Below are 55,037 nucleotides of genomic sequence, written 5' to 3' on the forward strand. Positions count from 1 at the left end.
TCGCGCTGCGAGGGCGACAGGCGTGCCTCGTGCTTCTCGAGAATGTCGCGCGGATGGCAGAGGCGCGGATTGGTGGCCTCGTAGTAGCCCCACTCGATCTGGCCGCCTTCGGTGGTCTTCGGGTCGCCGGTGTCGCGCATATAGGCGGAGTTGCCCTGGTCGCGCAGCAGCGGGAAGCCGATTTCCTTGCCGGTGCCTTCGAATTCGTTATAGGGGCCGAAGAAGGTCAGCGGATGGTCGACCGGCATGACCGGCAGGTCTTCGCCGACCATTTCGGCGATCAGGCGACCCCAGATGCCGGCGCAGACGATGACATGGTCGGCCATGATCGTGCCGCGATGCGTGACCACGCCCTTGATGCGGCCGTTCTCGACGAGGAGCGACGTTGCCGGCGTATTGCCGAAGACCTGCAGCTTGCCGGACTTTTCCGCCGCATCGACCAGCTTGCCGGCAACCGTCTGCGAGCGCGGGACGACGAGGCCGGCATCCGGATCGAACATGCCGCCCATGACCTGATCTTCCTCGATCAACGGGAACATTTTCTTGATTTCGGCCGGCGAGACATAGTGCGCGCGAGTGCCGAAGGCCTTGGCAGAGGAAAGCTTGCGCTTGATCTCCTCCATCCAGATGTCGTCGCCGGTGCGTGCGACTTCCAGGCCGCCGATGCGGGCGTAGTGGCCCATCTTCTCGAAGAAGTCGATCGAATACTGCGTCGTCCAAACCGAGAGAAAGTCGTGGCTCGTCGTGTAGCAGAAGTCGGAGGCATGCGCCGTCGAGCCGATGTCGGTCGGGATGCCCGACTTGTCGATGCCGACGATATCGTCCCAGCCACGCTCGATCAGGTGATGGGCGATCGACGCGCCAACGATGCCACCCAGACCGATGATTACGACCTTCGCCCTTTGCGGAAACTCTGCCATTGCTTGCGACCCTAGTTGGTATGGAAGCCGGATATTAGATTTTGCAGCGACGCGAGTTGCGCCTGTCTACGACATAATCATCGTGCTGCACGACCAGAGCCATGCCGTAGCGAATGGCAACGCTGGTGGCTAGGGGGGATGCAGCCGCTCAGCTTGGTGCTCAAGTGGGCGGTTTGCGCCACAAGGCTGCCGTTCGTCTTCTGGAGTTGCAGCAATCCATTCGCGTCTTGCGTCCGGGAGTAACGATAATCTCCACCGGCGAGGGACTTTTTGGAACAAGTTTCCTTAGTAAATTTATAGACTATCTTATCATTCTCCCGAACTGCATTGTTCCTCAGCGACCAGACAGAGGTGGAAAATGATCACTCGCAGGCAGACCCTCGCGCTCATCGGCGCAACCGCCGCGGCCTTGAGCGCGCCGAACATCCGGCAGGCAAGGGCGGCAAAGGAGTTTCGTATCGGCTGGCAGAAAAACGGCGTGCTCGCCTTGGCGAAGCGTACCGGCGCGCTGGAGAAGCGGCTTGCTGAACGCGGCCTGACGGTGAGCTGGGCCGAGTTCACTTCGGGCCCGCCGCTCCTCGAGGCACTCGGCGCCGGCTCGCTCGACTTCGGTCCGACCGGCGACGTTCCGCCGCTTTTCGCCCAGGCTGCCGGGGCCAATCTTCTTTACGTCGGGAGCTACAAGGGCACGCCATCGGGCTCCGCCATCCTCGTGCCGAAGGATTCGCCGATCACTGCGCTCGAGGAGCTGAAGGGGAAGAAGATCGCTTTCAAGCGCGGTTCCAGCGCCCATAATTTCACAGTCAAGGCGCTGCGCAAAGTCGGCCTGACGACCGACGACATCGAAGCGGCCGATCTCGCCCCGCCAGACGCGGCGGCCGCCTTCAAGACCGGAGGTATCGACGCCTGGGCGATATGGGACCCCTATTTTGCCGTTGCCGAGGCGGATCCGCGGACACGGGTCCTGACCACGGCGGAAGGCATCGTCGACAACTGGAGCTTCTTCTTCGGCAATGGCGATTTCACCGCCTCCGAGCCGGAGGTCATCGCCGAGGTGATTGATGAACTGGCCAAGGTCGGAGCCTGGGCGCAGGCCAATCTCGATGAGACCGTTCCGGCGCTCGCGGAGATCACCGGCATTCCAACCGAGGTGACCCGAACGATCCTGACGCGAAAGGGGGCCGACCTCAGCAAGGTGGCGCCCCTGTCGGATGACGCGCTGACCTACCAGCAGGCGCTCGCGGACGAATTCCATGGCCTCGGCATCCTGCCGAAGACCCTGACGATCGCCGACGTCGCCTGGCGACCGAAGGCAAGCTGAAACGCCGCACGCTGAAAGGATCAGGCCATGACAAAGACAGACAAACCACTCGATTTCCTCTGGTTCATCCCGACCTCCGGCGATGGCGCCTATCTCGGCTCCGATGATCTGAGCCGCCCTGCGGACATCGGCTATTTTCGCGAGATCGCCACGGCGGCGGACCGGCTGGGTTACTCCGGCGTGCTCATTCCGACCGGGGTCGCCTGCGAGGAATCCTTCATCCTTGCAGCACACCTCGCGGCCTCCACGGAGAACCTGAAGTTTCTCGTGGCCATACGACCCGGCATCGCTTCGCCCGCCTACTACGCGCGGCTCGCCGCGACGCTCGACCGCGTCTCGAGGGGGCGGCTGCTCCTCAATATCGTCGCGGGCGGAAGTGCCAAGGAGCTTGCCGGCGACGGCGTCTTCCTGCCGCATGACGAACGCTATGCGCATGCCGAGGAGTTCTTCCAGGTCTTCAACCAGCTCCTCGAGACAGGCAAGGCGCATCTCGACGGCAAATACATAAAGGCGCACGAAGCACAGCTTGGCTTCCCGTCGGTACAGCAGCCGCGCCCGCCGCTCTATTTCGGCGGATCGTCGGATGCCGCGATCGAATTTTCGACGGGCGTGGTCGACAAATACCTGACCTGGGGCGAGACGCCGGCCCAGGTCGCGGAAAAGATTGCCACGGTCCGCAAGGCCGCGTTCGACAAGGGGCGGGAGGTGACCTTCGGCATTCGCCTGCACTTCATCGTCCGCGAGACCGACGAGGAGGCCTGGGCTGCCGCCGACCGGCTGATCTCCAAGCTCTCGGACGAGACGATTGCCGCTGCCCAGGAAGGATTTGCCCGGAACTCCGATTCCGTCGGCCAGGCTCGCATGCGGGCGCTGCACGGCGGCCGTCGAGACAGGCTCGAAGTGTCGCCCAACCTTTGGGCCGGCATCGGCCTCGTCCGCTCGGGCGCCGGGACCGCGCTTGTCGGCTCGCCAAAGACGGTGGCCGCCCGCCTCCGGGAATACCAGGAAATCGGCATCGATACGGTGATCGCCTCCGGTTATCCCCATCTCGAGGAGGTCTATCGGGTTTCCGAACTGCTCTTTCCGGAAATCGGCCTTGCTGGTCCGCGCAACCAGGTCCGCTCGTCCTTCGGAGAACAGCCGCTTTTCGCTGGCGGTGGCCATGGAGGCAATCTGCGAGTCGTCGCCGGCTCCTGATCCCGAACGGGAATCCGTGCGGGCCGCGCTCGCCAATCGAGAAGGAGAAGAATATGACCGCATACGACGTTGCAAGCGATCGCCCGCGGCAAAGACGGAGCTGGGTCTTGCCGGCCCCACCGGCGCGGCGGATCCGTCTGGAGGGGCTCTTGCCCTATGCCGTGCCGATCGTCCTGGTTCTGGTGTGGCAGTTATTTTCGTCGCTCGGCTGGATTTCGACGCGGATCATGCCGGCGCCGACGGATGTGGCAGCCGCCTTCGTCGAGCAATTGCTCTCCGGCGCGCTGCTTCATAACGTGGCAGTTTCGGGCGCGCGCGCCCTGGCCGGACTTATCGTCGGCGGAACGATCGGTCTGCTGCTTGGCATTGCGAACGGCGTCTCCAAGCTTTCCGAGCAATTGACGGACACCTCGCTGCAGATGCTCAGGACCATTCCGCATCTGGCCATGATCCCGCTGGTAATCCTCTGGTTCGGGATCGGCGAGGAATCGAAGCTGTTCCTCACGTCTTTGGGCGTGCTTTTTCCAATCTATCTCAACACCTTTCACGGCGTCAGGAACGTCGACCGCGAGCTGATCGAGATGGGCCGGATCTACGGAATGAGCGGCTGGACACTGTTCAGGAAGGTCATCCTGCCCGGCGCCCTGCCTTCGATATTCGTCGGACTGCGTTATGCGCTCGGCATCATGTGGCTGACGCTCATCGTCTCGGAGTCGATCGCCGCATCATCCGGGATCGGCCATATGGCGAATCAGGCGCGAGAATTCATGATGACGGACGTGGTGGTTCTGTCACTGCTCATCTACGCGGCGCTTGGCAAGCTCGCCGACGTGATTGCGAGGGCCCTGGAGCGTAATGCCCTGTCCTGGAACCCGGTCTATCAGAAATAGGAGGCCAGCATGAGCGGCTATGTCAGCAGGTTCGAGGGGCGCCAAGGCACTGTCGAACCCTTGGGAGAACAGGGGCGAACGGTCTCCGCCGCAGCGACCGAAGCGGTCTCGATCGAGCTGCGGCGGGTCGAGCAATCCTTCGGTCAAAACCGGGTCCTTCGTGGCATCGACCTTGACGTCCTGGCCGGACAGTTCCTGGCGATCGTCGGCAAGAGCGGCTGCGGCAAAAGTACCTTGTTGCGCCTGCTCGTCGGGCTGGACCGCCCGACCGCCGGCTCGCTTCGCTTCGCCGATCGATCGGGAAACACGGTGGAGGCCAATGCGCGCATCGTCTTCCAGGAGCCTCGGCTGCTTCCCTGGGCGAGGGTGGTCGACAATGTGGCGGTTGGCCTCGGCCAGGATATCGACAAGGATACGGCGCGCGTGAAAGCGCTAATGGCGCTGGACGACGTACAATTGACCGACAAGGCGGATCAATGGCCGGCGCGGCTCTCCGGCGGCCAGCGGCAACGGGTGGCGCTCGCTCGCTCGCTCGTCAGCCGCCCCGGTCTGCTGGTTTTCGACGAACCGCTCGGTGCGCTCGACGCATTGACGCGCATCACGATGCAGGAACTCGTCAGCCGGGTCTGGCGGGAGTTGGGATTCACGGCGGTCCTGGTGACCCATGATGTCAGCGAGGCGGTGCATCTGGCCGACCGGGTGATTGTCCTCGACGGCGGCAAGGTGGCGCTCGATCTCGAAATTCCGACGGAGCATCCGCGGCGCCATGGCGATCCGGGTCTCGCCGTGTTCGAGCGCCGCCTGCTGGACGCCATCCTCGGCTGACGACGCCCGGGCCTTGCCCGCTACAGCGATCGGATCGTGATCGTCCGCGTCGTGGCGAAGCGCATCGCCAAGATTTTCTGGACGATCCTTTCCGCCTGGGCGGCGATCTCCGGCACCCCTGTGAGTTCGCCGAAGGCGCCGCGCGCCGGCGGTCCGGCGATGAACAGATCCTCCACCGGGTAGCCGTCCCGCGCCACGGCCCGGCTGTCTTGATCGCATGCGATGCCGAGACCGCGCGGGTCCTTCCTCAGGAGGCCGGAGCCTTTCAGATCGGCAAGACAGCTTTGGCGACCGATCACGTTGCCGTGGTCGGGTCCGGTCGCCGCGATGATCCATTGTGCAGCGTGGCGCACCACAATCCCATGTGGCTTCGTCGCAATATCGACGGCGATTTCAGCGTGGCCCGGGCGGACCGCGACGATCCGACCCGCACGGCTTCGCAGGCGTCCCGCCGCTCTTTCGCGCTCGACAAGTTCGGCGATCTGCGGCGACATGCGAAAGCGATGCGCTTCGAAGCGTCGGCGAAGGTGGCGCAGGATGCGGCGCTGTTCGACGAGCGGCAATGCCTGCCAGATGGTTTGGCCCTGGTGACGCAAGGCGTCGAAGACGCTCTGCCAGGGCAGGCCGGCTTCGGTCACCTCTTCAAGGGCGAAGCGCACCCGCTCGAGAAGCGAAAGGGCGGTGTTCGGGAGACCGATAAGGAAGTCGCCATGCGGCGCGAAATCGCCGGATGCCTGTGGCTGCGGCAGCTGTCCCGTTCGTGACAGGAGCGTCACCTCCGAGCGATGGCCTTGCGCGTGCAAGGCACCCACGGCGTCGAGCGCCGTCAGGCCGGCACCGACGACGAGGACCTTATCGTCCTGTCCTATCGGCCGGAGGGCGCCGGACCGCAAAGGGTCCGGTATGAAGCGAGCGTCGCAGCCAAGATGGTAGGAAAGCACGTCCGGCGGCGTCGGCGGCGGATGGCCGGTCGCGATCACGACGATATCGGCCTGCACCGCTGCGCCGCCATTTCCCTCGATCTGCCAGCGGCCGTGCCGGCGGCAGATTCGCTCAGCGCGCTCGCGGACATGCCTGACGCTTCCCCTGTCGAGGAAGGGCTGGATCTGCTCGGCCATGAACGCTGCGAAATCGGCCCGGCGTGCATAGATCCCGCCATCTGCCACGGCATCGGGGTCCAGATCGAAACGCCCGGAGCCCGACAGCCAATGGACGAAGGCTTGCGGGTCGCCGGGCACGGCGCGCATACGGTGAGCCGCGACGTTTAGGCGGAGCGAGGGATCATCGGTATCATAGGCCAAGCCGGCGCCGAGGCCGGCGCGGGGCTCGAAGATGATGATGTCGTCAGGCCCGTATTGACCATTCACGGCAAGAAGGCGGGCAAGGCTTGCTCCGGTGAAGCCTCCGCCGATGATTGCTACTCTGCTGGTGGTCGGAGCCGGCGCGATGTCCTTCGGCAATGGCAGCGTTATTCTCAGCATTCCGATCTCCCTTCGGTTGGAGCGGCGGCCTTGAAGTGCCTCGTACGAGCGGATAGTTATATTTTCTATAAAATATATAGACTAAAGAACCGGATGTCTACCGGCGGCGCGCCGTCGCTGTTACCAATCGGGAAATCGTGGATCTGCCGAATAGAGGAGCGGAAAAATGTCGGTTCAGCCTTCAGTACGAGCCTTCGAGATCGAGGAGAACGCCAGCCGGTCCACGAATCGGCCGGCCGATGCCGACAGTCTGAAGGCGGCATTGCGCGCCTTGGGCGGCGGCGTCAGCATCATAACCGCGGGAGAAGGGGAGGCGCGGACCGGGGCGACCGTCACCTCGGCCACCGCCCTCTCGGTCGAGCCGCCGCGTATGCTCGTCTCCCTCAATCGTGCGTCATCGACGTGGCCGGTCGTCGAGCGGTTCGGTCATTTCTGCGTCAACATCGTCGGCGAACAGCACGAGTTCCTCGCCAACCAGTTCGCCGGCCGTGGCGGGCTCAAGGGGCCGGACCGCTACCGTGGCGGCGAATGGACCCGCCTTGCCAGCGGCGCGCCGGTGCTTCAGGATGCGGTGGCGGCGATCGACTGCGAGGTGGAAGAGGCAATCGAAAGGCACAGCCACGCAATCGTGCTCGGCCGTGTGGTCGGCATCCGTATTGGCGGGGGTGAAACCCTAATCTATCGGGAGGGCCGGTACTTTGCACTGTCGCGATAGGGCATTCGTCGAGCGATGTGGCCGAGCACTTGTAATGCACAGTTTACATCGAAATTATTGACGAACGAGCAGAATGCGGCGACACTGCGCGCCGACCCATGAAGGGCTCAACGGGAGGAACGCCGAAATGCCGCTCGGTATTGTGAACTTCTCCTTCGACCTGTTCGCACCTTGGCGCGAGCAGTTTCGTATCCGCTCCGAAAGCGCACCGAGGAAAGCTGCCGACGAGACAAGGACCGACACGGTCGACCGCAGCGACGAGGAGCAGGAGCGCCGCCAGGCCCTGTTCTGGGGACTGTTCCCGGTTCTCTGAGGCGGAATGGCGAGCGATGTATGCGGCCTCTGTGCAGATCGCAGTCCGGCCAATGGAATGGAGCCTCGCCGCGAGCCATCATCCTACGATGCCGCGCCTAATGTCGGACGCGCCGCCTTTGCGATCGATCCGCCGGTTCCAGCTGAGCCCGCATCAGTAAGGATGCACGAGATGGGGTCCATTACACATCTGCATGAGCGTTTTCGGCCGGTGCCGCTTCGCATAGCGTCCGACGAGGAGGTATTGACGGCGGCCGGCGAGCTCGTGGCGCTTGGCGCCGAGGCTCCCGCCATTGTCCTGGCGGACGCGCTGGTGCGGTCCGGCCTGCTCGCGATCTCCATCCCCTCCGATTTCGACGGTGCGGACGTTTCGAACGGGCTGATAGCCGACGCCGTGTCGAAGATCGCCGAAGTGCAACCCGCTGCGGCCGGTGCCCTCGTTCATCATTATCGCGCCCTAGAATTGGTTCGTAACGCCGGCAGCGAAGAGCAGCGGCGCAGCATCTATTCGCATGTGGCGTCCGGTGAGAGGCTGTCGGCCGCAGCCCCGAGCGATCAGGGCACGCCACGCTACGTGCCCGATGGCATCGGCTTCAAGTTGACCGATGCGCTCGAGGCCGCCTGTCTCGGCGAACCGGATTGGTTCGCCGTCCTGGCACTGAACGACGCCGAGGCGTCGAGCCTGTTGCTCGTCCAGCGTGGCCGCACGGAAACCCGTGTCGTGCACACCGGCGAGCCGGCACTTTATCGGCTCGGCGAGGCGCATGTGCCGGCCGACGCGGTGCTTGCCCTCAATCGCGATGCGCTTCTGCTTGCCCGATCGCTCGGAACGATCCTGCAGGCCGCGGTCGTCCTTGGCGAGAAGCGCCGGCAACTGGCCGGCAATCTGAACATGTGGCGCGACGGCCGGCCTTCCAGCGACCGGCCCTGGGACGAACGGATCGGGCGGTTCCAAGTTGAGATCGAGACCTTAGCGGCGTTGATCGACCGAGCTTCGACCGCCCTCGACCTCGCGCAGGTGAACTCCACGCCCGCCGCAGTCGCGGCCGTGGGTAGGCTAGCGACGACGATCGAAATCGCCTTTCCGTTGGAAGTCACGCGCGGCACCGGGCACCTGCTTGCGGAGCTCGGGCGCATGCTGTTCACCTGAGTGAACGCGGGATCACTCGCCGGCGATGAGCGCTTCCTCGACCGTCTTCGTCCGGTCCTTTGAGACGAACTGCGCAAGCGTCATGTTGTCGAGGATGGTGGCGATTGCGTCGCGAACCTCCGTCATCGACAGGCGAACCTGACAGCCGACCGGATCGTTGCAATCGTCGCAGGCCTCGAAGGCCGTTCGGCTCGCACAGCGGATCGGGGCAAGCGGACCGTCAAGCGCGCGGATGACCTGGCCGATCATGATCTCCGTGGCGGGCTTCGACAGCGAATAGCCGCCGTTGGGGCCCTTCTTCGAGCGCAGGATGCCGGTGTTGCGCAGTTCCAGGAGGATGGTGTCGAGGAACTTCTTCGGAATATTGTTGCGCGTCGCAATCTCCGTCACGAACGCGGTTTCTCCAGGACCAAGGCGCGCCAGATCAACAAGCGCCTTCAATCCGTACTTGCCTTTTTTCGTAAGCATCGTGGCACTCGGATGGTGTCGATCGCGCACGCGCCGGATGGCGCGCGGGCACGTCCATTATTTCTCACTAAGTAAATAGTTTTTGGTGAATTAATCTGCAAGCCAGTTTCACTGAAACTGCTACTCCACGGCGATGAATTTTAGGTCACTCCCGTAAGAATCCTTGATTTGACCTGTGTCGCAGGCGGCGTGTGCAAAAAAAGCGGGACATTGCGCCCTCATTTGCTCGCCTCGACTGTCAGGGCCCTGTGCCGAAGAAGGCGAGGCGGGTGAACAGGACGTAGTTCGACTCCGACGCCATCAGCGCCACGAAGACCAGGACCAAGAGCGGCGGCAGCAGGATGGCATAGGTGAGCGCGAGCCGCTCCCAGGCCATGTGCATGAACACCGCCACGATCAATCCGGCCTTCAGCATCATGAAGATCAGGATCAGCGACCAGCGGAGATAGCCCTGCAGGCCGAAATAATCGACCAGGTAGGAAAAGGCGCTGAGCACGAAGAGCAGGCCCCAGACCAGCAGGTAGAGCTTGATCGGGTGCTGCTGCTGTTCCGTATGTGCCGTATGTTGCGCGGCTTGAGCCTCTGCATGCGCCATGGTGCCCTCCTCACCAGAGATAGAAGAACGCGAAGATGAAGACCCAGACGAGGTCGACGAAGTGCCAGTAGAGGCCGGTGATCTCGACGATCTCGTAGCGGCCCTTGCGGCTGGTGAAGAAGCCGGGCCGCTCCGTGTCGAAATCGCCGCGCCAGACCTTGCGGGCGACGATCAGCAGGAAGATCACGCCGAAGGTGACATGGGTGCCGTGGAAGCCGGTGATCATGAAGAAGGAGGAGCCGAACTGCGCCGCTCCCCAGGGGTTGCCCCAGGGCCGCACGCCTTCGGCGATCAGTTTCGACCACTCGAATGCCTGCATGCCGACGAAAGTGGCGCCGAACAGGGCGGTCACCAGCATGAGAATTGCGGTCTTCCTGCGGTCGCGGCGATAACCGCAATTGACCGCCATCGCCATGGTGCCGCTCGAGGAGATCAGCACGAAGGTCATGATCGCGATCAGGATCAGCGGCATATGCGTTCCGCCGATCTCCAGCGCGAAGACTTCGCTCGGGTTCGGCCAGGGGACGGTGGTGGACATGCGCGCCGCCATATAGGCGAGCAGGAAGCAGCCGAAGACGAAGGTGTCGCTGAGGAGGAAGATCCACATCATGGCCTTCCCCCAGGAGACGTTCTTGAACGTCCGCTGGTCCGAGGCCCAGTCCGACGCCAGCCCGGCCAGGCCGGCCGGGCGGGGAAGCGTTTCTGCGGCGGGGGTCTTGATCGGGGCAGACATTGTCAGCGGTTCCTATGTCAGGAGTTGGCGGCAGAAATCGACGACGTCGCTGGCCCAGCCGGAAAAGAGGCCGAAGAGCACCAGCCAGACGAACAGCATGAAATGCCAGTAGATGGCGCAGAGCTCGACTGTCAGGCGTATTCTGCGGTCGAGCGGTCCGCCCCAGGCGCGGACAGTGAGCCGGCCGAGCGCGGCAAGTCCGCCGACGATGTGCAGGCCGTGCATTCCGGTCAGCAGGTAGAAGAAGCTGTTGGCGGGATTTCCGGCCAGGAAATAGCCGGCAGCCGTCAGTTCGCGCCAGGCGAATAGCTGTCCGACGAGGAAAGCGAGGCCGGCGGCCAGCGCTGCAAGCAGGGCGGTTCTGGTCGCCTCGTCGTGGCGCTTCTGGGCCTCGACCTTTGCCCGGTGCAGCGTGATGCTGCCGGCGGCCAGAATGCCGGTATTGACCCAGAGCAGAGCGGGCAGGGGAAGGGAGCCCCAGTCGGACGAGGCCATCCGCATGAAATAGGCGCTGATGGCGAGCGAGAACAGCGCGCCGACGACACCGAGGAAGACGCCGAGCCCGATCTTTGCCGCTGGCAGCGGCGCGCCGCTCCGGCGGTCGTAGACGTGGCCGACTTCGAGCCAGGGGCGCGAAGCGAGCCGTTGCCGGGCAAGCCACCAGACGATGACGGCGGCGACCAGCGTGAGGAAGATGACAGCGACGCTCATGAAGCCGCCTCATGACCGACGCGGCTCGGCGTCGGCTGGTTCTGCGGGATGAAATCCTCCGGTGCCCCCGGAACGCTGTAATCGTAAGCCCAGCGATAGACGACCGGCAGCTGATGACCCCAATTGCCGTGCGGCGGCGGCGTCTCCGGCGTCTGCCACTCGAGCGTTGTCGCCCGCCACGGATTGCCGCCGGCTTCGCGGCCGTGGCGCAGGCTCCAGACGAGATTGAACAGGAAGACGATCTGGGCGGCGCCGACGATCAGCGCCATGACGCTGATGAAGGCGTTGAGGCTGTGGACCGAGTCCTGCACGAAAGCCATTTCGCCGAGGTCGTAGTAGCGGCGCGGCACGCCGACGAGGCCGACATAGTGCATCGGGAAAAAGATCAAATACGCGCCGATGAAGGTGACCCAGAAGTGGATCTGGCCAAGCGCTTCATTGAGCATGCGGCCGGTGATCTTCGGATACCAATGATAGATCGCACCGAAGATGACCATGATCGGCGCCACGCCCATCACCATGTGGAAATGCGCGACGACGAACATCGTGTCGGAGAGCGGCACGTCGACGACGACATTGCCGAGGAAGAGGCCCGTCAGCCCGCCATTGACGAAGGTGACGATGAAGGCCAGCGAAAACAGCATCGGCAAGGTCAGGTGGATATTGCCGCGCCAGAGGGTCAGTACCCAATTGTACACCTTGATCGCCGTCGGCACGGCGATGATCAGCGTCGTGGTGGCGAAGAAGAAGCCGAAATAGGGATTCATCCCGCTCACATACATGTGGTGCGCCCAGACGATGAAGGAGAGGCCGCCGATGATGACGATCGCCCAGACCATCATCCGGTAGCCGAAGATGTTCTTGCGCGCGTGGGTGCTGATCAGATCGGAAACGATGCCGAAGGCGGGGAGCGCGACGATGTAGACCTCCGGGTGCCCGAAGAACCAGAAGAGATGCTGGAACAGGATCGGGCTGCCGCCGCCATGCTGCAGCTGCTCGCCCATTTCGACGATCGCCGGCATGAAGAAGCTGGTGCCGAGCAGCCGGTCGAACAGCATCATCACGCAGGCGACGAATAGCGCGGGAAAGGCAAGCAGCGCCATCACCGTCGCCGTGAAGATGCCCCAGACGGTCAGCGGCAGGCGCATCAGCGTCATGCCGCGGGCGCGGCCCTGGAGTACCGTTACGACATAGTTGAGGCCGCCCATGGTGAAGCCGATGATGAAGATGATCAGCGACGCGAGCATCAGGATGATGCCCCAATCCTTGCCGCCCGGCGTGCCGGAAAGCACGGCCTGCGGCGGATAGAGCGTCCAGCCGGCGCCCGTCGGTCCGCCGGGTGCGAAGAAACTCGCGACCAGCACCAGCACGGCGAGCAAATAGATCCAATAGCTCAGCATGTTGGCGTAGGGGAACACCATGTCGCGGGCGCCGACCATCAGCGGAATGAGATAATTTCCGAAGCCGCCGAGGAAGAGCGCGGTCAAGAGGTAGATCACCATGATCATGCCGTGCATGGTGATGAACTGGTAATAGGCATCGGCATCGATAAAGTCGAACGTGCCGGGAAAGCCGAGCTGCAGGCGCATAAGCCAGGACAGCACCAGCGCCACCATGCCGATGGCGATCGCGGTCGTCGCATATTGGATGGCGATGATCTTCGCATCCTGGCTGAAGACGTAGCGCGTCCACCAGCTGTGCGGATGGTAGAGCTCAACATCCTCGACTTCGGGAGGCGGAAGCGCCTCGCCAATACCGGACCGGACATCGACCATCATAATCCTCCCAGGTCGCTACGCCACGGCGCCTCCTACTGCGCCGCTGCGGCGGCAACCGTTGCCGCCGGGCTAGTTTCGGACGATGCGGATAGTTGCGAAAAACTCTGCTGCTCGGCGAGCCAGGTCCGATAGTCTTCCTCGGTATCGACCACGACGGTGCCGCGCATCTGCGGATGGCCGACGCCGCAGAGCTCGGCGCAGAGGATTTCGAAGGTGCCGGTGCGCGTCGGGGTGAACCAGAAATAGGTCACCATGCCCGGCACCATGTCCATTTTGGCGCGGAATTCCGGTACGTAGAAATCGTGCAGCACATCGACGGAGCGGAGCAGCACCTTCACCGGCTTGCCGACGGGAAGGTGAAGCTCGCCGCCCTCGATGATCAGGTCGTCGAGGCTGGCGGCGTCGTTCCGGTTGAGGCCGAGCGTGTTTTCCGGCGTAATGTCGCGGGTTTCGCTGGTGCCGAGCCGCCCGTCCGCGCCGGGAAGCCGGAAGCTCCAGAGCCATTGCGCTCCGATCACCTCCACTTCCGAAGCACCCTGCGGGACGGTGATGTACTGGTTCCAGACGAACAGGCCGGGCGCCAGCATCGCCGCGACGCCCAGCGTCGTGCTCGTCGCCAGCCAGCCTTCGAGCTTCCTGTTCTCGGGCTCATAGGCGGCGGTGTTGCCGGGACGATGGCGGAAACGCAGAACGCAATAGGCCATGAACAGGACCACGGCGGTAAAGGCAATGCCGGTGATCCAGAAGGTGATGATGATGGTATTGTCTATGTAATTCCAGTTGGAGGCGATCGGCGTCCACCACCAAGGACTGAGCAAATGGAACAACACTGATCCGGCGGCCAACACAACCAGAATCACTACCACCGCCATTTTCTGTCCCTCCCCGCCGCGATTGGCCGTGAGACGAATACGCAATCCGCGGCGTTCCGATCAGAATTATTGCACGAACGGATAATACTGGCAAATCCTCGGTAAGGCGGAGAATTCTGCCTACCCGGGAGATGCTCCTATTTGGGGTGTTGCTTGAGATAGGCGATCACATTGGCGATCTCATCGTCCTTCTTGAGGCCGGGGAAGACCATCTTGGTGCCTTTGACCTTGGCTTTGGGATCTCGGAGATACTCATTCAGCGCCGCCTCGTCCCAGACGAGCCCGTTCTTGCCCGCATCGACCATGGCTTTCGAATATTTGAAGTTCGCATGAGTTCCGGCGGTTCGGCCGATGACGCCCATGAGCGATGGCCCGACCCTATTCTGATCCTTGTCCACGACGTGGCAGGCGGAGCATTTCTTGAAGACGGTGGCGCCGGCCTCGGCGTCGCCCTCCTGCGCCTGTCCGGCGGTCGGACAGAGAAGGAGTGCCGAAAAAGACAGGGCAACAACTGCAATTCGCATGATACTTCCCCATTTTCGCCCGGCGCGGGCAAAGAAGAGTATCGTCAATCGTGGCTTTGGATGGTGCTTGCTCTCTAAGAATGCGCGCCGGAGCGGTTGATACTTGCGACAAAAAGAAGCTAGTCCACACCGGGGAGAAGTCAATTGCTCCTTCGGGATAGAGACGGATAGGGCGCCCGTCAGACGCGGGTCCCCTCGCTGTCGAAGAAGTGCAGGCTGTGCGCCGGGAAGTGGACGGGGATGGTGCCGGAGGCGGTCAGGAAGGAGCGATCGTTGGTGAAGACCTTAAAGCCCGCCCGCCCGAGCGAGAGGTGCAGGATGATGCCGAAGCCGGTCGGCTCGACGAGGTCGACGGCGGCGAGCAGCGTCTCCGGTCCATGGCCGGCAAGCACGATGTGCTCCGGGCGGATGCCGAGCGTCGCCCTGGCGTTGTTCGCAAGCGGGGGAGATGCGTCGAGGGGAATTCCGATGTCTCCGGCGATTTCGAACAGCGGCCCGTCGGCAGCGCGACAGGTGCCCTCGAAAAAGTTCATGCCGGGCGATCCGATGAAGCCGGCAACGAAGAGATTGGCGGGACGGTCGTAGAGGTCCAGCGGACTGCCGACCTGCTGGACGACGCCGGCATTCATGGCGACGATCCGGTCGGCGAGCGTCATCGCCTCGATCTGGTCATGCGTCACGTAGATCGAGGTGGCGCCGAGATCCTTGTGCAGCTTCTTGATTTCGGCGCGCATCTGCTCGCGCAGCCGTGCGTCGAGATTGGAGAGCGGCTCGTCGAAGAGGAAGGCCTTCGGCTGGCGCACGATGGCGCGGCCCATGGCGACGCGCTGGCGCTGACCGCCTGAAAGCGCTTTCGGCCGACGCTCCAGCAGCGGCTCGAGGCCAAGCTTGGCGGCGGCACCGGTCACCACGGTTGCGATCCTCTCCTTCGGCGTCTTGCGAAGCCTCAGGCTGTAACTCATGTTCCGGGCGACCGACATGTGCGGATAGAGCGCGTAGGACTGAAACACCATGGCAATATCGCGGTCCTTTGGTGCGAGCTCGTTCACCCGCTTGCCGGCGATGCGGATCTCGCCGCCGGTGACGCTTTCAAGCCCGGCGATCATCCGCAGCAAGGTCGACTTGCCGCAGCCGGACGGGCCGACGAGGACGACGAATTCGCCGTCGCGGATCTTGAGGTCGACGTCGTGCAGCACCGGGTGGACGCCGTAGGATTTCTGGATATTGGCGATGTCGATGGAAGCCATGAGCAATCCTCAGCCTTTGACCGCGCCGGCCGTGAGGCCCTGGACGAGATAGCGTTGAATGAGCAGGAAGAAGAGGCAGGCCGGGATCAGCGCCAGCACGCCGGCAGCCATCATCTGGCCGAAATCGACCGAGAATTTCGAGACGAAGGAGAGGAGCCCGACCGGGAAGGTCGCCTGATCGTTGCCGGAGATCAGCATGAGCGAGAAGAGCAGTTCGCTCCAGGCGGCGGTGAAGACGAAGCCTAGCGTTGCGGCGATGCCGGGCAAGGTCAGCGGCAGGATGATCTGGCGGAAGGCGACGAATTGCGTGGCGCCGTCGATCATCGCCGCCTCTTCCAGATCCTTCGGAATGCCGTCGAAGAAGGATTGCATCAGGAAGGTGGCGAAGGGCACGTTGAAGGCGCTGTAGACGATGACGAGGCCCGTCAGGCTGTTGGTGAGCCCGAGCGGCGAGAGGATCTTGAAGATCGGCGCGACGAGCATGACCAGTGGGAACATCTGCGTCAAAAGCATCAGCGTCACCAGCCAGTATTTGCCGCGGAAGCGGAAACGCGACAGCGCATAGCCGGAAAGCGAGGCAAGGATCGTCACGACGACCGCCGTCGAGCCGGAGACGATCAGGCTGTTGCGAAAGAAAACCGGAAAGGCGCTGTGCCGCAGCACGAAGTCGAAGTGCTCGAGGCTGGCGCGCGACGGCCAGAGGCGGATGCCTTCGGAATAGAGCAGGTCGTTGGGCGTCACCGCGACCTTCAGCAGCCAGAAGAGTGGAAAGAGGGCAAAGGCAATATAGGTCAGGATCGCAAGGCGGTGCGCGACGGTGAGGAGGGCTGACTTGACGCGCATCGGTTCAATCCTTGCTCAGGAGCCATTGCCGCAGGATGACGATCAGCAGCGAATAGGCCAGCAGCAGCGCCAGGAGCACCAGCGCGATCGCCGAGGCGTAGCCGAAATCGAGCCGCTTGAAGGCCTGGGTGAAGATGTAGCTGGCGACGATCTGGGTCCGGTCGGCCGGACCGCCATTGGTCATGACGATGATCAAGTCGGCGAAGTTCGAGATCCAGACGGTGCGCAACAGAATGGTGATTGCGATCGTCGGCGCGAGGAAAGGCAGGGTGATCGACAGGAAGCGCTGAAAGGCGCCGGCGCCGTCTATGCTCGCCGCTTCGTAGAGGTCGCGCGGGATCGCCTGCAGGGCGGCAAGCAGGGTAATTGCGAAGAAGGGAATGCCCCACCAGATATTGGCGACGATCGGTCCCCACATGGCAAGCTGCGGATCCGACAAGATGTTCGCCGGCTGGCTCATGATCCCGAGCGCATAGAGCCAGTGCGGCAGCGGCCCGACGACCGGGTTGAAGAGCCAGGCCCAGTTGAGGCCGGCAAGGAAGCTCGGCACCGCCCAGGGCAGGAAGACGAGCGCCTGGGCGATGGCGCGGCCGCGAAACGGTTTGTCGAGCAGCAGCGCCAGAATCAATCCAAAGGCAAACTGAAGAAGAACGGATGCACCGGTCCACCAGAGCGTGTTGCGCAGCGAGCGGAAAAAGGCCTGGTCTTGAGAGAGCGCCCGAAAATGATCGAGTCCAATGAAGGCGCCGGAGAAGGGATTGAGGAGCTGCACGTCGCGGAACGCATAGGAGACGCCGAGCACCAGCGGCACCAGCATCACCGTGACGATCAGGATCAGCGCCGGCGCACTGTAAAGATAGGGCGCCGATGCGTCCGCGATGCGCTTCATCAGCGGCCGGCGGCTTGCGGACTGGCGCTGTTGGCGTGCGGCATAATCCATCGATCGGAGTTCCTCCTGGCCGCCCCGCGGGCGGGCGCAGTCCATGTTGATGAAGGGCGGCAGGCTACCCTCTCGCCCTTCATGTCGGATCACTTCTTGTTGGCCAGATATTTCTGCTGTGCCTTGGTCAGGTAGTCCGCCCATTGATTGGCGAGCTCTTCCGGCGTGATATCGCCGAGGAGCGCTTCCTGGCTCGTCTTGATGGCGAGTGAATCCTTGAAGAAGGCGAATTCCTCGAGGTAGGTCGGCATGACGGTCAGCACGACGTCTTTGTCGGCCAGTTCGTCGAACCAGCCCTTGAACTGCGGGCCCGAATAGAAGGGGTCCTTCTCTGCGGACTTGTGGACCGGCAGCGCGCCGGTGCGCTTGTTCCACTCGATGTTGCCTTCCGGCCCTTCGAGCGTCTCGATCAGCTTCCAGGAGAGGTCCTTGTTCTGGCTTGCCGAAAGCATCGACCAGCCGGCGAAGCCGATCGTCGTGAAGGCCTTGCCGCTCGGGCCCTTGGGCATGGTGGTGACGCCGAAATCCTCCGGCTTCATGCGCTGGGCGATGGCGATCAGCGCGTCCGGATCCTGGTCGAGGAAGGCGCAGGTGCCGCTATAGAAGCCGGCGACGATTTCGTTGAAGCCCCAGTTGACGCTGTCCTTCGGCGCCAGACCCTTTTTGTAGAGGTCGATCACCCAGGTGAGGCCCTTGATCCAGCCCTCGCTGTTCATCGTCGAGGTGCCGTCCTCCTTGAAGAAGGTGTTGTCGCCGGCCATGGTGGCGCCGAACATCACCCAACCATTGAGGCCGCCCGGGCCGCCGCGCAGGCAGTAGCCGGATTTGCCGGGCAGCTTGGAGATCGCTTCCGACGCCTTGACGAAGTCGTCCATGGTCTTCGGCGGCTCGGCAACGCCGGCTTCCGAGAGCAGTTTCTTGTTGTAGAACATCGCCCGGAGATAGAAGCCGTAGGGCAGCATATAGGCGGTATCGTTGACGTCGCGGCCGAGTTCCAGGGCGCGCTCGGTGAGGCCTGGCGTGTGCTCCCACTTGGCGAGGTAGGGTTCGAGGCTCTCCAGCATGCCGTTATTGGCGTAGAGCGACAGCCAGGTGTCCGGCATTTCCATGACGTCCGGGATTTCGCCCGCCGAGACCATCGTGGCGAATTTCTGGAAGGCTTCGCCCCAGGGCAGCGAGATGATCTCGACAGTGGTGCCGGGATTCGCCGCCTCGAATTTGGCGACGATCGACTTCAGCGTTTCGGTGCGCTCGGGGCTGGTGATGACCTCGACGAGCTTCAGCTTGGTATCAGCAAGCGCGCTGCCGGCCATCAGCGTGGCGAGCAGGGTGGCTGTGATCAGTTTCCTCATTTTTGTTCCCTTTGTCCTTGGCGTTGATCGATTTTTATTGGGGCGGGATGCGGAGAGCCGCCTTCCCGCTGGTCGTCAGCCTGGTGAAGCGGCGCCGAGCGCCGCTTCGAGATCGCTCCAGAGGGCCTCCGTTCCCTCCAGGCCGACATGGAGCCGTACCGACCGCGGAGAAATGCCGAAGGCGGCCGCGGAATTGGGTTGCGCTTTCTGCGCCAGGACGACCTCGCCCGGGACGATGAGGCTTTCGTGGCCACCCCAGGATACGCCGAGCTTGAACAGTTCCAGATGATCGGCGAAGCGGCGGATGTCGACGCCCTCGCGGAAGATGAAGGAGAACAGGCCGGAGGTACCCGAAAGACCCGGCGGCAGGTGATTGCCGAGCCCGGGGTGGCAGACGGTCTCGACCAGCGGATGCTCGAGCAGGCGGCGCGCAAGGGCAAGCGCCGAGCGCTCATGCGCCTTCATCCGGATCGGCAGGGTACGCAGGCCGCGGATTAGCAGCCAGGCATCGAAGGGCGAGAGCTTGCCGCCGAGGTAGGGATAGGCTTCGGAGCGGATGCGGCCGACGAGTTCCCTGGAGCCGGCGACGACACCGGCGACGACATCGCTGTGGCCGCTCAAATATTTCGAGGCCGAGTGGATGACGAGATCGACGCCGAGCGAAATCGGCTGCTGGAACACCGGGCTCGCCCAGCTATTGTCGATGACGGTGACGATCCCTTGCGCCCTCGCAAGTGCGGCCAGGCCCGCCACGTCATGGGTATCCATCACCCAGCTCGTCGGGCTTTCCATGTAGAAGAGCTTGGCGCCGGGAAGTGCCTTGGCAACCGCTTCCTCATCGCGCCCGTCGACATAGGTGACCTCGATGCGCATGCGCTTCAGATGCGTGCCGAACAGCCGGAAGGCATCGGGATAGAGATGCTTGACCGCGACGATGCGGTCGCCCGGCTCGACGAAGGACAGAACCGTGGAGGAGATCGCCGACATGCCGCTGGCAAAGCCGATCGCATCCTCGGCACCCTCGAGCTTCGCCAGCATCTCCTCGAACAGCCTGACGGTCGGATTGAGGCCGCGGGTGTAGATCGGCCGGACGCGTTCGCCTCGGTACGAGGCGATCATCTCGTCATAGTCCTTGAAGGTGAAGAGGGAGGTCTGGACGATCGGCGGAACGACTGCGTCGAAGGCATGGGCCTCGTCATGGGCGGCAATCAGCGAGGCTCTGTCGAACGGGTCGAGGCCGTCATTCATTTGGACATTTCCTTGATGTCTTCCTCGACGATCGCGAGAATTTTCAGTGTCTCTTCCCGGGCGGCGTTCGGGTTCTGCGAGGCGATCGCGTCGAAGAGCGTCCGGTGATACGGAAACGACCGCCGCGCGAAGTCCGGCCGGTCGAAGGGCTTTTCCCAGAAGCGCTCGAAGGCCTCGCGCATCTGCTCAAGCAATTGCCGGAAGAGCGGGTTGTGGGTCGCGTCGTAGATCGCCAGATGGAAGGCGAGGTCCTCGGGGCCGGACGTGCCCTTGGCAAGGTGAACGCGCTCCATCGCGTCGAGCTTCGTTTCGATGTTGATGAGGTCGGCCTCGGTGCGGCGCCGCGCAGCGACCATGCCGGCCTCGACCTCGATGCCGCGGCGAACTTCCAGCGTCTGCAGCAGCGCATCGCGAAGGTGCGCGGTGTCGAGGGTCAGCGGCATGTGGATGGTGGCGCCGGAAATGGCGCGCAACAGATAGGTGCCGCTGCCCTTGCGCGCCTCGACGACGCCGAGCGCCTGAAAATGGCTGATGACCTCGCGGATGGTGGAGCGCCCGACGGCGAGCGCCGCCATCAATTCGCGTTCGGCCGGAAGGCGATCGCCGGGCTTCAAGCCGGAGCGCTGGACATAGTCGGCGAGCGCGGAGATCACCTGCTGCACCCGATCGACCGGGGGCAGGGGCAGAAGCATCGCTTTCTCCGGCTCGGGCATGAACTCGCTCTCAAATTGGTCTGACATCTGAGCAATATGACAGCCGTTGCGCCGCATGGTCAAGGGGCAAGATTTGCGATATGGCTCCTACCGACAAAGACCTGCGGCAGAGGGGAATCCTCGGGGTGAGCGTCACAAAGTCCTATGCCGGCGACGGCGGCTATCCGGCGAGCTACTACGCTGCCACCCGCAACATCATCCGCACGCCGGTCAAGCTGCAGGGGCGGGTCGAAACCGATATCTGCGTCGTCGGCGCCGGTTACACAGGTCTGGCGACGGCCATTCATCTCGCCGAGAAGGGCTACAAGGTTACAGTGGTGGAGGGCGCCCAGGTGGGCTGGGGCGCTTCCGGGCGCAATGGCGGCCAGATCGTCAATGGCCTCAACGCTAGCCTCTCGACGATCCGGAGTCGCTTCGGAGAGGACGCGGCGCGCTTCATCGGCGGCCTCGTCCAGGAAGGCGGGCGGATCATCCGCCGGCTCGTCAGCCGATACCGGATCGACTGCGACCTGAAATCCGGCAACATCTACGCCGCCTATACCGGCGCGCATATGAAGGAGCTCGAGGCCAAGCAGGCGCTCTGGCGCAAATATGGCATGGACGACCACTTGCTTCTCGACCGGGAGGCGCTGCGCAAGCTCGTCGATTCCGGGGCCTATTGCGGCGGCATGCTCGATATCAGCGGCGGCCATATGCATCCGCTCAATCTGGTGCTCGGAGAGGCCCGCGCCTTCGAGAGCCTCGGCGGCACCATCTACGAGATGTCTCCAGTGGCACGCGTCGACCATAAGCGGGCGCGGCCGACCGTCCATACCAGGGAAGGTGAAGTCTCAGCCCGCCTTGTGGTGCTCTGCGGCAATGCTTATCTCGGCGATGCGGTGCCCGAGCTCGTCTCGCGCGTCATGCCCGTCTCGACGCAGATGATCACCACGGCACCGCTCGGCGAGGAACTCGCGGACGCGCTGATCCCGAGCGACATGTGCGTCGAGGATGTGCGCTACATCCTCGACTATTTCCGGCTGTCGGCCGACAAGCGGATGATCTTCGGTGGCGGCACCGTCTATGGCGGAACCGATCCGGCCGATGTGGTGGCGAAGCTCCGGCCCAATCTTGAAAAGGTCTTTCCGCGCCTGAAGGGCGTGAAGATCGACTATGCCTGGAGCGGCAATTTCGCGCTGTCCTTCACGCGCATGCCGCAGATGGGCCGCATCGGCGCCAACACATATTTCGCCCACGGCTATAGCGGTCACGGGGTGACAGGCTCGCATCTCTTCGGCCGGACGCTCGCCGAGGCGATCGACGGCGACCAGACGCGCTTCGACATGTTCGAGAAACTGCCCTGGTATCCCTTTCCTGGCGGGCGGCTGTTCCGCGCGCAGTATTCGACGATCGGCTCCTGGTGGTATTCCTTCAAGGACGCCGTCGGCTGGTAGGCTTGCGGCTGCCGGCTTCTCGCCGAAATCGATACCGCTCGCTGCAACGATGCGCTAGTATTCCGGCTCGCGGGCGGGTCGCCGCCGGCTTGACGCGGACATCAAGGGAACTTCAGGGAAGAGCTTCGAACGGGTTGCAAACCCGGGCTGCCACCGGCGTTTAGGCGTGCGGGAGCAAGTGTCGGTAAATCACCGTGCGGAGGTCGAACATGTTCATCCGCTTCGGTTATGAGATTGGCATCGATTGTCCGCAACCCACGCCGATGATGACGTTTCTGTCCGTCGCCAAGGAACGGCGCAATGCAGTCGTGACGGAGCGCGGGCCGGTCGCGTCACCGCTCATCCCGATGGAAGAAATCACCGACCCGCATCACAGTATCTGTTTGCGCATGGTTCTCTCTCAGGGTGAAACCCGGCTCGGCTACGACGCGGTGATCAGCGACGACGGGCGGCTCGACGCGTCGGATCCGCTGGCGGAGGCGGTGCCCGTCGAAAAGCTGCCTCCCTCTCTGCTACCCCACCTTTGCGCCAGCCGCTATTGTGAGACCGATCGGCTGAGCGCGCTTGCCTGGCGGCTCTTCGGCAGCATTCCGGCAGGCTGGCAACGGGTGCAGGCGATCTCAGACTATGTGCATGATCGGCTGATCTTCAGCTACGGCTATGCGCCGGCGATGCGTACGGCGCTCGAAGCGCACGAGGACCGGCTTGGGGTCAGCCGCGACTATGCCCATCTCGCCGTCGCTCTCTGCCGCTGCATGAACATGCCGGCCCGCTACGTTCACGGCTATATGGCCGACATTGGCGCTCCAAACAGCCCGGCGCCGATGGATTTCACCGCCTGGTTCGAGGTGTTCCTCGGCGACCGAAGGTACACGTTCGACGCCAAGAACAATGGCGGGCGGGCCGGCCGCATTCCTGTCGCCCGCGGCCGGGATGCGGCAGACATTCCGCTGATCCAGACCTTCGGCAAGCATCGGCTGACGCACTTCACCGTCTGGACGTCGGTGGAGCCCGACAGCCGGCTCAGCCGCTCGCACAGTTCCGCCGACGTTTCGCTGCTGACCCCGTGGTTCAGCGAGACCTGGTCGCGCCACCTTCGGGAGCGCGAACGCAACAACAGCCACTGAAGTCGGGAAACGGATTTTTCATCCCCCGCACGTTCCGGGGAAAATAATATCTATAAACTCAATGGAGAATATAGGAGAACATAGCTACAGTCGAAGGTCAGCAGCGGAGAGAAAAATGAACCCGACAAAGGCGATGACCCACTCCCGCTACGCTTTTCATGTGGCGCAGCCGACGAGGCGCCTGCCGGTCAACCTCGTTCCCCACACGATCGCCATCGTCGCAGCGTTCAGCTTCGTCTCGGCCCTCATCATCGGCGCCATCTGACCGTTCCCACCACAGCACTCTTCAGGACGCGTCGCGAACGCCGCGCTTGACGCTCGACACCGCGGCCGCGCCATCGACCCCTTGCGGGCCACGCCGCCTGCGTCGTAGCGTGCCTTGGCACGCGGGACTGCACTCGCGGCGGCTCAATCATCCGCGCTCAAAGCCGTCGCAAATGCGCGGAAGTCGCTTGCCGGCAGGTGACGATGTCCTGTCTGCCGCAAAACAAGAGACACCTTGACGGGAAGGAGGAGCGGCATGCTCGACAAACGCAAGTTCTACATCAACGGCGGATGGGTCGAACCGGCAGCACAGAACGACCTCTATGTGCTCAATCCTGCCACCGAAAAGCCGATCGCGGTGATCTCCCTCGGTACTGCAGTCGACATCGACCGGGCCGTTGCGGCCGCCAAGAAGGCCTTCGAGACCTACAGCCGGACCAGCCTGGAGGAACGGCTGGCGCTTCTTGAAAAGCTGCTGGCGATCTATGAACGCCGCTACGACGAGATGGCCGACACGATCACCGCGGAACTCGGCGCGCCGAAGACCATGAGCCGCGAGCAACAGGCCGATGTCGGCGTCGGCCACCTCAAGGGTTACATCGACGCGCTGAAGCGGCTGAAGCTGCGCGAAAAACTTCCGAACGGCGACACGCTGATGCGCGAGCCGATCGGGGTTTGCGGGCTGATCACGCCGTGGAACTGGCCGGTCAACCAGATTGCGCTCAAGGTCGTGCCAGCGCTTGCGACCGGCTGCACCTGCGTGTTGAAGCCGAGCGAGTTCACGCCGCTCAATGCCATGCTCTATGCGGAGATGATCGAAGAGGCTGGCTTCCCGCCCGGCGTCTTCAACCTCGTCAATGGCGACGGCCTTCACGCCGGCGCCGCACTGTCGAAGCACAAGGACATCGAAATGATGTCCTTCACCGGTTCGACGCGGGCCGGCATCGCCGTCAGCAAGGACGCCGCCGATACGGTCAAGCGCGTCACGCTGGAGCTCGGCGGCAAGTCGCCGAGCATCGTCTTCGCCGATGCCGATCTCGAGCAGCGGGTGACGGCCAGCATCCTCGAATGCTTCAATAATTCCGGCCAGTCCTGCGATGCGCCGACCCGCATGCTGGTGGAGCGCAGCGTCTATGACGACGTGGTGGCGATCGCAAGGCGCGTGGGCCGGGAGGCGACCGTCGGCGATCCGAGCAAGGAAGGCGCGCATTTCGGTCCGCTGGTGAGCCACATCCAGTTCGAGCGGGTGCAGGCGCTGATCGAGGCGGGCGTCGGCGAAGGGGCGCGGCTCCTCGTCGGCGGCCCCGGCAAGCCGGAGGGCTTCGAGACCGGATATTTCGTCAAACCGACGATCTTCGCGGACGTCGACAATTCGATGCGGATCGCACGCGAGGAAGTGTTCGGGCCGGTGCTGGCGATCATTCCCTTCGACACGGAGGAGGAAGCGATCGCGCTTGCCAACGACACGAACTATGGTCTCGCGGCTTATGTCCAGACGGGCGATCGGCAGCGCGCCGAGCGGGTCGCGGCGCGATTGCGGGCCGGCATGGTGCATATCAATGGCGGGCCGCACCGCTACGGCAGCCCCTTCGGCGGCTACAAGCAGTCCGGCAACGGCCGTGAGGGCGGTACCTTCGGCCTCGAGGATTTTCTCGAGGTGAAGACGGTGCATCTGCCGGACGCGGCTTGATCGGCGGCTGGAGCTCGCCGGCTGCGACGTTGTCTGCGGCTGCCAACGATTGCCTACCGGCGATTTTTCAGGGCTGTTGCTTGACCCGCAGTTCTGATAGCTGGCGGGGGCGCCTTTTGGCGCTCCCTCCCAGTCCCGGACATCACCGTGAGTCAAGCCGTCAGTTCCGCCTCCCCGCAACAGTCGCTCGCCATGGCCGCGCTGCTCATGGGCGGTGTCGCCATTGCCGGATCGCCGATCTTTGTCAGGCTCTCGGAAGTGGGGCCGATGGCAACGGCCTTCTGGCGCGTGGCGCTGGCGCTGATCCCGCTCCTTGCCTGGTCGTGGCTCGCCAAGGATACAGGCGCAGACCGGCGCCCGGAGCGCTTGTCCGACTATGCGCTGCTCGTCCTGCCGGGCGTGTTCCTCGCCATCGACCTCGGGGCGTGGCACCTCTCGCTCACCATGACCTCCGTGGCCAATGCGACGCTGCTTGCCAATCTCGCTCCGGTCTTCGTGACGCTTGCCAGTTGGGCACTGTTCCGCTCGCCGGTGAGCCGCATTTTCCTGGCCGGTCTCGTCACGGCCGTCGCCGGCGTCGTGGTGTTGAAAGGCGGCCCGGCTGCGCTTGGCGGCGGCGATCTCATCGGGGACGGCATCGCGATCGTCGCCGCGATGTTCTATGCCGGCTATATTCTTGCCATCGGGCAATTGCGCAGCCGCTTCGGCACCAACCGCATCATGATCTGGAGCACCGCCTCGGCCGCCGTCTGCACGCTCCCGATGGCAGTGCTCGCCGAGCCCGCGCTCCTGCCGCCGACGGGCTTCGGCTGGGCGATCCTTTTCGGACTCGCCTTCGTCAGTCATGCCGGCGGGCAGGTGGCGATCACCTATGCGCTCGCCTTCCTGGCGCCCGCCTTTTCATCGCTGACGCTGCTCGTGCAGCCGGTCGTGGCTGCGGTGCTCGCCTGGGTCCTGCTGAGCGAGCCCGTCGGTGTCATGCAGGCAACGGGCGGGGCGATCGTGCTCATCGGCATCCTGATCGCCCGCCGCGGCTAAGGCATGTCGCCGAAAAAGTGTGCAGCGGTTTTTGGGATGACGACATGCACAAAAACAAAGAGCTAAAGCGCGCCGCGTGAATACGTTTGAACGCGACGCGGTTTAGCGCTCCTCAAATGCCCGGCAGCGCAAATCCCGCCAGCCGCTCCTCCAATTTCCGGATCGTGGGCACGTCGGCATTGGCGAAGGCAAAGCGCAGATAGCTTTCCTGGCCTTCACCGAAATAGTCACCCGGCAGACAGACGATGCCGGCGAGCTTTGCCAGCTTCTCGGCGACGAACTGCGAGTCGATATCGCGGAAGGGGTGGCGGACATAGGCGAAATAGGCGCCGACGGCCTGCAGCTTCCACTGCGGCAGGCGGCCCATGACGTCCTTCAGCGCGTCGGCGCGGGCAGTGATTTCGGCGCGGTTGGCGAGCCGCCAGTGGGCGAGTGCCGGGATCGCCCTGGCGACGGCGGCCTGGGCCGAACGCGGGGCGCAGATCTGCAGGTTGTCCATGATCTTGGTTACCTGCTCGATCAGCGCGGGTCCGGCGGTGATCGCGCCGAGGCGGTGGCCGGGGATGCAGAAGGACTTGGAGAAGCTGTAAAGGCCTATAAAGCCGTCCTGCCAGCCCTTGGTCTGAAGGAGGCGATGGGGTGCCACCGCGGCCTCGGGCAGGAAGTCGCGATAGGTCTCGTCGAGGATGAGCCAGGTGCCGTTTGCGCGGCAGACCTCATAGATGCGCTGCAGCAGGTCGGCCGGATAGACGGCGCCGGTCGGGTTGTTCGGCGAAACGAGGGCGAGGGCGCGAATGCCGGGCCGAAGGGCCGAGGCGATGGTCTCGACCTCGGGCAGGAAGCCGGCGCCGGCATCGCAGGGTGCGAGTTCGACATTGATGCCGAGCATCGCCAGGGTGGTTTCCTGGTTGAAATAATAGGGATTGGTCATCAGCACCGTGTCGCCGGCGCCGGCAACCGCCATGGCGGCACAGATGAAGGCCTGGTTGCAGCCGGAGGTGACGTGAATGTTTTCCGGGCCAATGGGAGCGCCATAGAGTTTTGCCACCTCATCGGCATAGGCGCTGCGCAGTTCAGGCTCGCCCTCGATCGCGCCGTAGCCGGTATAGGCGGGCGACGCTGCGGCTTCGCCAAGCCATTTGAGCATATCCGGATGGGCAGGATAGCCGGGCACCGCCTGGGAGAGATCGATCAGCGGTCCCTTTGCCCCGTCATAGGCCTTCGCCCACGCAAGCACGGAGGGGACCGGCGGCGGCGAGAGCTTTGCGACGAGCGGATTGAGATGAGGCATCGGGCGTTCCTGTGGTTGGGCGAGTGGCATGGGCGAGGGTCCGGCACTACGGCTTGGTCTTGCGCTTTTGCGGGGTTTCCAAGCGCCGCTTGCGGGGTGACGAAACCGGCCGGAAGCTCTCCGCTGCCGATTTCGGATCTTCCGGCCTGCGGGACCGAATGATCGTCCGGGCGGAGGTCTGCAGCTCTGGCATCGGATCGCCTTCGAGTGCCGCAAACAGCCAGTCGATGAAGACGCGGACGATTGGCGCGGCGCGGATCTCGTTACGGCAGGCAACGAAAAAAGCGTCGTTGGCCGGCACCGTCAGATCGAAAGGCGCGATCAGCTCGCCGCGGGCGATCAGGCTGCCGGCGGTGATCGTATCGCCGAGCGCCACGCCCTGGTTGTGTAGGGCGCCTTCGGTCGAAAGCCGCGCGTCGCTCATGAAATGCTGGCGGCCGCGCTGAAGGTCGGCCGCGTCGGCTGCGGCAAGCCAGGTGTTCCATTCGCGGCCGTCGTCGCCATGCAGCATCACATGATCGCGCAGATCCCGGATCGAGCGCAGCGGCCGCATGTTGAGAAGGGTTGGGCTGACCACGGGAAACAGCTCGAGCCGACTCCAGAGCTTGGCCCAGCAGTCTCCCCAATTGCCGTCGCCATAGAGGAGGCAGACGTCGACTTCGGGCGAGTGGAGATGCAGCGCGTCATTGGAGGCGATCAGTGTCAGCTGCACGTCGGGAAACTGCTCGGTGAACTGATGCAGGCGCGGGATCATCCAGAAGGAGAGCAGCGCCGGCACGCAGGTGATCCGGAGTTCGCCGCTGGTGGCGGGCCGGGTCATCGCCGCCGTTGCGGCGGCGATCTCCGCGAAGGCGTGGGTGACGGCCGGCAGCAGCAGCGCGCCCTGCGGGGTCAGCCTTAGGCGTTTGCCGCCGCGCTCGAAAAGGGCCGCGTTGAAGGAGAGTTCGAGCGCACGGATCTGATGGCTGATCGCCCCATGCGTGACGTTGAGCTCGCGGGCCGCCGCGGAAACCGAGCCGCGCCGGGCGGTCGCCTCAAAGGCGCGCAGCGGGTTCAAGGGGGGCAGGCGGCTCGACAACGGGAACTCCGACGGGTTCGATTATGTGAATTTTTCTCACACGAAATGCTATAACAATGTCAATTGATTTTCTAGAGGATTTGTCACCTAATAGGTTCCAACAAGGGCAAAAGCCTGGGGAACACGATTGGGCCTGTATTGCTCGGCAACGCCGCCGGTTGCGATCGGCGTTGCGATGCTTTCTTCCCCCGGCGACAGACATGGAGGGCTCCGGCACATGGCCTGGGACGAGAAGAAGCTCGGCGAACTGAGGGCGAAATATGGCGAAAGCCATGGCGGCGAACTTTTCGATCCGACCTTCCGCAAGGTGGCGGACAAGATCTTCACCAAGAGCGGCACGCGGCTGGCGCCCTATTCCGGCATCCCCACCTTCCTGACCGCGCCTTATATGCCGGTCGATGCCGAGCAGCCGGACTTCGGCAATCTTCAGGTGGCGATCGTCGGCATCCCTATGGACCTCGGCGTAACCAACCGCCCGGGCTCCCGCTTCGGACCGCGGGCGCTGCGCGCCATCGAGCGGATCGGGCCGTATAACCACGTTCTCGGCTGCGCACCAGTGCACGATTTGCGCGTGGCGGACATCGGCGACGTGCCTTTCCGCAGCCGCTACCGGCTGGAACTCAGCCATGAGGACATCGAGAAGCGCCTCAACCAGATCGTCGATGCCGGCGTCGTGCCGCTCTCGGTCGGTGGCGACCATTCGATGACCCATCCGATCCTCAAGGCCGTCGGCAAACGAGAGCCCGTCGGCATGATCCATATCGATGCGCATTGCGATACCGGCGGCGCCTACGACCTCACCAAGTTCCATCACGGCGGCCCGTTCCGCAATGCCGTCCTCGACGGCGTTCTCGATCCGACCCGGGTCATCCAGATCGGCATTCGCGGATCGGCCGAATATCTCTGGGAATTCTCCTACGAGTCCGGCATGACCGTGATCCACGCGGAGGAGGTCTCCGGTCTCGGCATCCCGGCGATCATTGACAAGGCGAAGAAGATCGTCGGCGATGGTCCGACCTACCTTTCCTTTGACATCGACAGCCTCGACCCGAGCTTTGCTCCGGGCACCGGAACGCCCGAGGTCGGCGGCCTGACGACGCGCGAGGTGCTGGAACTGATCCGCGGCCTCAAGGGCGTCAATCTCGTCGGCGGCGATGTCGTCGAGGTCGCCCCACAATACGACGCGACGACCAACACGGCCCATGCCGGTGCGCAGGTGCTGTTCGAAATCCTGAGCCTGATGGTTTTCAGTCCGACGATCACCGGCAAGGCGGGCTGATCCTTGAAACCGGTTCTGCCGCCGAACTGGAAGCGGTGGCAGGACCATCCTGAGCAGACAAACTTCCAGATTGGGGAACAAAGATGACAATCCAAACCAAGCTGAAAGCAGTATTTGCCGCCGCACTGATGGTCGGTGCCGCGGCTGGAATGGCGCATGCCGATGCCGTCGACGACATCAAGGCCGCAGGCCAGATCAATGTCGGCATCTTCTCGGATTTCCCGCCGTTCTCGTCGGCCAGCGCCGATATGAGCATCAAAGGCTATGACGTCGACGTCGCGCAGCAGATCGCCGATGCGCTCGGCGTGAAGCTCAATCTCGTCAGCGTGACCGGCCAGAACCGCATTCCCTATCTCAATGACAAGCGCGTCGATATCCTGATGAGCGTCGGCTACTCGAAGGAGCGTGCCGAGGTTATCGACTTCGCGGCCGCCTACGCGCCCTACTACATTGCCGTCATCGGTCCGGCCGAACTCAAGGTCGCCGGCAAGGACGATCTCGCCGACAAGACGATCGCCGTCAATCGCGGAACGCTGGAGGACACGTCGCTGACCGAGGCTGCACCGGCCTCTGCCAACATTCAACGCTTCGACAACTACAATGCGGTTATTCAGGCCTTCATCTCCGGCCAGACGCAGCTGATGGTCGTCGGTAATGACGTCGGCGCACAGGTTCTCGCGCGGCAGGAGGCCTTGAAGCCGGAACAGAAGTTTCAGCTGCTGACCTCACCCTCGCATATCGGCCTCAACAAGAACGAGGAACGTCTGAAGCAATCGGTCAACGAGACAGTCTCCAAGATGCTCGCGAACGGCAAATTGGACGAAAGCTCGCAGACATGGCTGAAAACGCCGCTCAACCCCGACAACCTAAAGGACTAAGCCGCTCACGCTAAGGCACGGGCGGCCTGCGGAGGCCTTTTCCGCAGGCTCGCCCTGGAAGGGTTGCAACGATGGGCTACAGCCTCGATTTCGGTTGGCTAAATGGTGCAATGGGCGCGATCGCTCACGGCGCTGCCATGACGTTGCTGCTAATCGCCTGCACGACGGTGCTCGGCATTCTCATCAGCGTTCTCCTGGCGGCTGCACGCCGCAGCCGCTATGACCTTCTGAGCAAGGCTGTGGCGACCTATGTCGAAGTGATCCGCAATACGCCCTTCCTGGTACAGCTTTTCTTCATCTTTTTTGGCTTGCCGAGCATTGGCATTCGCCTCGATCCGGTCATCGCGGCGATCCTGGCGATGACCCTCAACATGGCCGCCTACACGACCGAGATCGTCGGCGCGGGTCTCGATGCCGTGCCAAAGGGACAGAGCGAGGCGGCTTTGGCACTCGGCCTGAAGCAGCGGCAGGTTTTCATCAAGATCATCCTGCCTCAGGCACTCAAGGTGATCTTCCCGGCACTGACCAGCCAGGTCGTCATCATGATGTTGGAATCGGCGGTCGTTTCGCAGATCGCCGTGCGCGAACTCGCCCACGAGGCAGACCTGCTGCAGGCGCGGACTTTCCGCTCCTTCGAGACCTATCTTGTGGTCACCATGATCTATCTCGGCCTGTCGATGGCGATCAGACGGTTTCTTGTCGCCGGCGGCCGGCGGGTGTTAGGGGCGGGTGTGTCGTGATCGAATTCACCTTTTGGGACATTCTGCGCAATCTGGTTTTCGCAACGCGCTGGACACTCTTGCTCTCAATCGTGGCCTTCGCAGGCGGAGCGGCGGTCGGGCTGCTGATCCTCTTTGCGCGTATATCGAAGCGGCCGTGGCTGCGCCGCTTCGGTGCCGGCTACATCGCGCTCTTCCAGGGCACGCCGCTGCTGATGCAGCTCTTCCTGATGTTCTTCGGCCTGCCGATGCTCGGCTTCCGCATCGAGCCCTGGACGGCCGCAGCCCTTGGACTCACTTTCTACGCCAGCGCTTATCTTGCAGAAATCTGGCGAGGGGGCGTCGAAGCGTTGCCTCGCGGCCAGTGGGACGCCGGTGCGAGCCTTGGCCTCCACTATCTCCAGGAGTTGCGTCTCGTCATCCTGCCGCAGGCCTTGGCGATCACCCGTCCGCCGGTGGTTGGGTTCCTGGTGCAACTCATCAAGAGTACGGCACTGACCTCGATCATCGGATTCGAGGAGCTTCTCAGGACGGCCAATGCGATCAATAATGCCACTTTCGAACCTTTCACGGTCTATGGGTTGGTCGCGGTGATTTTCTTCGTGCTGTGCTACCCTCTGACGCAATATGCGCGAATGCTCGAGCGACGTACGCCAGCGCATTGAGACCAAGAAGATGTAAGCAATCAACGACAACAGGGAACGCGGCGACTGCCGTCAAAACAAAGGAGACATGCAATGAACATCAGTTCCATCAAGCGCCGCACGCTGCTGGGGGCGGGGCTTGCCGGTGCATCGATGCTGGCAATGCCGGCGGTGCTGAGGGCCCAGGACAAGTCGCTGAAGGTCGGCGTCTATGGCGGCTACTTCAAGGACTCCTTCGACAAGAACATCTTCCCGGAGTTTACCAAGGCAACCGGGATTGCCGTGGAGTCGATCGCCGAGCCGACCGGCGAGGCCTGGCTGGTTCAGCTCGAGCAGGCTGCCCGTGCCGGTCAGGCGCCGGCAGACGTTTCGATGATGTCGCAGGTCGCGATGCTCAAGGGTCAGGCGACCGAGCTCTGGACGCCGATCGATATGGCGAAGATCAAGCATGCGTCGGACCTTCTCGACCGCTTCGTCAACAAATATCCGGATGGCCGCGTTGCCGGCGTCGGGGCGGTCTCCTGGTACATTACGCTCGTCACCAACACCAATGTCTACAAGGAGGCGCCGACCTCCTGGACAGCCCTCTGGGATCCGGCGAACGCCGACAAGCTCGGCCTGCTGGCGCTGGTTTCGAACTCCTTCCTGCTGGAAGTGACCGCCAAGACCCACATGGGCGGCACAAATGCGCTCGACACGGAAGAGGGCATCCTGAAGGCGTTCGAGAAGCTCGCCGAAGTGAAGCCGAATGTCCGCCTCTGGTACCGCGACGAGGCGCAGTTCGAGCAGGCGCTGAAGTCGGGCGAAATCCCAATGGGCCAGTACTATCACGACGTCACCGGCCTTGCCGCTGCAGACGGCCACCCGGTTCGCTCGACCTTCCCGAAGGAAGGCGGCATCCAGGATTCCGGTTGCTGGGCCCTGTCGCGCGCCTCGCAGAAGTCGGCGGAGGCGCACATCTTCATCGACTACATGTGCCAGCCCGCCATCCAGGCGACGCTGTCGCGCAAGGTCGGCACCTCACCGACCGTCAAGCGCGAGTCGACCGACCTGACGGACAAGGAATTTGCCGCGGTGTCGTCCGATATCGAGCCGATCGTCCCGCGCTACGATCTCTATCAGACGAAGTCCGATTGGCTGAACCAGAAGTGGACGGAACTGATCGTCGGCTGAAACAGGCAACGAGACTCCGCCCGCCCTGAAGATCCGGGGCGGGCTTGGATGGCTCGATGCATGATCCCTTAAACCGCAAGCGTTTTGGGGATAACCTATGCGGAAATTGAAGATGCTGCTGTGCCGTATCGCCCGCGTCTGGACGGGGGCGCGGCCGGCATCCGCGCATGAGGCGCGAGAGCAGGGGAACTTATGTCGGGACTTGCCCTTCAGAACGTCGTCAAGGAATTCGGGGCCTTCCGGGCCGTCAACGACGTCGACCTCACCGTGCCGCACGGCACCTTCGTCTGCATGCTCGGCCCTTCCGGCTGCGGCAAGACGACCCTTCTGCGGATGATTGCCGGGCTCGACCTGCCGACCGCGGGCGCCATCCGGCTCGACGGCGAGGACATCACCCGCGTGCCGACCCACAAGCGCAACCTCGGCATGGTGTTCCAGTCGCTGGCGCTTTTTCCGCATCTGACGGTCGGCGAGAACATCGCCTACCCCTTGCGCATCCGCGGTGCGCCGAAGGAGGAGCAGAAGAAGCGGGTCGACGAACTCCTGTCGATGATTCATCTTCCCGGCTATGCGGACCGGCCGGTTTCCAAGCTCTCGGGCGGCCAGCGCCAGCGCGTCGCGATCGCCCGGGCGCTGGCGATCTCGCCGAAGCTCTTCCTGCTCGACGAGCCGCTCTCGGCACTCGACGCGAAGCTGCGCGAGGCGATGCAGGTGGAGCTCCGGCAGTTGCAGCAGAAGCTCGGCATCACTACCATCGTCGTTACGCATGACCAGCGCGAGGCGATGACCATGGCCGACACCGTCGTCGTCATGAGCGGCGGCGAAATCCGCCAGGCGGCCTCGCCGATCGAGATCTATCGCCGGCCAGCCGACAGCTTCGTCGCCGACTTCATCGGCCAGACCAACCTCATCGAAGCCGAATCGGATAGCCGCAATCATGTGACCGTGCTCGGCCAGCCGGTGCCGGGCCTGCAACTGCCGACCGGGGCCGCCAAGGCGACGATCTCGATTCGGCCGGAGGACGTTCATCTGACCGCACCAGGGGCCGGGGCGCTGACCGGCACCGTCACTTTCGTGCGCGACCTCGGCGGCACGATCGAGACCTTCGTCGATGTCGCCGGCCGCCAGATCGTCGCCGTCTCGACGCCGCGCGCCCGGCCGGAGGTCTCCGTCGGCCAGCAAGTCGGCGTGGCGCTGACGCCGGATGTCTGCGTGGTGCTGCGCAAATGAGACGCGAACCGCCCCAGACCCTTGGCGATTATTCGCCGCTCCTTTTCCCCGCGGCGATGCTCACCATCTTCTTCGTCGTGCCGTTCGGCACGATGATCGCCGTCAGCTTCTTCCAGCGCCAGCAGGGCGGCTTCTACACGCCGGCCTTCGTCTTCGACAATTACGAGCGCTTCCTTTCGGCCTTCTTCGGCGGCGTGCTCGGCTTCTCGCTGATGATGGCGATCGCCGTCGCCATCTGCTGCGTGGTGCTGGCGCTGCCATTCACCTATCTGCTGACGCGCATGGCACGCCGCGTGCAGATCGTCTGGCTGGTCGCGCTGCTCTCTATCCTCTCGCTCTCCGAGGTGATCATCGGCTTTGCCTGGTCGACGCTCTTCTCGCGCACCGCCGGCATCACCAATATTCTCGTCGCGCTCGGCCTGATGGGGGAGGCCAAGGCTTTGACGCCGAGCTTCGCGGCGGTGCTGACCGGAATGGTCTACCAGGCCTTTCCCTATACGGTGCTGGTCCTGTTTCCGGCGCTTGTTCGCCTCGATCCGACCCTGACCGAGGCAGCCCGCACGCTCGGTGCCTCGCCGCTCAAGGCCTTCTTCACGGTCGTCGTGCCGGCGCTCAGGAACACCATCGTCGCGACGCTGATCATGGTGTTCATCTTCGCGCTCGGCTCCTATCTGCTGCCGCAACTTCTCGGCCGGCCGCAGCACTGGACGCTCTCGGTGTTGATCACCGATCAGGCGATCTACCAGTCGAACATGCCCTTCGCCGCCGCCATGGCCGTGTTCCTCGTCTTGGTGACGCTGGGGCTGGTGGCGCTCACCGTGATCGCCGGACGCAAAGGAGAGGCGGCATGACATCCGTTTTCCGCAAGTTCTATTTCTTCCTGATCGCCCTTTTCCTGGCGCTGCCGCTGATCGTCGTCGCCGGCGTCTCGGTCAACCAGAAGCAGACCCTCGCCTTTCCGCCCGAAGGCTTTTCGACCTCCTGGTATGGGGAGATCTTCATGAACACGGAATGGCGAAACGCGCTTTTCGCCTCGGTGACGCTTGCGGTCCTTTCGGCGGCACTTGCCGTCGCGATCGCCCTGCCGCTCGCCTGGTTCCTGTGGCGGCGGGTGGCGCCCTGGGCGAATATTTTCCAGCTCCTCGGTGTCGCCCCCTTCACGCTGCCGCCGGTGATCACGGCGCTCGGCCTCTTGACCTTCTGGGCGACCGCCGGCTTCTACGGTCAGCCGTGGACGGCGGTGGTCAGCCACGCGATCTTCTTCGTGACCTTGCCGCTGGTGACGTTGTCGCTCGGCTTCACCTCGATCGATCGCTCGCTGGTTGAGGCCGCCGCGACGATGGGCGCCGACGAGCGCACCATTTTCCGTACCGTGGTGCTGCCGCTGATCCTGCCCTATATCGTCTCGGGCTACGCCTTCGCCTTCGTGCTGTCGCTCAACGAATATATTGTCGCCTATATGACAGTTGGGTTCACGATGGAGACGCTGCCGATTAAGATCTTCAACGCGCTGCGCTATGGCTACACGCCGACCATGGCTTCGGTGACGGTCCTCTTCGTTTCGACGGCGGCGCTCATCTTCGGTCTCGTCGCCCGCTTCGGCGATCTACCGAAGCTGCTCGGCGCCATGGCATCCGATCAAAAATGATGAAGCTCGCGGCCCTGCAGATGAAAAGCGTCGGCGGCGATAGCGCCGCCAATCTCGCCCGTATCGAAGGCGCGGCCTCCGAGGCTGCGGCCAAGGGGGCGACATTGCTGGTGACGCCCGAACTCGGGATTACCGGTTACGGCGCGGGGGAGGATATCCGGGCGCTCGCAGAGCCTGCCGACGGGTCGATCGTTCAAGCCTTGGGGCGGATCTCGCGTGACGCCGGAATCGCCATCATCGCCGGCTTTGCCGAGCGCGAAGGCGCGGCCGTCTACAACAGCGCCGTCCATGTAGACGGGGACGCCGCGCCGACGGTTTACCGGAAATCGCATCTCTATGGTGACTACGAGCGAGCGCTGTTTGCGCCGGCGGAGCCCTCGACGCGCCTCTTCGAGCATCGCGGCGTCACCTGCGGCATGCTGATCTGCTACGATGTCGAATTCCCGGAAAATGTCCGGCGCCTGGCAGCGGCCGGGACCGATGCCGTGCTGGTGCCGACGGCGCTGCCGGCCGGCTGGTCGGGCACCTTCATAACCGATCACATGATCCAGACCCGCGCCTTCGAGAACCAGGTTTTCGTCGCCTATGTCAACCATTGCGGCTCGGACGCGATGTTCTCCTTCGCCGGTCTTTCCTGCATCGCATCGCCTGACGGACAGGTCATGGCGAAAGCCAATTCCGCCGACGAAACCGTGATCTTCGCGGAAATCGACCCGCAGGCCTTTGCCATTTCACGGGCGGAGAATACCTACCTCAATGACCTCAGACGGGTCTGATTTCGATCGTTCTCTGGCAGGGAACAATCCGTTCGAGCCGTCCCACTTGCAGAACGCTTGGCCGGAGGCCGATATTCGGCTCAACGGAAGGCCTCAGGAGGGCAATCATGAGCTTGCAACTGACAGGTATTCACCACTTGACGGCAATTACTGCGAATGCGCCGCAAAATTTGCGCTTCTACACGAAAGTGCTGGGGCTGCGGCTCGTCAAGAAGACCGTCAACCAGGACGACACGAGCGCTTATCATCTCTTCTATGCCGACGGTAAGGCGACGCCGGGCTCGGATCTGACCTTTTTCGACTGGCCGGTCGGACCGGAAGGGCGCGGGACGCACAGCATCTCGCGCACCGGGCTGCGCGTCGGCAGCGCCGGCACCGTGGAATGGTGGAAGCGACACTTCGACGAGTTGAATGTCGCCTCAGGCGAAATCGGCGAAATCGATGGCCGGATGTCTCTCGATTTCGAGGACGGCGAGGGCCAGCGGTTCCGGCTGGTGGACGACGGCGGACTCACGCCTTCGCATCCGTGGGAAAGGAGCCCGGTCACGGCCGAGCACCAGATCAGGGGTCTCGGGCCGATCACCATCAGCGTACCGGATATCACCAATACGGCGCTCGTGCTCACCCACGTCATGAACATGCGCGAGGTGCGCCACTATCCCTCGCCGGACGGAAACGGCAAGGTGCATGTGTTCTCGATGGGCGAGGGCGGGGCGGGTGCCGAACTCCATGTCGCGGTCCAGCCGGGCCTGCCGATCGCCCGGCAGGGAGCCGGCGCCGTCCACCACGTCGCCTTCCGCGCGCCGGATGTCGACCATCTGCACCAGTGGACGGAGAGGCTGAAGGCCTTCCATCTGCCCTCGAGCGGCGAGGTGGAGCGCTTTTATTTCCGTTCGCTCTATTTCCGCGAGCCGAACGGCATCCTGTTCGAGATCGCCACAGATGGCCCCGGCTTTGCCGTCGACGAGCCCTTGGAGTCGCTCGGGGAGAGGCTATCGCTGCCGCCCTTCCTGGAGCCGAAGCGGGCGCAGATCGAGGCGCGGCTTAAGCCGCTGGAATAGCGTGGCGCGCCCGTTCTTGTATTGGTCGCCGAACAAGCGAAGCCGGTGCGATCGCCGGCTTTCCTTTCGCCGCCTCACGCCTAGTTTGCTTGGCAACCAGGATGCGCAACCGAACAGATTGAAAGGTTACACATAGCGATGACGAAACTACTCGGCATATCGGGAAGCCTGCGCAAGGCTTCCTTCAACACCGGACTGCTTACGGCCGCGAAGGCGGTCGCACCAGAGGAGGTCGAGTTCGAGGCCGCAACGCTGCACGGCATTCCGCTGTATGACGGGGATGTCGAGGCGGAGAGCGGCGTGCCGACTCCGGTAGAGGCGCTGAAACAGCGGATCATCGCGGCGGACGGCGTCATTCTCTTCACGCCGGAATACAACAACTCCGTGCCCGGCGTTCTCAAAAATGCCGTCGATTGGCTGAGCCGCCCGGCCGCCGACATTGGCAAGGTGTTCGGCGGACGTCCCTTCGCGCTCGCCGGCGCCTCGCCGGGGAATTTCGGAACCATTCTCAGCCAGAATGCCTGGCTCCCGGTGATTCGGACGCTTGGTGCCGAGCTTTGGTCGGGCAAGCGGCTGATGGTGCCGAAAGCCCGCACCGTTTTCGACAGTGAAGCGCAATTGACAGATGAGGAAACCCGCGAGCGACTGCGCGCCTTCGTTCAGGCCTTTGCGGAATATGCGGCGACGGTGAAGGCGCATCGGTAGCTGCGCCCGCTGGGATTATAGCCCTCGTTCCGCGAGCCAAGGACGAATGACGGCGACGTCTTCCGGGCCGATGCCGTGTCCGGTGTCGAGGTCGACCGCCTCGAAATTCGCGCCGCTTTCCCGCAGTTCCGCCTTCAACTGCGGCGCGTGTCTGCCGTAGATGTCGTCCTTGCCGGTCAGCATCAAGACGTTCGTGCCCGCGAGGTCGGCCCTCGGTGCATCCTCGAGGGCCGCCATGGCCCGCATCAGCACCGCATTCCTGATGGCGCCCGGGTGAAGGAGCATGACGGCCGCGAGCAGATTGGCGCCGTTCGAATAGCCGATGAACACGGTCCTTGCGAGATCAAGCCCGTAGGCCTCGCGCGCCTCGTCGACGAAAGCGGCGAAGGCTTCCGCTTCCGAGCGGATGTCGCGCTGGTCGAAGGTGGTCATCGACAGGCGGCGAAACCAGCGGGGAAACCCTTCCTCGGTGCTGCGGCCGCGCACGCCGATCAGCGTCGCGCGCGGATCGAGCTGATGGCCGAAGGGGAGCATGTCGGTCTCGTTACCGCCGCTGCCATGCAGCAGCACAAAGGTCCGCTCGTTCATCCGCTCCGGATGATGAAAGCGGTGGATAAAGGGCAGGTCACGGAGCGTCAGCCGCGGCTCATCGGGAAGCGCGAATTGCGGCAGCCGGACCAGCGTCGCGGCGGGATCGCTGCTCAAATGCGGCGGCAGGAAGAGTTTTGAACCGAGCGCGTCAGGAAGTTCATCGACCGCAAAGCCGGGGCCGTCGGTGGCAAGCTCGTAAAGCGAGCCGCCGGGCTCGCGCACATAGAGCGAGAAGAAATATTTCCGATCATGGGCGTTGGTGGCGCCGGCGTGTTCCTGTTCGAGATCGGCGCGCACGGCGAGCACGGTCGCCTCGTCCGGGGCGCGAAAGGCGATGTGATCGATCGTCCCGGTCCCGGGTGCCGCAGCCCAGAAGCCGGTTGCGTCACGCACGTCGATGACATCGCCGGATGAGGAGACGAGGCGATGGATCGTCTCCGTCGCGGCGGCCTCCCGATAGCCGAAATGGCTCTGGAGAAAATGCGCCGTTTCCTTCGGCTTTTCGGTCAGCACGGTGGCTCCGCGCAGGCGCCGGATCGAATCCGACTCCGGGATGTCGCGGCTTGCCCAGGGGGCGGGCTCGGTGAGCGCGTCGGTGCCGACCAGCTTGACGATCACCCCGTCCGGATCCTTGAGCCGCAGCACCGGTTCGCCGAACTCCTGCGCCGGACCGGTCGCCTGGATGTTGAACCGCAGGGCGCGCGTCAGCCAAAAGCCGATGCTCTGCGTTGGGACGGCGAAGGCGATCTCGCTCGGTTGGCCGGAGCCGACGCGCCCCGGCGAGCCATCCTCCCATATCAGGAAGGAGACGAGCGAGCCGGGCGAGCCCGACGCATCGCCGTAGAAGAGGTGCAACTGATTGGGATCCTCGAAGCCGCCGGTTCGCTTGACGAGGTGCAGGCCGAGGAATCCGACATAGAAGTCGACATTCGCCTGAACCCTGCGGCTGATCAGCGTGATGTGGTGAATGCCGCTGGTCACAGTATTAGCCCTCCTTGCCACCGTTGGGGCGCTTCATTGCCAAAGGATCGATCAAGCCGGGATGCGGATCAATCCCGATTTCCGGTGAGGAAGGAGCGGAACGCCTCGCCGTGGTCCGGGTGCCAACGGGAAAGGGGAGGGCGGTTCTCGACGATGTCGCCGGCCGCCCACAGGATGCGCTTTTCGTCGGTGGACCTTTCGACTTCATTGTCGGGGCAGAGGATGTAGAAATCGCCGCGGGCGAGGCTCTCCAGCATGAAATCGACTGTCTGTTCCGGCGTCCAGGCGCCGGCCGGCTTTTCGGTGCGGCCATGCGCCGTCAGCGCCGTGTAGACGAAGCCGGGGATCAGCAGATGCGCGTTGACCTGGCAGTTCTCGGTGTTGCGCAACTCGTGCTGCAGCGCCTCGGTGAAGACCTTCACGCCCGCCTTCGAGACATTGTAGGCCGGGTCTCCGGGCGGCGTGGTGATTCCCTGTTTGGAGCCGGTATTGATGATCAGCGCCGGCTCGCCGTGGGCGATCATGGCGGGTGCGAAAATGCGCGAGCCGTTGATCACGCCCCACAGATTGACGCCGAGCACCGATTCCCAGTTCTCCAACGGGCCGAACATCGAGCTGCCGGGCTGAATGCCGGCATTGTTCATCAGCACATGCACATGGCCGAACCGCTCATGCGTCGCCCGCGCCAGGGCGACGAGCTCGTCGGCCCGGGAGACGTCCGTGGCAATTGCAGCGACGTCCGCCGCCCCGCCCGGGGCAAGCTTCGCCACTTCCGCCGCGGCCGCCTGCAGCCGTTCGCCGGCGAGATCGGCAAGCACGACCTTCATGCCGCGATCGGCGAAACGTCTTGCGGCGGCAAGCCCGATGCCGGAGGCGGAGCCGGTGATAACGGCGACGTTGTTTTTGGCGATGGCGGAAAAGGACAACATGGTTCACAATCCTGCTTACGACGGACGATCGACGAGAGATAGGGCCTGGCGGCGCACAAGTCCATGAGGGATGGCTGCCGACACTTTTTCGAAACAACCTCCCGCCTGGCCGGTCGCTGAGTGCGTGCGTTCATCCTCCCCGCGAGATTTCCATGGCTGTTGAAGGCAAGTTCGGCAAAGGCATACCCTGTCAGGACTGTCCCCTGCGGCCGCTCGACGCGTTCCGCCCTTTCACGCCTGAGGAACTCGCCTTCGTGTCCGACTTCAAGATGGGCGAGCAAACGGTCGAAAGCGGCGGGACGATCCTTTCCGAGGGCGAGACGAGCGCGCATCTCTTCACCGTGCTTTCCGGCTGGGGGTTCCGCTACAAAATGCTCGATGACGGTCGCCGCCAGATCCTGAACTATGTGATGCCGGGCGACATCGTCGGATTGCAGGGCAGCCTCATGGGCGAGATGCAGCACTCGATCGAGGCGCTCTCGCCGGTCACCCTGTGCGTGTTCAAGCGAAGCAGGCTCGGCGAGCTCTACCGGGGCTATCCCGAACTCGCCTATGACCTGACCTGGATCGCGGCCCGCGAGGAGCGCATTCTGGACGAGAACCTCTTGAGCATCGGCCGGCGTTCCGCGCTCGAACGGGCGGCCTATCTCGTTGCTTTTCTCTATCAGAGGGCTGAGACGCTGGAGCTTTTCCGTGGCGGCCGCGGCGTCATTCCCATCACCCAGCAACATCTTGCCGACACGCTCGGCCTGTCGATCGTCCACACCAACAAGACCCTCAGGAAACTAGCCGCGCTCAAGCTTATCCGTTGGGCCGAGGGAGGGTGCAATGTCCTGGAGATCGACGGCCTGTTGTCACTAGCGGGATGGGAGGGACTGAGGGAACTGAAGAGGCCGCTGATTTGACGCGGAATAATTCGTTCGAAGAGCGCGATATGTCTTTTTTAAATGCCACGTCTGTCCGTCTGGCCTAGCGTGCGCGAAGTGGTCGGTTCTCGGCAGAACGAGGAGACCGAGGGATGCTAGTAGATGACAAGTCAGATTTCGCCGGCCATCGAATCGGTCCTCGTTCTCGAGGATAATTTCCTCATCGCCATGGATATGGGAGAAATCCTCAGTGCGCTCGGCGTCAAGAGCGTGCACATCGCCAACAGCGTCGAAAAGGCGATGGAGATCGTCTCGGCACATCCGGTCGACTTCGCCATTCTCGATATCAATCTCGGCGACGAGACAAGCTTCGCCGTTGCCGAATCGCTGATGGCGCGGGGGATCCATTTCGGATTTACCAGCGGCTACGGTGATTTGCTGGCTCTGCCCGGCCATCTCCGCGATATTCCGCGGATCGAAAAACCCTTCAGCGAAGGCAGTCTCAGCAGTCTCATCGCGGCCGCTTTCCGCCCGGAAAGTCCTTAAGCGGAGAATCACACCCTGCCGCGCGCGACGAACCAGGGATTGGCGAAGTCGCAGTCGTTCGGCTGGTTGCGCTTCCCATAGGCGAGCGGCCGGCCGTCGATGACCAGCGTTTCGCCGCCCGCCGCCCGGAGAATCGCATCGCCGGCGGCCGTATCCCACTCCATCGTGCGGCTGAAGCGAGGATAGACATCGGCCTTGCCCTCGGCGAGCAGGCAGAATTTCAGCGACGAGCCGACAGCCTCGTAATCACTGATGCCGTTTTCAGCGAGGTGGGCGAGCGTTTCGGCGCTGTTGTGCCAGCGGCTGATCAGCGCGACCGGTCGGCCGCCGCAGGGGCGGCAGCCGATAGGCTGCCAGTGTCCAATCCGGCCGTCTTCGACCGGCGCCTTTCGTGCCATTCCGCCACTTGCTGCATGGATCACCCCAAGGGCAGGCGCATGGACGACACCCGCGGCGGGAAGCCCATTTTCAATGAGCGCGATGTTGACTGTGAAATGATCATTGTGCTCGACGAATTCCTTGGTGCCATCGAGCGGGTCGACGAGAAAGAACCGCTTGCCGGCAATGTCCGGGACGTGCCCGGCGGCGACGGCTTCCTCGGCGATGACCGGTATGTCTGGAAAGGCGGCGGCAAGCTCGTCGAGGATGATGCGCTCGGCGCGGTGATCCGCGTCGGTCACCGGCGAGGTGTCCGGCTTGTAGGTCACGGCCGGTCCGGCATTGTAGATTTCCATGATCGCCCGCCCGGCCGCAAGCGCCGATCGTTCCAAAATCTCCAGCATCGTTCCCCTGCCCAAGGTCAAATAGGGCGGCAATCCTTGCGAGTGGCCGTCGGTTCTAAACCACGATCTGTTGGGCCACATCAACTGTAAACTACCGCCGATAAAGTCATGCACTTTCGTCATGGGTTAATACCGCCGGCGTTCGCGTTTTTCCGGTTTCCGGGCGAAAATTGATTGTTTTCGCAGCGAGAGCTGCAAATTTTTTGATTTTTCTGGCAGGAAAAACGTCAAATCGATTTTATAGCGGAAGAATCTGCGGGCCACGCAATTTTTGACTTTCATTTTCGCTTGAAAGAGGTATGAAATCCTCTGAGAGCACGCTCATGAAGGAAAACTAATAAAAAGAGATCGGACCAACAGGATCCGGTCCAGGGGAAGATTGATGGAGTATTTCATCCAGCAGCTCGTCAACGGGCTGACGCTTGGGTCTATTTATGGTATGATCGCGATCGGTTATACCATGGTCTACGGCATCATCGGCATGATCAACTTCGCCCACGGCGATATATTCATGCTGGGCGGCTTTGCCGCTTTGATTGTGTTCTTGCTTCTCACGACATTCATGGCAGGCATACCGGTTGTACTGGCGCTTTTGCTTATGATGATCGTCGGCATGCTGACGGCGGCGCTTTGGAACTGGACGATCGAGCGGGTAGCTTACCGGCCGCTGCGCGGTTCGTTCCGACTGGCGCCGCTGATCACCGCGATCGGCATGTCGATCGTGCTGTCGAACTTCATCCAGGTGACACAGGGTCCGCGCAACAAGCCGATCCCGCCGCTCGTCTCGTCGGTCTACGACCTGTTCGGGATCACCGTCTCTCTGAAGCAGATCATCATCGTCGTCATCACCGCGATCCTGCTTTCCGTCTTCTGGTATATCGTCAACCGGACGCCGCTCGGCCGGGCCCAGCGGGCCACCGAGCAGGATAGCAAGATGGCGGCGCTGCTCGGCGTCGACGTCGACCGCACCATTTCGGTGACCTTCATCATGGGCGCAGCGCTCGCTGCCGTCGCGGGCACCATGTATCTCATGTATTACGGCGTCGTCGTCTTCACCGACGGTTTCGCTCCGGGCGTCAAGGCGTTTACCGCCGCCGTCCTCGGAGGCATCGGCTCGCTGCCGGGCGCCGTTCTCGGCGGACTGCTGATCGGCCTCATCGAGTCACTGTGGTCGGCCTATTTCACAATCGACTACAAGGATGTCGCGACCTTCTCCATTCTCGCGATCGTCCTGATCTTCAAGCCGTCGGGTATTCTCGGACGACCGGAAGTCGAGAAGGTATAGTTCCATGGCAAATGTTGCATCTACTACTGCAAGCGCCGGCAGTGAGCTGGCGGCGCGGGCCCTGCGCGAGGCTGTCTTCTCGGGGCTCATCACGCTCGGGCTGTTCGTGCTGTTCGTCGGCCTCAAGACCGACCAGAACATTCGCAACGAGCTGATCCTCAACCAGCGCTGGGGCCTGCTGGCGATCTTTGTGGTCGTCGCCATGGTCGGCCGCTTCCTGATGGTCGCCTATGTGCAGCCCTGGCTCGCCCAGCGCAAGGCCGCGAAAGCCGCGGCTCCCGAAGTGGCGAAGGAGGAGAGCTTCTTCAGCCGCAACTTCTCGAAGATCGCGATCGTCGCGCTCGTCCTCTATCCGCCGGTCATCATGGCGCTCTTCGGGGTCCAGGGTTCGCTTAAATGGGTGGACAATTTCGGCATCCAGATCCTCATCTATGTGATGCTCGCCTGGGGTCTCAACATCGTCGTCGGCCTCGCCGGTCTTCTCGACCTCGGCTATGTGGCCTTCTACGCGGTCGGCGCCTACTCCTATGCGCTGCTCTCCAGCTATTTCGGCCTGTCCTTCTGGGTGCTGCTGCCGGTCGCCGGCATCCTCGCCGCCTGCTGGGGCGTTATCCTCGGCTTCCCGGTACTGCGGTTGCGCGGCGACTATCTCGCAATCGTGACGCTTGCCTTCGGTGAAATCATCCGCCTCGTGCTGATCAACTGGACCGAGGTCACAAAGGGCACGTTCGGCGTGTCGGGCATCGCCAAGGCGACGCTGTTCGGCATCAAGTTCGATGCCTCGAAGGACGGCTTCGCGGCGCTGATGGGGCTGCCGATTTCCTCGGCCTACTACAAGATCTTCCTCTTCTACCTGATCCTTGCCCTGGCGCTGCTGACGGCCTTCGTCACCATCCGGCTGCGCCGCATGCCGATCGGCCGGGCCTGGGAGGCGCTTCGCGAGGACGAGATCGCCTGCCGTTCGCTCGGCATCAACACCGTCACGACCAAGCTGACGGCGTTCGCCACGGGTGCCATGTTCGGCGGGTTTGCAGGCTCGTTCTTCGCGGTGCGCCAGGGCTTCGTCTCGCCGGAATCCTTCGTCTTCCTGGAGTCGGCCGTCATCCTCGCCATCGTCGTGCTTGGAGGCATGGGTTCGTTGACCGGTATCTTCGTCGCTGCGGTCGTGATGATCGGCGGTACGGAGATCCTGCGCGAACTCACCTTCCTGAAGATGATCTTCGGGCCGAACTTCACGCCTGAACTCTATCGCATGCTGATCTTCGGGCTTGCCATGGTGGTCGTCATGGTCTGGAAGCCACGCGGCTTCGTCGGATCGCGCGAACCGACCGCCTTCCTGCGCGAACGCAGAGCGGTCTCCGGCAGCTTCACCAAGGAAGGGCACGGCTGATGACCTTCGAGACAAATACAATGACAAAAGACCCCATTCTCAAGGTCGAGCGCCTGTCGATGCGCTTCGGCGGTCTCATGGCCATCAACGACTTCTCCTTCGAGGCCGAGCGCGGCGAGATCACGGCGCTCATCGGCCCCAACGGAGCGGGCAAGACGACGGTGTTCAACTGCATCACCGGCTTCTACAAGCCGACCATGGGCATGATCACCCTGCGGCAGAAGTCCGGCAATGAGTTCCTGCTGGAGCGTCTTCCGGATTTCGAGATCACCAAGCGCGCCAAGGTGGCGCGTACCTTCCAGAACATCCGGATGTTCTCCGGCCTGACGGTGCTCGAAAATCTCCTGGTGGCGCAGCACAACAAGCTGATGCAGGCTTCCGGCTACACCCTGCTCGGCCTGCTCGGCTTTCCGGCCTACCGCCAGGCTTCCAAGGAGTCGATCGATCTCGCCCGCCACTGGCTCGAGATGGCGTCGCTCATCGATCGTGCCGACGATCCGGCTGGCGATCTTCCCTATGGTGCGCAGCGGCGCCTCGAAATCGCCCGCGCCATGTGCACCGGACCGGAACTGCTTTGCCTCGACGAGCCGGCTGCGGGCCTCAATCCGCGTGAATCGGCCGCTCTCAACAACCTGTTGCAGACCATCCGCCGCGACACCGGTACCTCCATTCTGTTGATCGAGCACGACATGTCGGTGGTGATGGAGATTTCCGACCATGTGGTGGTGCTCGAATACGGACAGAAGATTTCCGACGGCAATCCGGATTTCGTGAAGCATGATCCACGGGTCATCGCGGCTTATCTGGGCGTCGAGGACGAAGAGGTTGAAGAGGTGATCGAACAGATCGAGGAAATCGGAAGCGAGCAGGGAGGCGCCCCGCAATGACTGCTCCGCTGCTGAATGTGAGAGGCGTCGAGACCTATTACGGCAATATCCGGGCGCTGAACGGCGTCGATGTCGAGGTCCATCGTGGGGAAATCGTTTCGCTGATCGGAGCCAACGGCGCGGGGAAATCGACGCTGATGATGACGATCTGCGGCAAGCCGCAGGCGCGCACCGGTTCGGTCTTCTTCGAAGGGCAGGACATCACGCGCATGCCGACCCATGAGATTGCCCGTCTCAGGATCGCCCAGTCCCCGGAAGGCCGCCGCATCTTCCCGCGCATGACGGTGCTCGAAAATCTGCAGATGGGCGCCAGCCTCGACAATCTGAAGCACTTCAAGGACGACGTGGAAAAGGTCTTCACGCTGTTCCCGCGGCTCAAGGAGCGGCAGGCGCAGCGCGGCGGAACGCTCTCGGGCGGCGAACAGCAGATGCTGTCGATCGGCCGGGCGCTGATGGCGCGGCCGAAGCTGCTGCTGCTCGACGAACCTTCGCTCGGCCTTGCGCCACTGATTGTCAAGGGCATTTTCGAGGCGATCAAGAAGCTCAACAAGCAGGAGGGCCTCACCGTGTTCCTGGTCGAGCAGAACGCTTTTGGGGCGCTGAAGCTTTCAGACCGGGGCTACGTCATGGTGAACGGCCGGGTTACGATGAGCGGAACGGGCAAGGACCTGCTCGCCAATCCGGAGGTCCGTGCGGCCTATCTCGAAGGCGGCCGGCATTAATGCACGCTGGAGTTAAGTGACATGCAGGGAATTCTTTACGAAGAAGCCTCCATCTGGCAGTTTCTGTTCATCACCTGCGTCCTCGGCGGCTGGACCGCCTGGCGCACCGGCAAGAGCGTCGCCGAAAGCTGGGGAGAGGTTCCGCGGCTCATCGTCTACGTGGCGCTTCTGGGGCTTGCTATCCGCTTTGTGCACCACGCGCTTTTCGGCGGCACGATGTTCAGCCTGCAGTACTATATCGTAGACACGCTCGTGCTTTTGTTGTTTGCTACCGCCGGTTACCGGTACTACCGGACCAAGCAAATGGCCAACATGTACTACTGGCTCTACGAGAAGACCTCGCCTTTCTCCTGGAAGGCCAAATAAGGGAACAGCGCGTGCCGGTCGGGTGCGGCCGGTGCGAAGGAACACCGGCGCAATTATGGTGGGCATTGCGCAGGCTTATGAAATTGAGACCCGCTCGAATATTTGGGAGTAACAAAATGAAAAAGTCTCTTCTGTCGGCTGTGGCGCTGACAGCAATGGTGGCCTTCAGCGGCACCGCATGGGCCGATCTCCTGGTCGGCGTCGCTGGTCCGCTGACCGGCCCGAACGCCGCGTTCGGCGCTCAGCTCCAGAAAGGTGCGGAGCAGGCGGCTGCCGACATCAACGCGGCTGGCGGCATCAATGGCGAACAGATCAAGCTCGTCCTCGGCGACGACGTTTCGGACCCGAAGCAGGGCATTTCGGTCGCCAACAAATTCGTTGCTGACGGCGTGAAGTTCGTGATTGGCCACTTCAACTCCGGCGTGTCCATTCCGGCATCGGAAGTCTATGCCGAGAACGGCATCCTGGAAATCACGCCGTCCGCGACCAACCCGCAGTTCACCGAGCGCGGCATGTGGAACACGTTCCGCACCTGCGGCCGTGACGACCAGCAGGGTGCAGTTGCCGGCGCTTACCTCGCTGCCAACTTCAAGGACGCGAAGATCGCCGTCATCCACGACAAGACGCCGTACGGCCAGGGTCTTGCCGATGAGACCAAGAAGTCGATGAACGAAGCGGGCCTCAATGAAGCTCTCTACGAAGGTATCAACATCGGCGACAAGGATTTCTCGGCGCTGATCGCTAAGATGAAGGAAGCCGGTGTTGGGGTCGTCTACTACGGCGGCCTGCACACGGAAGCGGGCCTCATCATGCGTCAGATGAAGGACCAGGGCCTGAAGGCAACCTTCATGTCGGGCGACGGCATCGTTTCGAACGAGCTGGCTTCGATCGCCGGTGACGCCGTCGACGGCACGCTGATGACCTTCGCGCCGGATCCGCGCAAGAACCCGGCTTCGAAGGAACTCGTCGAGAAATTCCGGGCCGCCGGCTTCGAACCGGAAGCCTACACGCTCTATTCCTACGCAGCGCTGCAGGTGATTGCGGATGCCGCCAAGGCCGCCGGTGGCAACGACCCGCAAGCGGTTGCCGAAGCGATCAAGGCGAAGGGTCCGTTCAAGACCGCGATCGGCGAACTCGGTTATGACGAAAAGGGGGACATCACCCGCCCGGACTACGTCATGTACACCTGGAAGAAGGGTGAAGACGGCAAGTACAGCTACTTCCAGAACGAATAGTCTCGTTCTAACGCTTTAACAGCGAAGCAGGGCCCGGCGTGGAAGCGCCGGGCCCTTGCTTTTTGAGCATCCCTGACGCGTGAGATTTGCCGCAGCCCGGTCCGGCGCGGCTGAATTACGGCATGGAAGGATCGATAGGCAGTTGCGTCCCTCTCAACCGCCGAACTATAGATAAAATCCGATTCTATCTATATCGATGGCAGTAGGCAGAGGGGGACAGCCGAATGCAGGATGCGTTGGTAACGAGCGGAGCGGATTCGATGAGCTCCGGCTCCGATGTAACAGCTTGGACTCTCGCTGCGGCGACAAAAATCTATAATTTACCTTTCAACGACCTTCTGTTCCGTGCGCAGTTCATCCATCGCACGCATTTCGATCCGAATGCGGTGCAGATGAGCCGGCTCCTGTCGATCAAGACCGGGGGATGCGCCGAGGATTGCGGCTATTGCAGCCAGTCGGCGCACTACCCAACCGGCCTCAAGGCGTCGAAGCTGATGGAAGGCGAGCGTGTGATCGCGGAAGCGCGCAAAGCCAAGGACGGCGGCGCGACGCGCTATTGCATGGGAGCGGCCTGGCGCAGCCCGAAGGAGCGCGACATGGAGGCTATCGTCGCCATGGTGCGCGGCGTCAGGGCGCTCGGGATGGAAACCTGCATGACCCTCGGGATGCTGTCGCCCGCCCAGACGGAGCGGCTCGCAGAGGCCGGTCTCGATTACTACAACCACAATGTCGACACCTCGGAGCGCTTTTACAGCGAGATCATCACCACGCGAACCTTCGCCGACCGGCTGGAAACGCTTGCCAATGTCCGCGAGGCGGGCATCAAGGTCTGCGCGGGCGGCATCTTGGGCATGGGCGAAAGCGTCGATGATCGCATTTCGATGCTGGTGACGCTCGCCAACCTTCCGGCCGCGCCGGAAAGCGTGCCGATCAACATGCTGATCCCCATCCCCGGGTCGAAGCTTGCGGATGCGCCGCCGGTCGATCCGATCGACTTCGTCCGGACGATCGCGCTCGCCCGCATCCTGATGCCGAAATCGCATGTTCGCCTTTCCGCCGGCCGGACCGACATGAGCGACGAAATGCAGGCGCTCTGTTTCTTCGCCGGGGCGAATTCGATCTTCGTCGGCGAGACGCTGTTGACGGCGGACAATCCCGGGGAGGATCACGATGCGGCGCTGTTCCGCCGCCTCGGGCTGAAGCCCATGGCACTGGAGCCGATGGAGCCGGCCGAATGATCGCCGCGCGTCTGGGCCGCTACGAGAAGATCCTGGCAGGACTGGAGCGAAAGGGGCGGCGGCGTGCGCTGGTCGCCCGAGCCGGAATTGATTCCACCTCGAACGACTATCTGGGCCTCGCAGGCTCTCCCCGGCTGAAGGAGGCGATCGCCTCCGCCCTCGACCGGGACGTGCCGGTCGGCGCCGGCGGATCGCGACTGCTGCGTGGCAATCATCCCGAGCATGAGGCGCTGGAGGCGGAGGCGGCCGAGTTCTTCGGTTCGCAACGAGTGCTCTTTTTCGGCAGCGGCTATATGGCCAATGTTGCGCTGTTTTCGACCCTGCCGCAGCGCGACGACATCATCATCCACGACGCGTTGATCCATGCGAGCGCCCATGAGGGCATCGCGGCAAGCCGTGCGCAGGCGGTCGCCGTCCGCCACAATGATGTCGGGGCCTTCGCCGACGCCATTCGGGAATGGCGTGGTGCTGGCGGAACGGGACGCCCGTGGATCGCCGTTGAAAGCCTCTATTCGATGGACGGAGATCGGGCGCCGCTCCCGGAGCTTGCGGCGCTCGCCGAAGAGCATGACGCCTTTCTGGTCATCGACGAGGCGCATGCCACTTGCGTTTTCGGTCCCGGCGGCCGCGGCCTTTCGGCGGCGCTCGAGGGCCGAGAGAATGTGATCGTCCTGCATACCTGCGGCAAGGCGCTCGGCGTCTCCGGCGCGTTGCTCTGCGCCAGCGGAACACTTTGCGACTATCTCTTCAACCGCGCCCGCGGCTTCATCTATTCGACCGCGCCGTCGCCCTTGACGGCAGCCGCAGTTCGCGCGGCATTGCGGATCGCCGCGGACGAGCCGCAGCGTCGCGCCGAATTCGACGCGCTCCGCGCCTTTGCTAATGCGGCGCTTGCCGCGACAACCGGGATCGAAGGCAGCGGATCGCAGATCCTGCCGGTGATGATCGGCGACAATGGCCGTGCCGTGAAGATCGCCGATCGGCTGCGCGAGGAAGGATTCGACATCCGCGCGATCCGGCCACCAACCGTTCCCGAAGGCACGGCGCGGCTTCGGATCGCGATCACGCTGAACGTCGACAGGCAGGCGATTGCGCAGATGCTGGCACGGCTGAAGACGGCGATGGCGGAGGAATTATGATGGCAGCCCGCGTCGTGATCACCGGCACGGATACCTGCGTCGGCAAGACCGTCTTTTCCGCCGCACTCACCGATGCGCTTTCGGGCTGCTACTGGAAGCCGGTCCAGTCTGGGCTCGACGGCGAAACGGACAGCGAAGCGGTCCGTCGGCTGGGCCGAATAGAGGCTCGCCGCATCCTGCCGGAGTCCTACAGGCTCGCCACACCCGTCTCGCCGCATCTCTCGGCCAGGCTCGACGGCGTGACGATCCGGCCGGAAAGCCTCTCGCCCCCTCCGGTCGAGGCACCCCTCGTCATCGAGGGGGCTGGCGGGCTCATGGTTCCGCTGACGGAGCGGACGGTCTTCGCCGACGTCTTTCAGCGCTGGCGGATCCCCGTTGTCCTCTGCGCCCGCACGGCACTCGGCACGATCAATCACACGCTGCTGTCGCTCGAAGCGCTGCGGGCCCGCTCGATCCCGGTTCTCGGCGTCGCCTTCATCGGCGACGAGCAGGCGGACACGGAAAGGACGATCGCGGAACTGGGTCATGTTCGGGTGCTCGGTCGGCTGCCGCACCTCGCGCCGCTGACGCCGGATAGTCTTCGCCGGAACTTTTGCGAAGGCTTCAATATGGACGATTTCCGCGAGGCGCTGGCATGAGCGCCTCTCCGGTCTGGCACCCCTTCACCCAGCATGCGCTGGAGCCGGCGATGAAGCGCATCGTCCGCACCGAGGGCGCCTATCTGATCGACGAGGAGGACTCGCACATTGTCGATGCGATCTCGTCCTGGTGGGTGATCACCCACGGCCATCGGCACCCGGCGATCATGGAGGCGATCCGGCGCGCCGTTGAAAGCTACGACCAGGTGATCTTTGCCGAGTACACTCATGCGCCGGCGGAGGAACTGGCGAGCGGCCTGATCGAGATCGCGCCCGCCGGCTTGAAGCACGTCTTTTATTCCGACAGCGGCTCGACCGCCGTGGAGGTAGCGCTGAAGATGGCGCTCGGCTACTTCCACAATATCGGCGCGCCGCGCAGCCGCGTCTGCGTGATGGAGCACAGCTACCACGGCGACACGATTGGCACGATGTCGGCCGGCGAACGCGGTGTCTTCAATGCGGCCTACGAGCCGCTTCTTTTCGCCGTCGACCGCCTGCCGTTTCCGGAGCCCGGCCGCGAACAGGAGACGCTCGACGCTTTCGAGCACTTTTGCGCTTCCGGCCAGGTGGCGGCGCTCATCGTCGAGCCGCTGGTTCTCGGGGCCGGCGGGATGAAGATCTATCCGGCCTTCGTGCTGACCGAACTGAAGCGGATCGCCGAACAGCACGGCATTCTGCTGATTGCCGACGAGGTGATGACCGGCTGGGGCCGCACCGGAACTCTCCTTGCCTGCGAGCAGGCGGGGATCGCGCCCGACATCCTGTGCACGTCAAAGGGCTTGACCGGGGGTGCGCTTCCGCTCGCGGCAACCCTTTGCACGGCGGAGATATTCGACGCGCATCTTTCACCGGACCGGCGCCGAACATTCTTTCATTCGAGCTCCTATACCGCCAATCCGATCGCCTGCGCCGCGGCCGTCGCCAATCTCGCTGTGTGGAAGGAGGAGCCGGTCGGCGGGCGCATCGAAGCGCTTGCCGCGAAGCAACGGCGACATCTGAAGCGCTTCGCGGCCGATCCGCGCTTCCGCAATGTACGTCAGGCAGGTACGATCGCCGCGCTCGACCTTTGCGTGCCAGCGGGGGGCTACCTGGCCGATGTCGGGCCGCGGCTCAGGGCTTTCTTCCGCCAGCGCAGGCTGCTCATCCGGCCGCTCGGCAATGTCATCTATCTGATACCGCCCTATTGCATCGCCGATGCGGATCTCGATCGGGCCTATGACGCGATTGACGAGGCTGCGTCCGCCTTCGCTGGAGGGCGGCTATGAGCATCGTCCGGTCATCCCGCCTTGCCGGATTTGGCCACGCCGTGCCGACGCGGCGCGTCGAGAACGCCGAAATCGAAGCGAAACTTGGCCTTGAATCGGGCTGGATCGAACGGCGGACGGGCATCCGGGCACGACGCTGGGTCGAGCCCGGAGAGACGCTGACCGGTCTTGCGGCGAAGGCCGGGGCGGCGGCACTCGAGGATGCGGCTATCGCGCGCGGCGACATCGCCTTGACGCTGCTCGCCACATCAACGCCCGATCACCTGCTGCCGCCCTCGGCACCGTTGCTCGCCCATCGCCTCAGGCTTGGCAATTCCGGTGCGATCGATCTGGCCGGCGCCTGCTCGGGCTTCCTCTACGCGCTGACGCTCGCCGACGGGTTCGTCCGCACGCAGGGCAAGCCGGTCCTTGTCGTTGCCGCCAACATCCTGAGCCGGCGCATCAACCCGGCTGAGCGGGCAAGTGCCGTTCTCTTCGCGGACGCTGCCGGCGCAGTCGTCGTCGCGCCCTCGAACGATCCCCAGAAGGGCGTGCTCGGCATCGACCTCGCGTCTGACGGAAGCCGCTACGATCTGATCACCATTGCCGCCGGCGGCAGCAGCCGGCCCTTTGCGCCGGATATGCCGGCGGAGGACGTGCTGATGACCATGCGCGACGGGCGGGAGGTGTTCGTCCGTGCGGTGGAGATGATGACGGCCTGCGCCGCTCGCGCGCTCGCCGCCGCGGGCATCGGCCCCGCGGAGGTCGGCCGCTTCGTGCCGCATCAGGCGAATGTCCGGATCTTCGATGCGGTTTGCGCCAATCTCGGCATCGATCCGTCCAGGACCGTGCGCACCATCGAGGAGTACGGGAACTCGTCGGCCGCGACGATTCCGCTGTCGCTTTCACTTGCACACAGGGCCAAGGCCTTCGTTCCCGGAGAAAGGCTGTTGCTCACCGGGGCGGGCGCGGGGCTGACCGGAGGGGCCGTGCTCCTTGGTATCTAAGAAACTGCGGTCTGCTGCACCCCGCTCCAAGCATGCCTACCGCAGCAGCGATGCCCGGAGCGCTGCGATTTCCCCTTTTAGGCGCCCGATCTCCGCGGGCTCCATTCCGGTCGCTTCGATGATGCCGCACGGGACGGTGCTGGCCTTTTCCTTGAGCGCCTCGCCGGTTTCGGTCAGGCGCACGCGCACCTGCCGCTCGTCAGCGCGGTCGCGGACTCTCGAAATATAGCCCATTGCCTCCAGGCGCTTCAGCATGGGCGTGAGGGTGCTCGATTCGAGAAAGAGCTTGTCTCCCAGGCTGCCGACGGTTTGATCATCTTTT

57 protein-coding genes (2 of these 57 running past the window's edge) are annotated in these 55,037 nt (G+C 63.3%); 36 read left to right on the forward strand and 21 right to left on the reverse strand.

Translation table 11 applies throughout. The annotated features are described in order from the left end of the window. A protein-coding gene (locus CO664_RS03270; RefSeq protein WP_097537920.1) for an FAD-dependent oxidoreductase crosses the window boundary here: on the reverse strand, positions 1–920 show its 5' portion. Its footprint begins 1,642 nt before the window's first position; the window shows 920 of its 2,562 coding nt (coding positions 1–920); its start codon is at positions 918–920; its stop codon lies off the left edge, out of view. A gap of 358 nt (positions 921–1,278) precedes the next feature. Between CO664_RS03270 and CO664_RS03275 the strand changes: the two genes are divergently transcribed. From CO664_RS03275 to CO664_RS03290, 4 genes are read left to right on the forward strand one after another with little or no spacing between them, the layout of a single operon-like run. After that, positions 1,279–2,241: an aliphatic sulfonate ABC transporter substrate-binding protein gene (locus tag CO664_RS03275; protein WP_097525105.1), complete on the forward strand. Its 963-nt coding sequence runs from the start codon at positions 1,279–1,281 to the stop codon at positions 2,239–2,241. A 27-nt stretch (positions 2,242–2,268) separates the two neighbouring features. Next, positions 2,269–3,438 (forward strand): FMNH2-dependent alkanesulfonate monooxygenase, encoded by a 1,170-nt coding sequence (gene ssuD / locus CO664_RS03280; protein WP_037414474.1) that lies wholly within the window; start codon positions 2,269–2,271, stop codon positions 3,436–3,438. Between the two features lie 53 nt (positions 3,439–3,491). After that, positions 3,492–4,328 (forward strand): ABC transporter permease subunit, encoded by an 837-nt coding sequence (locus CO664_RS03285; protein ID WP_037414476.1) that lies wholly within the window; start codon positions 3,492–3,494, stop codon positions 4,326–4,328. Positions 4,329–4,337: 9 nt separating this feature from the next. Further along, complete coding sequence (locus CO664_RS03290) at positions 4,338–5,153, forward strand: ATP-binding cassette domain-containing protein (RefSeq protein ID WP_097525108.1); 816 nt, start codon at positions 4,338–4,340, stop codon at positions 5,151–5,153. A gap of 20 nt (positions 5,154–5,173) precedes the next feature. Here CO664_RS03290 and CO664_RS03295 read toward each other — a convergent pair whose 3' ends face one another. Next, a complete protein-coding gene (locus tag CO664_RS03295; RefSeq protein WP_097537921.1) occupies positions 5,174–6,634 on the reverse strand; it encodes an FAD/NAD(P)-binding protein in 1,461 nt (486 codons plus the stop codon). A gap of 166 nt (positions 6,635–6,800) precedes the next feature. On the opposite strand from CO664_RS03295, the gene CO664_RS03300 reads away from it, so the two are divergent. The 3 genes from CO664_RS03300 to CO664_RS03310 all read left to right on the forward strand — a co-directional run bounded on the left by CO664_RS03300 (position 6,801) and on the right by CO664_RS03310 (position 8,811). Next, a complete protein-coding gene (locus CO664_RS03300) occupies positions 6,801–7,349 on the forward strand; it encodes a flavin reductase family protein (RefSeq protein WP_083853871.1) in 549 nt (182 codons plus the stop codon). Between the two features lie 127 nt (positions 7,350–7,476). Then, positions 7,477–7,662 carry a hypothetical protein gene (locus CO664_RS03305; RefSeq protein WP_037414480.1) on the forward strand — a complete coding sequence of 62 codons (186 nt, stop codon included), beginning with the start codon at positions 7,477–7,479 and terminating at the stop codon, positions 7,660–7,662. A 171-nt stretch (positions 7,663–7,833) separates the two neighbouring features. Next, positions 7,834–8,811: an acyl-CoA dehydrogenase family protein gene (locus CO664_RS03310; protein WP_097537922.1), complete on the forward strand. Its 978-nt coding sequence runs from the start codon at positions 7,834–7,836 to the stop codon at positions 8,809–8,811. Between the two features lie 12 nt (positions 8,812–8,823). Here CO664_RS03310 and CO664_RS03315 read toward each other — a convergent pair whose 3' ends face one another. The 13 genes from CO664_RS03315 to CO664_RS03375 all read right to left on the reverse strand — a co-directional run bounded on the left by CO664_RS03315 (position 8,824) and on the right by CO664_RS03375 (position 20,835). Further along, complete coding sequence (locus tag CO664_RS03315) at positions 8,824–9,279, reverse strand: Rrf2 family transcriptional regulator (protein WP_037387763.1); 456 nt, start codon at positions 9,277–9,279, stop codon at positions 8,824–8,826. 238 nt (positions 9,280–9,517) lie between these two features. Then, positions 9,518–9,874 (reverse strand): cytochrome C oxidase subunit IV family protein, encoded by a 357-nt coding sequence (locus CO664_RS03320; RefSeq protein WP_037414483.1) that lies wholly within the window; start codon positions 9,872–9,874, stop codon positions 9,518–9,520. A gap of 10 nt (positions 9,875–9,884) precedes the next feature. After that, entirely contained in the window at positions 9,885–10,607 is a 723-nt protein-coding gene (locus CO664_RS03325; RefSeq protein WP_037414485.1) for a heme-copper oxidase subunit III family protein, read from the reverse strand. 12 nt (positions 10,608–10,619) lie between these two features. Continuing rightward, positions 10,620–11,318 (reverse strand): cytochrome c oxidase subunit 3, encoded by a 699-nt coding sequence (locus tag CO664_RS03330; protein WP_097537923.1) that lies wholly within the window; start codon positions 11,316–11,318, stop codon positions 10,620–10,622. Further along, entirely contained in the window at positions 11,315–13,096 is a 1,782-nt protein-coding gene (ctaD, locus tag CO664_RS03335) for a cytochrome c oxidase subunit I (protein WP_083853872.1), read from the reverse strand. The genes CO664_RS03330 and ctaD overlap by 4 nt, the downstream gene beginning before the upstream one ends. A gap of 32 nt (positions 13,097–13,128) precedes the next feature. Next, positions 13,129–13,968 (reverse strand): cytochrome c oxidase subunit II, encoded by an 840-nt coding sequence (locus CO664_RS03340; RefSeq protein WP_037414488.1) that lies wholly within the window; start codon positions 13,966–13,968, stop codon positions 13,129–13,131. A gap of 137 nt (positions 13,969–14,105) precedes the next feature. After that, positions 14,106–14,492, reverse strand: coding sequence for a cytochrome c family protein (locus CO664_RS03345; RefSeq protein WP_037414489.1), 387 nt, complete (start codon positions 14,490–14,492; stop codon positions 14,106–14,108). A gap of 179 nt (positions 14,493–14,671) precedes the next feature. Then, complete coding sequence (gene ugpC / locus CO664_RS03350) at positions 14,672–15,739, reverse strand: sn-glycerol-3-phosphate ABC transporter ATP-binding protein UgpC (RefSeq protein ID WP_037414490.1); 1,068 nt, start codon at positions 15,737–15,739, stop codon at positions 14,672–14,674. A 9-nt stretch (positions 15,740–15,748) separates the two neighbouring features. Further along, the gene (locus CO664_RS03355) at positions 15,749–16,582 is read right to left on the reverse strand and encodes a carbohydrate ABC transporter permease (protein ID WP_037414491.1); all 834 of its coding nucleotides are present in this window, start codon (positions 16,580–16,582) and stop codon (positions 15,749–15,751) included. A 4-nt stretch (positions 16,583–16,586) separates the two neighbouring features. After that, positions 16,587–17,522: a sugar ABC transporter permease gene (locus CO664_RS03360; protein ID WP_037414493.1), complete on the reverse strand. Its 936-nt coding sequence runs from the start codon at positions 17,520–17,522 to the stop codon at positions 16,587–16,589. An 89-nt stretch (positions 17,523–17,611) separates the two neighbouring features. Further along, positions 17,612–18,874: a sugar ABC transporter substrate-binding protein gene (locus tag CO664_RS03365; RefSeq protein WP_097537924.1), complete on the reverse strand. Its 1,263-nt coding sequence runs from the start codon at positions 18,872–18,874 to the stop codon at positions 17,612–17,614. 75 nt (positions 18,875–18,949) lie between these two features. Then, complete coding sequence (locus CO664_RS03370) at positions 18,950–20,122, reverse strand: PLP-dependent transferase (RefSeq protein ID WP_097537925.1); 1,173 nt, start codon at positions 20,120–20,122, stop codon at positions 18,950–18,952. After that, complete coding sequence (locus CO664_RS03375) at positions 20,119–20,835, reverse strand: FadR/GntR family transcriptional regulator (RefSeq protein WP_037414499.1); 717 nt, start codon at positions 20,833–20,835, stop codon at positions 20,119–20,121. Before CO664_RS03375 ends, CO664_RS03370 begins: the two co-directional genes overlap by 4 nt. A gap of 80 nt (positions 20,836–20,915) precedes the next feature. Between CO664_RS03375 and CO664_RS03380 the strand changes: the two genes are divergently transcribed. The 5 genes from CO664_RS03380 to CO664_RS03400 all read left to right on the forward strand — a co-directional run bounded on the left by CO664_RS03380 (position 20,916) and on the right by CO664_RS03400 (position 26,387). Beyond that, the gene (locus CO664_RS03380) at positions 20,916–22,268 is read left to right on the forward strand and encodes an FAD-binding oxidoreductase (protein WP_097525116.1); all 1,353 of its coding nucleotides are present in this window, start codon (positions 20,916–20,918) and stop codon (positions 22,266–22,268) included. Between the two features lie 209 nt (positions 22,269–22,477). Then, on the forward strand, positions 22,478–23,395 hold the full coding sequence (locus CO664_RS03385) for a transglutaminase family protein (protein ID WP_097537926.1): 918 nt from the start codon (positions 22,478–22,480) through the stop codon (positions 23,393–23,395). Positions 23,396–23,510: 115 nt separating this feature from the next. Continuing rightward, on the forward strand, positions 23,511–23,660 hold the full coding sequence (locus CO664_RS03390; protein ID WP_097525118.1) for a hypothetical protein: 150 nt from the start codon (positions 23,511–23,513) through the stop codon (positions 23,658–23,660). 255 nt (positions 23,661–23,915) lie between these two features. Beyond that, the gene (locus CO664_RS03395; protein WP_097537927.1) at positions 23,916–25,349 is read left to right on the forward strand and encodes an aldehyde dehydrogenase family protein; all 1,434 of its coding nucleotides are present in this window, start codon (positions 23,916–23,918) and stop codon (positions 25,347–25,349) included. A 192-nt stretch (positions 25,350–25,541) separates the two neighbouring features. Continuing rightward, positions 25,542–26,387 (forward strand): DMT family transporter, encoded by an 846-nt coding sequence (locus tag CO664_RS03400; protein ID WP_097537928.1) that lies wholly within the window; start codon positions 25,542–25,544, stop codon positions 26,385–26,387. A gap of 112 nt (positions 26,388–26,499) precedes the next feature. Here CO664_RS03400 and CO664_RS03405 read toward each other — a convergent pair whose 3' ends face one another. Beyond that, entirely contained in the window at positions 26,500–27,678 is a 1,179-nt protein-coding gene (locus CO664_RS03405; RefSeq protein ID WP_097525121.1) for an aminotransferase, read from the reverse strand. Positions 27,679–27,724: 46 nt separating this feature from the next. Beyond that, entirely contained in the window at positions 27,725–28,756 is a 1,032-nt protein-coding gene (locus tag CO664_RS03410; RefSeq protein ID WP_037414519.1) for a LysR substrate-binding domain-containing protein, read from the reverse strand. Between the two features lie 217 nt (positions 28,757–28,973). Between CO664_RS03410 and speB the strand changes: the two genes are divergently transcribed. From speB to CO664_RS03465, 11 genes are all read left to right on the forward strand, one after another. Then, a complete protein-coding gene (gene speB, locus CO664_RS03415) occupies positions 28,974–30,035 on the forward strand; it encodes an agmatinase (RefSeq protein ID WP_097537929.1) in 1,062 nt (353 codons plus the stop codon). An 83-nt stretch (positions 30,036–30,118) separates the two neighbouring features. After that, positions 30,119–30,913 carry a transporter substrate-binding domain-containing protein gene (locus CO664_RS03420; protein ID WP_097537930.1) on the forward strand — a complete coding sequence of 265 codons (795 nt, stop codon included), beginning with the start codon at positions 30,119–30,121 and terminating at the stop codon, positions 30,911–30,913. A gap of 71 nt (positions 30,914–30,984) precedes the next feature. Beyond that, on the forward strand, positions 30,985–31,653 hold the full coding sequence (locus CO664_RS03425; RefSeq protein ID WP_037414525.1) for an amino acid ABC transporter permease: 669 nt from the start codon (positions 30,985–30,987) through the stop codon (positions 31,651–31,653). Further along, a complete protein-coding gene (locus tag CO664_RS03430; protein WP_097537931.1) occupies positions 31,650–32,297 on the forward strand; it encodes an amino acid ABC transporter permease in 648 nt (215 codons plus the stop codon). Before CO664_RS03425 ends, CO664_RS03430 begins: the two co-directional genes overlap by 4 nt. A 72-nt stretch (positions 32,298–32,369) precedes the next feature. After that, positions 32,370–33,449 (forward strand): ABC transporter substrate-binding protein, encoded by a 1,080-nt coding sequence (locus CO664_RS03435; protein ID WP_037414529.1) that lies wholly within the window; start codon positions 32,370–32,372, stop codon positions 33,447–33,449. A 192-nt stretch (positions 33,450–33,641) separates the two neighbouring features. After that, entirely contained in the window at positions 33,642–34,679 is a 1,038-nt protein-coding gene (locus CO664_RS03440; RefSeq protein ID WP_097537932.1) for an ABC transporter ATP-binding protein, read from the forward strand. Then, complete coding sequence (locus tag CO664_RS03445) at positions 34,676–35,530, forward strand: ABC transporter permease (protein WP_037414533.1); 855 nt, start codon at positions 34,676–34,678, stop codon at positions 35,528–35,530. The genes CO664_RS03440 and CO664_RS03445 overlap by 4 nt, the downstream gene beginning before the upstream one ends. After that, a complete protein-coding gene (locus CO664_RS03450) occupies positions 35,527–36,327 on the forward strand; it encodes an ABC transporter permease (RefSeq protein WP_037414535.1) in 801 nt (266 codons plus the stop codon). Before CO664_RS03445 ends, CO664_RS03450 begins: the two co-directional genes overlap by 4 nt. After that, complete coding sequence (locus CO664_RS03455; protein ID WP_097537933.1) at positions 36,324–37,103, forward strand: carbon-nitrogen hydrolase family protein; 780 nt, start codon at positions 36,324–36,326, stop codon at positions 37,101–37,103. Before CO664_RS03450 ends, CO664_RS03455 begins: the two co-directional genes overlap by 4 nt. 107 nt (positions 37,104–37,210) lie before the next feature. After that, the gene (locus CO664_RS03460) at positions 37,211–38,164 is read left to right on the forward strand and encodes a ring-cleaving dioxygenase (RefSeq protein ID WP_097537934.1); all 954 of its coding nucleotides are present in this window, start codon (positions 37,211–37,213) and stop codon (positions 38,162–38,164) included. A gap of 138 nt (positions 38,165–38,302) precedes the next feature. Next, positions 38,303–38,869 (forward strand): NADPH-dependent FMN reductase, encoded by a 567-nt coding sequence (locus CO664_RS03465; protein ID WP_097537935.1) that lies wholly within the window; start codon positions 38,303–38,305, stop codon positions 38,867–38,869. A gap of 15 nt (positions 38,870–38,884) precedes the next feature. Here CO664_RS03465 and CO664_RS03470 read toward each other — a convergent pair whose 3' ends face one another. Both CO664_RS03470 and CO664_RS03475 read right to left on the reverse strand, forming a co-directional pair. Continuing rightward, positions 38,885–40,441 (reverse strand): VOC family protein, encoded by a 1,557-nt coding sequence (locus tag CO664_RS03470; protein ID WP_097537936.1) that lies wholly within the window; start codon positions 40,439–40,441, stop codon positions 38,885–38,887. Between the two features lie 68 nt (positions 40,442–40,509). Beyond that, complete coding sequence (locus CO664_RS03475) at positions 40,510–41,370, reverse strand: SDR family NAD(P)-dependent oxidoreductase (RefSeq protein WP_037414544.1); 861 nt, start codon at positions 41,368–41,370, stop codon at positions 40,510–40,512. Positions 41,371–41,522: 152 nt separating this feature from the next. On the opposite strand from CO664_RS03475, the gene CO664_RS03480 reads away from it, so the two are divergent. Continuing rightward, positions 41,523–42,275: a Crp/Fnr family transcriptional regulator gene (locus CO664_RS03480; protein ID WP_037414546.1), complete on the forward strand. Its 753-nt coding sequence runs from the start codon at positions 41,523–41,525 to the stop codon at positions 42,273–42,275. Positions 42,276–42,398: 123 nt separating this feature from the next. Next, positions 42,399–42,782 (forward strand): response regulator, encoded by a 384-nt coding sequence (locus CO664_RS03485; protein ID WP_037414548.1) that lies wholly within the window; start codon positions 42,399–42,401, stop codon positions 42,780–42,782. Positions 42,783–42,790: 8 nt separating this feature from the next. Here CO664_RS03485 and cysQ read toward each other — a convergent pair whose 3' ends face one another. Next, entirely contained in the window at positions 42,791–43,564 is a 774-nt protein-coding gene (cysQ, locus tag CO664_RS03490; protein ID WP_095677986.1) for a 3'(2'),5'-bisphosphate nucleotidase CysQ, read from the reverse strand. A 382-nt stretch (positions 43,565–43,946) separates the two neighbouring features. On the opposite strand from cysQ, the gene CO664_RS03495 reads away from it, so the two are divergent. The 11 genes from CO664_RS03495 to CO664_RS03545 all read left to right on the forward strand — a co-directional run bounded on the left by CO664_RS03495 (position 43,947) and on the right by CO664_RS03545 (position 54,715). Next, positions 43,947–44,849, forward strand: coding sequence for a branched-chain amino acid ABC transporter permease (locus CO664_RS03495; RefSeq protein WP_037414559.1), 903 nt, complete (start codon positions 43,947–43,949; stop codon positions 44,847–44,849). A 4-nt stretch (positions 44,850–44,853) separates the two neighbouring features. Further along, entirely contained in the window at positions 44,854–46,239 is a 1,386-nt protein-coding gene (gene livM / locus CO664_RS03500) for a high-affinity branched-chain amino acid ABC transporter permease LivM (protein ID WP_097537937.1), read from the forward strand. After that, complete coding sequence (locus tag CO664_RS03505) at positions 46,239–47,126, forward strand: ABC transporter ATP-binding protein (protein ID WP_037414563.1); 888 nt, start codon at positions 46,239–46,241, stop codon at positions 47,124–47,126. Before livM ends, CO664_RS03505 begins: the two co-directional genes overlap by 1 nt. After that, positions 47,123–47,848 (forward strand): ABC transporter ATP-binding protein, encoded by a 726-nt coding sequence (locus tag CO664_RS03510; protein WP_037414564.1) that lies wholly within the window; start codon positions 47,123–47,125, stop codon positions 47,846–47,848. The genes CO664_RS03505 and CO664_RS03510 overlap by 4 nt, the downstream gene beginning before the upstream one ends. Positions 47,849–47,869: 21 nt before the next feature. After that, complete coding sequence (locus CO664_RS03515) at positions 47,870–48,214, forward strand: DUF6867 family protein (RefSeq protein WP_037414566.1); 345 nt, start codon at positions 47,870–47,872, stop codon at positions 48,212–48,214. A 116-nt stretch (positions 48,215–48,330) separates the two neighbouring features. Then, positions 48,331–49,449 carry a branched-chain amino acid ABC transporter substrate-binding protein gene (locus CO664_RS03520; protein WP_037414568.1) on the forward strand — a complete coding sequence of 373 codons (1,119 nt, stop codon included), beginning with the start codon at positions 48,331–48,333 and terminating at the stop codon, positions 49,447–49,449. Positions 49,450–49,709: 260 nt separating this feature from the next. Then, positions 49,710–50,687: a biotin synthase BioB gene (gene bioB, locus CO664_RS03525; RefSeq protein ID WP_234820088.1), complete on the forward strand. Its 978-nt coding sequence runs from the start codon at positions 49,710–49,712 to the stop codon at positions 50,685–50,687. Then, a complete protein-coding gene (locus tag CO664_RS03530; RefSeq protein ID WP_097537939.1) occupies positions 50,684–51,826 on the forward strand; it encodes an 8-amino-7-oxononanoate synthase in 1,143 nt (380 codons plus the stop codon). Before bioB ends, CO664_RS03530 begins: the two co-directional genes overlap by 4 nt. Continuing rightward, the gene (gene bioD / locus CO664_RS03535) at positions 51,826–52,464 is read left to right on the forward strand and encodes a dethiobiotin synthase (RefSeq protein WP_176536487.1); all 639 of its coding nucleotides are present in this window, start codon (positions 51,826–51,828) and stop codon (positions 52,462–52,464) included. Before CO664_RS03530 ends, bioD begins: the two co-directional genes overlap by 1 nt. Beyond that, the gene (locus CO664_RS03540; protein WP_097537941.1) at positions 52,461–53,729 is read left to right on the forward strand and encodes an adenosylmethionine--8-amino-7-oxononanoate transaminase; all 1,269 of its coding nucleotides are present in this window, start codon (positions 52,461–52,463) and stop codon (positions 53,727–53,729) included. The genes bioD and CO664_RS03540 overlap by 4 nt, the downstream gene beginning before the upstream one ends. After that, positions 53,726–54,715: a beta-ketoacyl-ACP synthase III gene (locus tag CO664_RS03545; RefSeq protein ID WP_097537942.1), complete on the forward strand. Its 990-nt coding sequence runs from the start codon at positions 53,726–53,728 to the stop codon at positions 54,713–54,715. The genes CO664_RS03540 and CO664_RS03545 overlap by 4 nt, the downstream gene beginning before the upstream one ends. 36 nt (positions 54,716–54,751) lie before the next feature. On the opposite strand, the gene CO664_RS03550 is transcribed toward CO664_RS03545, so the two are convergent. Then, positions 54,752–55,037, reverse strand: partial view of a MarR family transcriptional regulator gene (locus CO664_RS03550; RefSeq protein WP_037414579.1) — the 3' portion only. Its footprint extends 167 nt past the window's final position; 286 of the gene's 453 nt are visible here — the last part of the coding sequence; its start codon lies beyond the right edge, outside the window; the stop codon is at positions 54,752–54,754.

Origin of the sequence: Sinorhizobium sp. NG07B, from assembly GCF_002532005.1 — a bacterium.
Classification (GTDB): Bacteria; Pseudomonadota; Alphaproteobacteria; order Rhizobiales; family Rhizobiaceae; genus Sinorhizobium; species Sinorhizobium fredii_C.

Excerpts from the sequence above, each read along its gene's own strand:
- bioD (WP_176536487.1), top strand. The coding sequence starts at position 51,826 with ATGGCAGCCCGCGTCGTGATCACCGGCACGGATACCTGCGTCGGCAAG.
- CO664_RS03420 (WP_097537930.1), top strand. The coding sequence starts at position 30,119 with ATGACAATCCAAACCAAGCTGAAAGCAGTATTTGCCGCCGCACTGATG.
- CO664_RS03285 (WP_037414476.1), top strand. The coding sequence starts at position 3,492 with ATGACCGCATACGACGTTGCAAGCGATCGCCCGCGGCAAAGACGGAGC.
- CO664_RS03480 (WP_037414546.1), top strand. The coding sequence starts at position 41,523 with ATGGCTGTTGAAGGCAAGTTCGGCAAAGGCATACCCTGTCAGGACTGT.
- CO664_RS03295 (WP_097537921.1), bottom strand. The coding sequence starts at position 6,634 with ATGCTGAGAATAACGCTGCCATTGCCGAAGGACATCGCGCCGGCTCCG.
- CO664_RS03370 (WP_097537925.1), bottom strand. The coding sequence starts at position 20,122 with ATGAATGACGGCCTCGACCCGTTCGACAGAGCCTCGCTGATTGCCGCC.
- CO664_RS03365 (WP_097537924.1), bottom strand. The coding sequence starts at position 18,874 with ATGAGGAAACTGATCACAGCCACCCTGCTCGCCACGCTGATGGCCGGC.
- CO664_RS03440 (WP_097537932.1), top strand. The coding sequence starts at position 33,642 with ATGTCGGGACTTGCCCTTCAGAACGTCGTCAAGGAATTCGGGGCCTTC.
- CO664_RS03400 (WP_097537928.1), top strand. The coding sequence starts at position 25,542 with ATGGCCGCGCTGCTCATGGGCGGTGTCGCCATTGCCGGATCGCCGATC.
- CO664_RS03425 (WP_037414525.1), top strand. The coding sequence starts at position 30,985 with ATGGGCTACAGCCTCGATTTCGGTTGGCTAAATGGTGCAATGGGCGCG.
- CO664_RS03340 (WP_037414488.1), bottom strand. The coding sequence starts at position 13,968 with ATGGCGGTGGTAGTGATTCTGGTTGTGTTGGCCGCCGGATCAGTGTTG.
- CO664_RS03355 (WP_037414491.1), bottom strand. The coding sequence starts at position 16,582 with ATGCGCGTCAAGTCAGCCCTCCTCACCGTCGCGCACCGCCTTGCGATC.
- CO664_RS03435 (WP_037414529.1), top strand. The coding sequence starts at position 32,370 with ATGAACATCAGTTCCATCAAGCGCCGCACGCTGCTGGGGGCGGGGCTT.
- CO664_RS03505 (WP_037414563.1), top strand. The coding sequence starts at position 46,239 with ATGACCTTCGAGACAAATACAATGACAAAAGACCCCATTCTCAAGGTC.
- CO664_RS03345 (WP_037414489.1), bottom strand. The coding sequence starts at position 14,492 with ATGCGAATTGCAGTTGTTGCCCTGTCTTTTTCGGCACTCCTTCTCTGT.
- CO664_RS03520 (WP_037414568.1), top strand. The coding sequence starts at position 48,331 with ATGAAAAAGTCTCTTCTGTCGGCTGTGGCGCTGACAGCAATGGTGGCC.
- CO664_RS03530 (WP_097537939.1), top strand. The coding sequence starts at position 50,684 with ATGATCGCCGCGCGTCTGGGCCGCTACGAGAAGATCCTGGCAGGACTG.
- CO664_RS03330 (WP_097537923.1), bottom strand. The coding sequence starts at position 11,318 with ATGAGCGTCGCTGTCATCTTCCTCACGCTGGTCGCCGCCGTCATCGTC.
- CO664_RS03325 (WP_037414485.1), bottom strand. The coding sequence starts at position 10,607 with ATGTCTGCCCCGATCAAGACCCCCGCCGCAGAAACGCTTCCCCGCCCG.
- CO664_RS03475 (WP_037414544.1), bottom strand. The coding sequence starts at position 41,370 with ATGTTGTCCTTTTCCGCCATCGCCAAAAACAACGTCGCCGTTATCACC.
- CO664_RS03395 (WP_097537927.1), top strand. The coding sequence starts at position 23,916 with ATGCTCGACAAACGCAAGTTCTACATCAACGGCGGATGGGTCGAACCG.
- CO664_RS03460 (WP_097537934.1), top strand. The coding sequence starts at position 37,211 with ATGAGCTTGCAACTGACAGGTATTCACCACTTGACGGCAATTACTGCG.
- CO664_RS03485 (WP_037414548.1), top strand. The coding sequence starts at position 42,399 with ATGACAAGTCAGATTTCGCCGGCCATCGAATCGGTCCTCGTTCTCGAG.
- CO664_RS03445 (WP_037414533.1), top strand. The coding sequence starts at position 34,676 with ATGAGACGCGAACCGCCCCAGACCCTTGGCGATTATTCGCCGCTCCTT.
- CO664_RS03450 (WP_037414535.1), top strand. The coding sequence starts at position 35,527 with ATGACATCCGTTTTCCGCAAGTTCTATTTCTTCCTGATCGCCCTTTTC.
- CO664_RS03515 (WP_037414566.1), top strand. The coding sequence starts at position 47,870 with ATGCAGGGAATTCTTTACGAAGAAGCCTCCATCTGGCAGTTTCTGTTC.
- speB (WP_097537929.1), top strand. The coding sequence starts at position 28,974 with ATGGCCTGGGACGAGAAGAAGCTCGGCGAACTGAGGGCGAAATATGGC.
- CO664_RS03380 (WP_097525116.1), top strand. The coding sequence starts at position 20,916 with ATGGCTCCTACCGACAAAGACCTGCGGCAGAGGGGAATCCTCGGGGTG.
- bioB (WP_234820088.1), top strand. The coding sequence starts at position 49,710 with ATGAGCTCCGGCTCCGATGTAACAGCTTGGACTCTCGCTGCGGCGACA.
- CO664_RS03545 (WP_097537942.1), top strand. The coding sequence starts at position 53,726 with ATGAGCATCGTCCGGTCATCCCGCCTTGCCGGATTTGGCCACGCCGTG.
- CO664_RS03455 (WP_097537933.1), top strand. The coding sequence starts at position 36,324 with ATGATGAAGCTCGCGGCCCTGCAGATGAAAAGCGTCGGCGGCGATAGC.
- ssuD (WP_037414474.1), top strand. The coding sequence starts at position 2,269 with ATGACAAAGACAGACAAACCACTCGATTTCCTCTGGTTCATCCCGACC.
- CO664_RS03310 (WP_097537922.1), top strand. The coding sequence starts at position 7,834 with ATGGGGTCCATTACACATCTGCATGAGCGTTTTCGGCCGGTGCCGCTT.
- CO664_RS03465 (WP_097537935.1), top strand. The coding sequence starts at position 38,303 with ATGACGAAACTACTCGGCATATCGGGAAGCCTGCGCAAGGCTTCCTTC.
- CO664_RS03360 (WP_037414493.1), bottom strand. The coding sequence starts at position 17,522 with ATGGATTATGCCGCACGCCAACAGCGCCAGTCCGCAAGCCGCCGGCCG.
- CO664_RS03375 (WP_037414499.1), bottom strand. The coding sequence starts at position 20,835 with ATGCCCGAGCCGGAGAAAGCGATGCTTCTGCCCCTGCCCCCGGTCGAT.
- CO664_RS03385 (WP_097537926.1), top strand. The coding sequence starts at position 22,478 with ATGTTCATCCGCTTCGGTTATGAGATTGGCATCGATTGTCCGCAACCC.
- livM (WP_097537937.1), top strand. The coding sequence starts at position 44,854 with ATGGCAAATGTTGCATCTACTACTGCAAGCGCCGGCAGTGAGCTGGCG.
- CO664_RS03315 (WP_037387763.1), bottom strand. The coding sequence starts at position 9,279 with ATGCTTACGAAAAAAGGCAAGTACGGATTGAAGGCGCTTGTTGATCTG.
- ctaD (WP_083853872.1), bottom strand. The coding sequence starts at position 13,096 with ATGATGGTCGATGTCCGGTCCGGTATTGGCGAGGCGCTTCCGCCTCCC.
- ugpC (WP_037414490.1), bottom strand. The coding sequence starts at position 15,739 with ATGGCTTCCATCGACATCGCCAATATCCAGAAATCCTACGGCGTCCAC.
- CO664_RS03540 (WP_097537941.1), top strand. The coding sequence starts at position 52,461 with ATGAGCGCCTCTCCGGTCTGGCACCCCTTCACCCAGCATGCGCTGGAG.
- CO664_RS03300 (WP_083853871.1), top strand. The coding sequence starts at position 6,801 with ATGTCGGTTCAGCCTTCAGTACGAGCCTTCGAGATCGAGGAGAACGCC.
- CO664_RS03390 (WP_097525118.1), top strand. The coding sequence starts at position 23,511 with ATGAACCCGACAAAGGCGATGACCCACTCCCGCTACGCTTTTCATGTG.
- CO664_RS03305 (WP_037414480.1), top strand. The coding sequence starts at position 7,477 with ATGCCGCTCGGTATTGTGAACTTCTCCTTCGACCTGTTCGCACCTTGG.
- CO664_RS03405 (WP_097525121.1), bottom strand. The coding sequence starts at position 27,678 with ATGCCTCATCTCAATCCGCTCGTCGCAAAGCTCTCGCCGCCGCCGGTC.
- CO664_RS03275 (WP_097525105.1), top strand. The coding sequence starts at position 1,279 with ATGATCACTCGCAGGCAGACCCTCGCGCTCATCGGCGCAACCGCCGCG.
- CO664_RS03320 (WP_037414483.1), bottom strand. The coding sequence starts at position 9,874 with ATGGCGCATGCAGAGGCTCAAGCCGCGCAACATACGGCACATACGGAA.
- cysQ (WP_095677986.1), bottom strand. The coding sequence starts at position 43,564 with ATGCTGGAGATTTTGGAACGATCGGCGCTTGCGGCCGGGCGGGCGATC.
- CO664_RS03495 (WP_037414559.1), top strand. The coding sequence starts at position 43,947 with ATGGAGTATTTCATCCAGCAGCTCGTCAACGGGCTGACGCTTGGGTCT.
- CO664_RS03510 (WP_037414564.1), top strand. The coding sequence starts at position 47,123 with ATGACTGCTCCGCTGCTGAATGTGAGAGGCGTCGAGACCTATTACGGC.
- CO664_RS03290 (WP_097525108.1), top strand. The coding sequence starts at position 4,338 with ATGAGCGGCTATGTCAGCAGGTTCGAGGGGCGCCAAGGCACTGTCGAA.